We start from the raw sequence: 53,319 nt of genomic DNA, 5'->3' as shown, positions 1-53,319 counted from the left end.
CCCCGACGGCAAAACCACCGCCGACCCCGCCGAGGCCGTATCGACACTGGTGCGCGGGCTGGCGGAGGGCGTAAAAGAGGCGCGTCTTGCAACCGCCGAACAATGAACGCATTCTTGCCGGACAAGGTGCTGTCCGGAACGGAAACGGAAAGGGCTAGCCCATGAACTGGATCACCAATTATGTGCGGCCGAAGATCAGCTCCATGCTCGGTCGCCGCGATATGCCGGAGAACCTCTGGATCAAGGATCCCGAGACGGGCGAGATGGTCTTCCACAAGGACCTGGAAGAGAACCAGTGGGTCATCCCCTCCTCCGGCCACCATATGAAGATCAGCGGGCGTGAGCGGCTGAAATTCTTCTTCGACGACGGCGCCTACGAGACGCTGGGAAACCCCAAGGCGCCGGTCGACCCGCTGAAGTTCCGCGACGAGCGGCGCTACAGCGACCGCCTGCGTGACGCCAAGGCCAAGACCAACCTCGAAGACGCGGTGCTGAACGCCGTCGGCCGCATCGAGGGTCAGGAGGTGCTGGCCACCGTGCAGGATTTCGCCTTCATCGGCGGGTCGCTCGGCATGGCGGCGGGCGAGGCCATTATCCGCGGCTTCGAGACGGCCGTCGAGCGGCGGCTGCCGCTGGTGCTGTTCGCCGCTTCCGGCGGTGCGCGCATGCAGGAGGGCATCTTCTCGCTGATGCAGCTGCCGCGCACCACGGTTGCCGTCGACCGGCTAAAGGAAGCGGGGCTCCCCTATATCGTCGTTCTCACCGACCCAACCACCGGCGGCGTGACCGCCTCCTATGCCATGCTGGGCGACATACACATCGCCGAGCCTGGAGCGCTGATCGGCTTCGCCGGACCGCGCGTGATCGAACAGACGATCCGCGAGAAGCTGCCCGAGGGTTTCCAGCGCGCCGAATATCTGATGGAGCACGGCATGGTGGACATGGTGGTCTCCAGGCTGGAGATGAAAGCCACGGTGGCGCGGCTCATCAAGATCCTGCTCAAGACGTACGAAGAGGCCGAGAGCGCGCCCGCAGTTCTGCCGGCGCCGGCCAAAGCGGAGCTTGCCGAAGCGTCCGAGCAAGCGTGATCGTGCCATCCTGCCTCGCCTTTGAGGGCAACCCATGACCGTGGATACCGCCGAACGCGCCATCGAGCGGCTGATGTCGCTCCATCCGAAGGGCTTCGACCTGGCGCTGGAGCGCATCGAGCGGCTGCTTCAACGTCTCGGCAACCCGCACGAGAAGCTGCCGCCGGTCATCCACATCGCCGGCACGAACGGCAAGGGTTCGGCGGCCGCCTTCGCGCGCGCCCTTATCGAAGCTTCCGGCAAGACAGCGCATGTCCACACTTCCCCCCATCTGGTGAACTGGCACGAGCGCTACCGCGTCGCCGCCCCCGGCGGAGGGCGGCTGGTGGAGGACGCGGTGCTGGCCGAGGCGGTGGAGCGGGTGGCGGAGGCCAATCGCGGCGAGCAGATCACGGTCTTCGAGATCCTGACCGCGGTCATGTTCGTGCTCTTTTCCGAGCATCCGGCGGATGCGGCCATCGTCGAGGTGGGGCTCGGCGGGCGCTTCGATGCCACCAATGTCATCGCGCACCCCGCCGTCAGCCTCATCATGCCGGTCTCGCTCGATCACGAAGCCTATCTGGGCGACCGGGTGGAGCTGATCGCGGCGGAGAAGGCCGGCATCATCAAGGCCGGCTCGCCCGTCGTTATCGGCCAGCAGGAGTGGGACGCGGCGCGCGACGTGCTGGTGGAGACGGCGGAGCGGCTCGACTGCCCGCTCAAGGTCTACGGGCAGGACTTCATCGCCGTGGAGGAGAACGGCCGCATGGTCTATCAGGACGAAGACGGCCTCTTCGATCTGCCGCTGCCGCGCCTTGCCGGCCGCCATCAGATCGCCAACGCAGCGGCGGCCATCGCCGCTGTCAGGGCCGCCGGCTTCACCATCGGCCACCGCGCGGCCGAGCGCGCCATGTCCAGCATCTCATGGCCGGGGCGCCTGCAGAGGCTGCCCGAGGGCCGGCTTTCGACGATGGCGCCGGAGGGTACGGAAATCTGGATCGACGGCGGGCACAATCCCGGCGCCGGGGCGGTGATCGCCGAGGCCCTGGCGGAAGCGGAGGAGAAGCGGCCGAGGCCGCTCATCCTCATTACCGGCATGCTCAACACCAAGGACCAGACCGGCTATTTTCGCGCCTTCGAGGGCATGGCGCGGCATGTCTATACGGTGCCCGTGGAAAGCAGCGATGCCGGCACGCCCAACAGCGAGCTCGCCGCCCGCGCCAACAGCGCCGGCCTCTCGGCGGAGCCGGTAAACTCGGTCTCCAATGCGCTGAAGCTGCTGGCCGACACGTGGGACGGCGAGGTGCCGCCACGCATCCTCATCGGCGGTTCGCTCTACCTCGTCGGCGAGGTCCTGGCGGAGAACGGCACGCCTCCGGATTGAAAGGTGGACCGCTTCAAAGAAAAAGCCCGGCTTTCACCGGGCTTTCCACGTATCGAAAGACCGCTCAGGCCGGTTATGCAACCGCGCCACCGATCCACGCCGACAGCACCGTCTTCGGCGCGGCACCGACCTTCATGTCGGCCACTTCACCGTTCTTGAACAGCATCAGCGTGGGAATGGAGCGCACGCCGTACTGCGCGGCCAGTTCGGGGTTCTCGTCGATGTTGAGCTTGGCAACCTTGATCTTGCCGCCCAGCTCGGCGGAGATCTCCTCGAGGGCGGGGGAGATCATCTTACAGGGGCCGCACCATTCCGCCCAGAAATCCACCACCACAGGCTCGCTCGCCTGCAGCACGTCGGCCTGAAAATTGCTGTTGTCTACGGTGACGGTGGCCATCAGCCTCTCCTTGTCTCGGCAAGTGTCGCCCCGACATGTGGGGCCGGGCGGGGAAGGGTTCAAGCACCCCTTTTCTCACGCCCTTGTGAGTCGGGCAAGGGCGGCGGCCATGTCCGACTCGCTCACGGGGAGAAGGCGCGGAACCTCGGTGAAAAGCAGCGCGGCGGAGACATGGCGGCCCGGATAAAGCGGCTTCAAAAGCTCCGCGTAGAGCGCAAGCTGGGCCACATAGGGCAGCGGCACCTCGGCAGGAGCGGCGGGTGCCGGACGGTTGGTCTTATAGTCGACGATGAGCACCGCCTCCTCCGTCACCGCCAGGCGGTCGACCTTGCCGGCGACGGCGCGGCGCGCTCCGCCGATGGTCAGTTCACCCATCACGGAGACCTCGGCCCGTGAAGCGGGGGCGAAAAGCGGCGCAAAGCGGGCATCCCGCAGGATCGTCAGGACGGAGCCGAGGGCGCCTTCCGCCTCTCCCTCGGGCCAGCCGGCGCCGAGGCGCTCCAGATAGCGGCGGGCGGCCGTTTCGCGCTCGGCGGGTGGCAGGTCGGGCAGGACCTGCAGCAGGCGATGCACCGCATTGCCCCGCTCCAGGGCAAGGCCCGGCCTTTCCGAGCCGTCGAGGACGGGCGAGCGCGGCGAGGGAGTTATCTCAAAGCCGCCGTCGATCAACGCGGCGGCCCCCGACGGCGACAGCGGGCGCGGCAGTGCGGGCGGGGGCGGCAACGGCCGTCTCATTTCCGGCGGCAAGGGCTCGCCCGTCGCTTCGGGCGCGGCAACGGCCTCCACCGGCCCCGCCTCTGAAAGCGGCGTGACGCGAAAGCGCAGCACCGGCGCGCAATCCTTCGGATCGTCCCGTTCCTCGGTCTCCGCCTGGCCGGCAAAGGCATCGCGCACGAGCGTCTGCCAGGTGGCGGGAGCGGGCCGCGCGCCATGATAGCCGCAGACGATCAGCCGGTCCTCGGCCCGCGTCATGCCGACATAGAGCAGGCGGCGGTACTCGTCCTCCGCCTTCTCCCGCGCCTCCGCCTCGAAACGGCGGGCAAGCGAATTGGAAAGATCCTTGCCCTGACGCCACAGATAGCCGGTGACCGGCCGGGCCTCCCGCATCGGGAAAGGCATGAGTATCGGCAGGTGGCTGTTGCTGACCGGCGCGCTGCCGGGGTCGACGAGAAAGACTACCGGCGCCTCCAGCCCCTTGGCCGCGTGCACCGTCATGATACGGATTTCGTCGCGCGACTGGTCCATCTCGCGCTTGATCTCGGGGGCGGCGCCCTCCAGCGTCGCCAAGAACGCCTCCAGGCCGACCAGGCCCGTCCTCTCGCCTGTCAGGCAGAAGGAAAGGAACTCGTCCAGGATATCGTGCGCCTCGTGCCCCAGCCGGCCGACGAAGCGGCTGCGCACGCCCTCGCGCTCGGGCGTGCCGGCGAGCACGCCGGCATAGAATTCGAAGACCGGCTTGAAGGCGGCTTGCGCCTGCCAGTCGACCAGCGTCTCGAGGACCGCCCCCAGCGCGCCATCGGCCTTCGCCTTCTCGCGCAGCGCGGCGAACAGAGAGACCCCGTCGGCGCGCGGCCAGGCGAGACGGAACAGCGCCTCCTCGTCGAGCCCGAAGAGCGGGCTCTTGAGTACCGCCGCCAGCGACAGGTCGTCGTGCGGCTGCAGGAGAAAGCGGCCGAGCGCCGTCAGGTCCTTGACGGCGATATGGGCCGTCAGGCGCAGGCGGTCGGCGCCGGCCACGGAGATATAGCGGTTTTTCAGGCTGCGCGACAGCGCATGGACGAAGCGGTCGCGCTTCCTGACCAGGACCATGATGTCGCCTGGCCGCAGGCGCCGGCCCTGCCCTTCCAGGATCTCGCCGTCCTTCAGCCAGCGCTCGATCTTGTCGGCGATCACCTCGGCGAGCCTTGCTGCGGGGGCGGAGGCATGGTCTACGGCCAGCGTCCAGTCGTCCGGCTCCGCCACGACCTGCGGGCTCAGCGGAGACCAGACCTCCACATAGCCGGGCGCGTTCTCGCGGACGGCTTCATGCTCGATCAGCTCGGGATCGCGGGTGAGGCCGCGGCGCGCCTCTTCGCGGGAAAACACCAGGTCGACCGCCCGCAGAACGTCATAGGTAGAGCGGAAGGAGCGCTTCAGCCGCACCTTCGCAAAGCGCCCGCCGCCTTGCGGAACGCGCTTGTCGAAGGCGGCGCCGCTCTCGGCGAAGGCGGCAGGCTCGGCACCCTGGAAGGAGTAGATCGACTGCTTCTCGTCGCCGACGGCGAAAATGGTGCGTTCCACTCCCGCGCGCGATCCTTCGCCGGCAAAGAACTCTTCCGCGAGTTGCCGCACGATCTGCCATTGAGGCGGGCTCGTGTCCTGCGCCTCGTCGATCAGGATATGGTCGATGCCGCGGTCGAGTTTGTACTGCACCCAGGGGCCGACGTCCTGGCGGGCGAGAAGCCGCACGGTGCGCATGATGAGGTCGCTGAAATCGAGGAAGCCGCGCGCCCGCTTCAGCCGCTCGTAGCGGGAAATCAGCGCATCGGCGATGCCGAGCGCAGCGCTTGTCGCCTCCAGCATACGATAGAGCGCCAGCCGGTCGGCGGCCCGCTGCAGGAAGGCCGCCGCCGCCCGATAGCGCTCGTAGAGGCCGGGCAAGCGGTCCTTCAGCGCCGCCCTGAAGGTGCTCTCTCCGTAGGGATCGCCGCCCGCCTTGAGGAAGCCCTCGGCCAGCAGTTCCAGACGGCGCACGGGATCGACCTCCGCAAAGCCCAGCGAGGCGGTGGGGACGATGTTTTTCAGCACCGAGCGCGCGTTCGTCTCCTCGGCGGCGGCGACAAAGCGACCATATTCCGCCGGATCGAAGCCGGGCACGGGCCATGCCGAGGCGGCAAGGTTTTCGATGGTCTCGCCTTCGGCGAAACCGAATTCGGCGAGAAGCTCAGGCAGACAGGAGACGCCGTCTGTTGTGGCATCGATGAAAAGGCGCAGCTCCTCGCGTTTCGCCACAATCTCGGTGAGCAGCCGCTGCAGGCCGGCCTCGCCGCCGCGCTCCAGAACCTGCGCGAAGGCCTCCGCCATCGGGCCATCACCCACGGCGGCGACGGCGGTCAGAAGGTCGCGCCGCGCCTCGCCGAACAGCGCTTCTTCCATCTGCGCATCCAAGAGCTCGAAATGGCCGGCGATGTTCGCCTCCAGCGGGAACTGGTGCAGGATCGCCTCGCAGAAGGCGTGGATCGTCTGGATCTTCAGGCCGCCCGGCGTTTCCAGCGCACGAGCGAAGAGCTGGCGCGCGCGGCGCAGCTTATCCGGTCCCGGCCTGCGGCCTTCGAGGCCGGCGATCTCCTCGGCAAGCTTCTCGTCCGGCAGCAGGCTCCAGCCGGCAAGCTTTTCGAACACCCGGTTGGCCATGTTGGCGGCGGCGGCGCGCGTATAGGTGAGGCAGAGGATCTTCGAGGGGTCCGTGCCCTTCAGGAGAAGGCGGATGACGCGGCTTGCCAGCACATGCGTCTTGCCCGAGCCGGCATGGGCCGACACCCAGGCCGAGAGCGCTGGGTCTGAGGCGAGAGCCTGGTTCTTCAGCGTATCTTCGGGGATGCGGAGGGGCTTTTTCATTCGGCCTCCTCTTCGCCGGTATCACCTCCCGCCGACCACTCCAGGACACGCGCCAGATGGTCGTAGTCGCCCTCCATATCGCCTTCCTTGAAGGGCAGGGCGCGGGAAAGATAGCCGGCTTCCGGAGAGTCGTAATAGGCGAGCAGCCGTTCGAGCCGCTGCCAGGCCTCTTCCGCGAGTGCTGGGCCCGTCTTCTCGCTGTCCCTGATCTTCAGGATCGATTCGGGCTCCACAGCGCCGTTCGCCTTCAGCCGCACATAGCATAGTTCGTCCGCAGCGGGGTTGCCCAGCCCGGCAAAGGCGCCGCGGCTCAAAAGCGCGGCCTCCAGCGCAAGCTGCGGGGCGAGCAGACGGTGCGCCTGCACCTTGGAAGGGTTGGAGCCGGTCTTGTAATCGATGATGTCGGCGCGGTTGCCGGCGCGCGTGTCGATGCGGTCGGCGCGGCCGGCAAGCAGCTTGCCGGTGGCACCGACTTCGAGCGGTTCGGCGCGGATTTCGGCGTGGCGGGCGACGATACCCTCGGTGCGCCCGCGCTCCCAGACAATGACGTTGTGCGCCGTGCGCTCGAAGCGCGGCCACCACACCGCCGCGACATCGGCAGGAAGGCCGGCTTCGGCGAAAAGCGCCCGGCCGGCCGCAAGCAGGTTGTCCAACGCGTCGGCGGCGCAGGGGTCGGCGCCCGACTGGATGAACGCCTGCAGGATGTCGTGGAACAGCGTACCGCGCTCGGCCGCACCCGGATCGCGGATGAGCGGGTCAAGGGGAGAGAGGCCGAGTATGCGCTTTGCGTAGACGGCGTAGGGGTCGCGGCGCAGCGTCTCGATTTCGGTGATGGAGAAGCGCTGCGGCCGCGCTTCCAGTGGCGGCTTGGGGCAAGGGCGTGGCGCGAAAGGCTCGTCCTCGCCGGTCTCCAGCGCGTGCGCCCAGTCGATAAAGCGGCGGCCGCGCGCCTTGATGGCGTCTGTCTCCGCCGGCCCGGCGCAGGCCGCCAGCCGCTGCAGCCAGCGCGAGGCGACGGCAGGCGCATCGCCGGCGCGGGCCGAGCGGGAAAGCACCACCTCGGGCGCGCCCAGCGCCATCATGAAGTCGTGCGCGGCAAGGCCGATGCGCCGCTCCGGCGGCTCGAGCGAAAGCTCGGCCTTCATGAGGCGCGACATGAAGCGGTCGGAAGCCGGCACCTGCGGCCAGGTGCCCTCGTTGAGGCCGCCCAGCACCAGCGTGTCGACACTCTGCAGGCGCGCCTCCAGCGTGCCCCATATGGCGACGCGATGGTCGGCGCCGTGCGCCGGCTTCACCACCTGCCCGGCGATGAGCGCGGCGAAGACGTCCGGCCACTCGGCAAGCTCCACCTCCAGCGCGGAAAGGCTGTCGACCAATTCGCGCAGGAACCGCGCCAGCGCTTCGCCCGCCTCGCCGCCATAAAGCGTGGCCAGGCTGCCGTCGGCATCGCGAGCCAGAGCCTCCAGCGCCTCGGCCGAAGCGCGCGCCGCGGCGGCGAGGCCGACCAAGCGCTCGCCCCGCAACGCGGTGAGCGGCGTCAGCGCCTTTTCGAGTGCCGCTAGAACCTCGCGTGCCTCGGTGAGGTTCCGCTTGGTCAGCCGGCCGAACCAGAAAGGCTTGCGCGCGTCGGCGAGGGCAGCGTGACGCGTGTCGAACAGGGCGGAAAGCGCGGCGGCGTCTGGCCGCCCCGTGCCGCCGCGCAGCGCCACCAGATCGATCAGCTCCGCTGCGCCGCGCACCTGTTGACGCGGCAGGCCGAGCTGCAGGAGCGGATGCTTCAGGAGGCCGATGATCGCCACCGGTTCGCCGGGCCGGCACACGGCCTCCAGCATGAGCCGCATCAGCGTGGCCGGCACGCTGTCGGCAAGCGGGCTGCCGCCCGAATCGTCGGCCTCGATGCCGAAGCGGCGCAGCTCCGCCGCCACCCGCCGCGCCAGCGCGCGGTCGGGCGTGACCAGCGCGGCCGTCTTCCCTTCGTGGGCGACGGCATGGCGCAGCGCCACGGCAACGGCAAGCGCCTCCTCGCGCTCGTTCGCCGCCTCGACCAGGCTAACGCCGGCCAGCGCGCCATCGCGCAAGGCCTGTTCGACGCTCTCCCTGTTGCCGGCCCACAGCTCGGTCGTCTCCGCCGGCCGCAGCGCCTCGCTCGTCAGCCGGCGCCGCGCGGCGAGCGCGGGCGATGGCGCGGCAAGCTCGGCCACGTCGGCACGGGCGATGCCGATGCCGGCGGTGAGCTTCTTCAGGCCGAATTGCGGATGGCCGCAGGCCGCGGGCTCCTCGCTCGCACCCACCGCCCGCCAGGAGGTCTCGTCAAGATAGCGGTCGAGGCCGGGCAGAACCACGGCGCCGTTGTCGAGGCGGGCGATCGTGGCGAGCAGCCGAGCCGTGGCGGGTATCGAGCCGGTGGAGCCGGCGGCGATCACAGGGCCACTCCCGGGATTGCGCTTCAGCCTCGCGGCTTCGGCCGCCAGCATGGCGTTGCGGTGGGCGGCTGGGTTCGAGCGATCGCGCTCTGCCAGCACGTCCGGCCACGCGGCGGTGACGATGTCCAGGAAGTCGAGGGTAACCTGCCACCAGCCGGCAAGCTCCTCCGGCACCAGATCCGCGAGCCTCGTCCAGTCGGCTTCCTCGGTCTCGATCTCGTCCATCAGGGCGGCAAGGTCGCGAGCGAGCCACAGGCTGTCGCTCAGCGAAGCGGGCACGACCACGCCTTCCTCGAAGAGCGCGGCGACATGCGCCGGCACACGCGCCTTCCAAGCCCGTACCAGCGGCGCGAGCAGCAGAACGCGCTCGAGCTCGCCGATTGGCGGCGCATGGTCGAGGATGGCGGCCCCGCCCTCGCCGTCCAGATCGGCAAGGTCGGCCTCGAACTCGCCGAGGGGGCGGATGACAGGCAGGATGGCGGAACGGCCGCCAAGCCGCTCGACCAGCACGCTCCTCAGCCCCCGCGCCGCGCGGCGGGTGGGCAGGTAGACCGTTGCCTCGGCGAGCGCCAGCGGATCCCCGTCATGGCGAAAGCCCGGCACCAGCGCACCGGACAAAAGCGCCTCGGCAAGCGCCGGCAGGAAGGGCACGCCAGGCGGGATGGAGAAGACGCGCGGCGTTGTGCGCGCCGCGGTCACGGGGCCGCGCCGAGCCGCCGCAGCGCCGCCTCCGCGGGAGCGATCGCCCCAGGCGTGCCGACGGTGATCCAGTGGCCGTCGAGGGGCAGGCCGAAGAACCGACCTGAAGCGGCGGCCTGGTCGAACTGCATGTTGAGGGAATGCGGGCCGGCGGGGGCGCCGGCGAACAGGCGCGGATGGACGATGAAGGCGCCGGCATAGATGAAGCCGTCCTCCCCCTCGCGCGCGCGTTCCAACCGCCCTTCCCCATCCATGGTGAAGTCCACCTTGCCCGTGTGCCCTGTGGCGGAAGCCGGGTCCGCCAGGAGCATGAGTATATTCATGCGGGCGGCGTCCCATGCAAGGGCAAGGCGCCCAAGGTTCGGCTCGCCCCGGTCGATCCAGAACGTGTCAGCGTTGAGGACGAGGAAGGGCTCCGTACCCAGAAGGGGAAGCGCCTTGACGACACCGCCGCCCGAATCGAGCAGCATGTCGCGTTCATCGGAGATCGTTATCCGGGGGGCGGTGCGCCGGCCAAGATGGGCGGTCATCAAATCCGGCAGATGATGGACGTTCACCACGACTTCCGCCACGCCCGCCCGTTGCAGCGCGTCGAGCCCCCAGTCGATCAGCGGCTTTCCGGCGACGGGCACGAGCGGCTTCGGCGTCGTCTCCGTCAACGGCCGCATGCGCGTGCCGAGGCCGGCGGCGAGCATCATGGCCTTCTGCGGCATTCTCCCGCTCAATGGACGGCTTCCCGCTTTTGCGGGAGGGCGTCGGCCCATTCCGCCATCACGTCGTCGTCGGTCTCGTCCGCCCTTTCTTGCCGCGCCAGCGCCGCGAAGGCTTGCGGGTCCATGAGCCGCGCGAGCGCCCAGACGGCCATCCCGCGCACCAGCGGCGAATCGTCGCGAAGCAACCGCTCGCACGCGGGCACGAGCCCCGCATCGCCGGAATTGCCGGCGGCGATCAGCACGTTGCGGATGAAGCGGTCACGGCCGATACGCTTGATCGGCGAGCCGGAGAAGAAGGCGCGGAAGGCGGCATCGTCGAGTTCCAGCAGGTCCTCGAGCCGCGGCGCTTTTAGGTCCTCGCGCGCCTTCAGCTTGGCCTCGAAGGCGGTACGCGCGAACTTGTTCCACGGGCAGACGGCCAGGCAGTCGTCGCAGCCATAGATGCGGTTGCCCATCTTTTCGCGGAACTCGGGCGGGATCGGGCCCTTGTGCTCGATGGTGAGGTAGGAGATGCAGCGCCGCGCGTCGAGCTGATAGGGCGCGGGGAAGGCGTCCGTCGGGCAGATGTCGAGGCAGGCGCGGCACGAGCCGCAATGGTCTCTCTCCGGCGCGTCGGGCGGGATCTCGGCCGTCGTGAAGATGGAGCCGAGAAAGAGCCAGGAGCCGAGCTCGCGGCTCACCAGGTTGGTGTGCTTGCCCTGCCAGCCGAGCCCCGCCGCCTCCGCAAGCGGCTTTTCCATCACCGGCGCCGTGTCGACGAACACCTTCACATCCGCGTGGCATCTGGCGGCGAGCTTGCCGGCGATCTCTTTCAGCCGTCCCTTGACGACGTCGTGATAGTCGCGGTTCTGCGCGTAGACGGAGATCGCCGCCCTGTCCTTGCGTTCCAGAAGCGGCAGGGGGTCTTCCTCCGGGCCGTAGTTCATGCCCAGCATGATGACAGAGCGCACCTGCGGCCACAGTGTCCGCGGGCGGGCGCGGCGCATGGCCGTCTCCTCCATCCATGCCATCGAACCGTGGCGGCCCTCGCGCAGGAAATGCGACAGCCGCATGGAAGCCATGGGCGCGGCGTCGGGCGCCGTCACCGCCACCGCGTCGAAGCCTGCCGCACGCGCCTCCTTCTCGATGAACGCGCGCAGCCGCTCCGGATGGGCTTGCGCCGCGCGCATCAGAAATCCAGGTCCGCGTAGTGGGAGGCGGGTGAAAGCCCGCGCACGCGGTCACTCAGGAGGGAACGGAAGGAGGGGCGCGACTTCATGCGGCTGTACCAGTCGCGCGCCGCCGGATACTCGCGCCACTCGATCTCGCCGAGATAATCGAGGGTCGAGAGCGCCGCGGCCGCCGCCACGTCCGCATAGGAAAGGCGCGGGCCGGCCAGCCAGTCGCGCGTGGCGGCCAGCCAGTTGGTGTATTTCAGGTGCTGGCGCACGTTTGCCCGCGCCGCGCGTATGGCTGCGGAATCGGGCGCCCCGCCACCCTCGCCGCCCATCAGCGGCTTCAGCGCCCGCTCACGCACCAGATGCCGCGTCACGTCGCCTTCGGTCTTGACCAGATACCAGTCGACGAGGCGGCGGATTTCCGCCCGGGCGATGGAATCCTCGGCCATCAGCCGCTTCTCGCGCTTAAAGGCGCCGCGCGTCTCGTCGAGGTACTCGCCGATCACCGTCGCGCCGACGATGACATGGTCGCCTTCCGCCAGGAGCACGGGGATTGTGCCGGCCGGATTGAGCGACAAAAACTCCTTGCGTCGCGCCCAGGGGCGCTCCTCGATCAGGGCGAGCTCCTCGCCGTATTCGCCGAAAGCCAAGCGGACGAATCGGCAGGAGGCGTAGAGCGGATGGTGAAACAGGGTCAGCATGGCTGCACGTGATACATGAATGCTCTGGTCATTTCGTGGCCGCGACGGTATTCCTCAGGCGGTCTGATTCCCGAGTTCTCCGCCGAGCTATACGGGCAGACGCCGGGCCTGACAAGCAAACCCAGCCAAGGAGAAAGCGTGCCGGACCAGACCATTGCGGAAGCCCTCCTGCTCGGCGTTCTGGAGGGGTTGACCGAGTTCATTCCCGTCTCCTCCACGGGGCATATTCTGTTGGCAGGCCATTTCCTCGGCTTCAAGTCGACCGGCAAGGCCTTCGAGATCCTCATCCAGCTCGGCGCCATTCTGGCGATCTTGAGCGTTTATGCCGCGCGCTTGTGGAAAATGGCCGTCGATTTGCCGCACGACCCGGCAACCCGGCGCTTCGTGATCGGAATTCTCGTCGCCTTCCTGCCGGCCGCCGTCATCGGCGTGCTCGCCTACACCGTCATCAAGACCGTGCTCTTCGAGACGCCAAGGCTGATCTGCATCATGCTTATCCTGGGCGGCATCGTGCTTCTTTGGGTCGACCGCTGGGTCAAGGCGCCGCTCTACGACGACATCACCCGCTTTCCGCTGCCCATGTATTTCAAGATAGGCCTGTTCCAGTGCCTGTCCATGATCCCCGGCACCTCGCGCTCCGGCGCGACGATCGTCGGTGGGCTCATCCTGGGCGCCGACAAGCGCGCGGCGGCGGAATTTTCCTTCTTCCTCGCCATGCCCACCATGGCTGGCGCCTTCGCCTACGATCTCTACAAAAACTACAGCGTCCTCACCGCCGCCGACGTGGAGATCATCGCCGTCGGCTTCATAGCCGCCTTCATCGCCGGCGTGATCGTGGTGCGCTCGTTGCTCGGCTTTGTCTCCCGGCGCGGCTATGCGCTGTTCGGCTGGTGGCGGATTCTCGTCGGGGTTCTGGGGCTTACGGCGCTTTTCCTGCTGGGATAAGGCGTTCTTTTTCCTTTCAGGTATGGTGTCTTGCGGGGCGGCTTCAAATGTGATTTTTTCACTCCACAATTAGTGAGGTGGGGTAAGGCTTGTCCTCCGCACCCATAAACCTGCTTTGGAGGATTTTTAATGAAGCTGACGATTGCTTTCGCCACGGCCGGCATGGCCGTTTCCGCTGCCCATGCCGCCGAGCCCTCGGCCGTTCTGAATACCTATGCCGACATTGCGCTCGCCGGCTACGAGGACAGCCTGGAGACGGCGCGCGCCCTGCAAGGCGCGGTGGATGCGCTGATTGCCGATCCTTCCGAGGAGACGCTGACCGCCGCCCGCGAGGCCTGGCTGGCTTCCCGCGCACCCTACCAGCAGACAGAGGCTTACCGCTTCGGCAACGCCATCGTCGACGAGTGGGAAGGCCGGGTGAACGCCTGGCCGCTGGATGAGGGGCTGATCGACTACGTCGACGCCAGCTACGGCACCGAGTCCGATGAAAACAGCTTCTACACGGTCAACGTCATTGCCAACGACGAGGTGAGCGCTGCCGGCGAGACCGTCGATGCTTCGCAGATCACGCCCGACCTCATCCAGTCCCTGCACGAGTTGGGCGGCATCGAGGCCAATGTCGCCACCGGCTACCACGCCATCGAGTTCCTCTTGTGGGGGCAGGACCTGAACGGAACAGGACCCGGTGCCGGCAACCGCCCCTATACGGATTTCGACACTGAGGACTGCACCGGCGACAACTGCGAGCGTCGCGCGCAATATCTCAAGGCGGCGGCGGACCTGCTGGTTGCCGACCTGGAAGAGATGGTGGTCAACTGGAAGGAAGGCGGCGAGGGGCGCACGGCACTCAGCGAAGGCGAGCCGGAGACCGGGCTGACGGCCATGCTGACCGGCCTCGGCTCACTCTCCTACGGTGAGCTTGCTGGCGAGCGCATGAAGCTCGGGCTGCTCCTGAACGATCCGGAGGAGGAGCACGACTGCTTCTCCGACAACACCCACAACAGCCACTATTATGACGTTCTCGGTATCAACAACGTCTATTTCGGCCGCTATGAGCGGACCGGCGGCGGGACAGTGGAGGGGCCTAGCCTGGCCGAACTGGTGCGCGAGGCGGATCCGGCCCTTGCCGACGAGATGGAAGCCAAGCTCGCCGCCACGCTTCAAGCCGCCGAAGCACTTAAAGACCGTGCCGAGACGGTCGAGGCCTACGACCAGATGATCGGCGAGGGCAACGCGGACGGCAACGCCGCCGTGCAGGCGCTTATCGACGGCCTCGTTGACCAGACCCGCTCCATCGAGCGCGTCATCGCGGCGCTTGACCTTTCCGGCGTGACGATCGAAGGCTCCGACAGCCTGGACGATCCCAACGCGGTCTTCCAGTAAGATTGGCGGGCCGTCGCGCCAGGTGCGGCGGCCTTTTCTATAGCAATTCCAGGAAAAGTGGAAACCGGTTTTCCGTCCGGAATTGCGACAAAACAAGGAGTTAGACCAATTCATCGATTCGATGAATTGGTCTAACGTGCTGGTGTGATGCGTTTATCTCTTCGCTTTTATTCGACCCTGGCGGCGGCGGGCTTGCTCGCCGCCTTTGCCGTTCAGGCACGTGCGCCCGCGCCGCGGGACGATCTGAGCGAGGCCGACCGGGCGCGGGTCGAAAAGGTCGTTCGCCAGGCGACGGCATTCGACAAGGCCGAGCCCTTCGAGCGCATGCCGGCTGGGGCGGCGACCTCCACGAAACGCATCAACGCCGACGTTTTCTCCCACCCCTCGGCCAATCTGGAGTTCGAGGGGGAGCAGCGGTTCCTGCTCGGCAACGGGCTGTTCCGCAAGGAATGGGTGTCGTCGCCGTCCTCCACCCAGGCCTCCGACGGCCTCGGCCCGCTGTTCAACGCCCGGGCCTGCCAGTCCTGCCACATCAAGGACGGGCGCGGCCACCCGCCCGCGCATGCCGAGGATTCCGCCGTCTCGCTGCTGGTGCGCCTTTCCGTGCCGCCCGGCGAGGAGCAGGAAGAGGCCGTGCGCGCCGGCTATCTTTCCAGCGCCCCCGAACCCGTCTATGGCGGGCAGCTACAGGACTTCGCCGTGGCGGGCCTGCCCGCCGAAGGCCGCGTGCGCATCGACTACGAGGAAATCCCCGTCAGGCTCAACGGCGGGGAGACGGTGAGGCTGCGCAAGCCGACGATTGCCGTCGACAACCCCGGCTACGGACCGCTTCATCCGGACGCCATGCTGTCGGCGCGCGTCGCCCCGCCGATGATCGGTCTCGGCCTCCTGGAGGCGATCGACGAGGGCGACATCCTCGCTCGTGAGGACCCCGAGGATGTGGACGGTGACGGCATCTCCGGCCGCGCCCGCCAGGTGCGCGACGAGACGGGCGAATGGCGCCTTGGCCGCTTTGGCTGGAAGGGCAACGCGGCAAGTGTGAAGCAGCAGACGGCGGATGCATTCTCTGGCGACATGGGCCTTTCCACGCCGCTGGTGCCGGACCATTGGGGCGAGTGCACGGCGGCGCAAAAGCCCTGCCGCAAACTGCCTCACGGCGCCCAGCCGCACCTCGGCGCCGAGGAGGTGCCGGCGGAGCTTCTGGAACTCGTGGCCTTCTATTCGCAAAACCTCGCCGTCCCCGCCCGCCGGGGCGTGGAGGACAGCCAGGTTCTTGCCGGGAAAAGGGTGTTCTACGAGACGGGCTGCGCCGACTGCCATACGCCGAAATACGTTACGCGGCGCGATGCGGCGGTGCCGGCGCTCGCCTTCCAGCTCATCTGGCCCTATACCGACCTTCTCCTGCACGACATGGGCGAGGGCCTCGCCGACAACCGGCCGGAAGGCACGGCCACCGGCCACGAGTGGCGCACGCCGGCTCTTTGGGGCATCGGCCTTGCCAAGACCGTCAGCGGCGAGGCAGGGTTCCTGCACGACGGCCGCGCCCGCACGCTGCTGGAAGCCGTGTTGTGGCACGGTGGCGAGGCGGAGGCGGCACGCCGGAAGGTGGTGGAGATGGAAAAATCCGACCGCGACAACCTCATCCGCTTCCTGGAGTCGCTGTGATGCTGAGGAACGCGCTTCTTTGCCTCGTCCTTGCCTGCGCCCTGCCGGCGCATGCGCAGGATGCGGCGGAAACCGTTCCGCCCGACATCGGCCAGCGCGTGGCAGAGCGCTACGTCGCACCGAGTCTCGCCGCTTTTTCCGGTGTAACCGGGCGTCTCGACGGCAAGATGGGAGAGCTTTGCGCGGCGCCCGGCGACGATACCCTGGCAGAAGCGCGCGCCACCTTTGCCGATACGGTGCGGGCCTGGGGGCCGGTCTCCATCCTGCGCTTCGGGCCTCTGGTCGAAGAGAACCGTTTCGAGCACCTGTTCTTCTGGCCCGACATGCGCGGCGTCACTCTGCGCCAGGTGCAGGGCGTGCTTGCGAACGAGGATGAGAGTGCCGCGGCCCCTGCGGGCCTGAAGGAGAAGAGCGTGGCCCTGCAGGGCCTGCCGGCGCTCGAGTTCGTGCTTTTCGGCTCCGGTGCAGAAGAGCTTGCGGGCGCCGACGGCGCCTTCCGTTGCCGCTACGGCACGGCCATCGCCACAAACCTGGCGGCGCGCGCCAAGGCGCTCGCGCAAGCTTGGGCGCCGGACGCGCCCTTCCATTCCCAGTTCACGCGGCCTTCCGCCGACAGCGCGCTCTACCGCTCGCCGGGCGAGGTGGCCGGTGAGATCGTCAAGGCGCTGACGACGGGGCTGCAGTTCACCCGCAATGCCGAGCTTCTGCCCGCTCTCGGCGCGAATCCCGACAAAGCCAACGGCAAACGCGCGCCGTTCTGGCGCTCCAACCTGACCTTCGACCTTGTCGGCACACAGATCGAAGGCATGATGGGGCTGGTCGACGCGGCGGACTTCAAGACGCACCTCGACGCGGCGGACGGCGCCATCGTCGATTCCGTGCTTTTTGACATGGAGCACGCCCTCGGGACGTTGGAAGAGGTGGGGGCGCCGGCGGAAACGGCCTTCACCGATGCGGAGGACCGTGGCCGTATCTCCTATGCCGGCGTCGCGCTGGAGGGCGCCGACCACACGATAAGCGAGCAGCTTTCGGCTGCCATAGGCCTGACGATGGGTTTCAATGCGCTCGACGGCGATTGACCGCAGGACGTTTCTTATACTTGCCGGCGGAGCCGCGCTCGCGCTCGCCTGGGCGGACGCCGCCGAGGAGGCGCTCTTCCTCGGCGCCAGGCTCAACAGCGGCCGCTTCGAGGCCGCCGTCATCGACGAGAAGGGCCGCGATCGGCTGGTGCTGCCGCTCGAGGCGCGTGGCCACTCCTTCGCCATCGATCCGCCGCGCCGCCGCGCCGTGGCCTTTGCCCGCTCGCCCGGCCGCTTCGCCGTCGCTTTCGACGTGGCCGGCAGGAAGGAGCCGGTAGCAATCGCCGCCGCGGCCGACCGCCACTTCCACGGCCACGGCGTCTTCACCCGCGACGGCAGGCTGATGCTCGCAACCGAGAACGATTTCGAAGCGGGGCGCGGCGTCGTCGGCATCTACGATGCGACGGACGGCTTCCGCCGCGTCGGCGAGTTTCCGAGCGACGGCATCGGCCCGCACGAGGCCATGCTTCTGCGCGACGGCCGCACCATCTGCGTGGCCAATGGCGGCATTCTCACCCATCCGGACTACGGCCGCGCCAAGCTCAACCTCGCCACCATGGCGCCCAGCCTCGCCTATATCGACGCCGCCTCCGGCGCGGTGGTGGAGAAGGCGGCGCTGGCGCCGGAGCTTAACCGGCTCTCGATCCGTCACATGGCGCTGGACGCGGCCGGCCACGTCTGGTTCGGCTGCCAGTACGAAGGCGCGGCCGCGGAGCGCCCGCCGCTGGTGGGCCGCCACAGGCGCGGCCGCGAGATCGAGCTCTTTCCCGGCCCCCGGGAGGTTCTGCACGCCATGCAGAACTATGTCGGCTCCCTCGCAGTGGACGCCTCCGGCACGGTGCTCGCCACCTCCAGCCCGCGCGGCGGCCTCATCGCCTTCTGGGATACCGAAACCGGACGGTGCCTCGGCCGCCAGACGCTGGCCGACGGCTGCGGCGTCGCCCCTTCCGCGCAAGGAAGGGTGCTTGCCACCAGCGGACGCGGCGCGGTGGTGAGCGCGGGGCCGGAGACGCAAAGGGTCCTCGCCGACGCGAGGGCCGGGGCGCCGGCGTGGGACAATCATCTGCGTCGGATGTGAGGGTTTGGCGGATACGGCGGATGGATGTTGGCGCGGCGCACCGGCCATCTTGAATTTCAATTTACAGCTATAGTGCTACCACCAACCGGCGATACCCCGTCGGCATCCCATAAAGCGGCTCGATCCGCCGTATCGCCTCGCCGAGCGGCTCGCGCGATACCGTCATCGTATGGCCGTTGGCGTGGATGACATGTTCGCCGTCGGTCATGATCGCCACGTGCCCGCGCCAGAAGACGAGGTCGCCGCGTTTCAACCCGTTCTCCGGATCGAGCGCGGCGCCGATCCCCTCCGCCTGCATGTCCGTGTCGCGCGGCACGTTTCGTCCCGCCATCAGCATGGGAAGCTGCACTAGCCCCGAGCAATCGATGCCGAAACCGCTCGTCCCGCCCCACAGATAGGGCGTATGCAGGAATTGTTCCGCTACCGAAACGAAATCATCGGCATGCCGGCCGATGGGGCATAGGTGCCGGGCGATCATCGCCTCGCCCGAGGTGAGCAGCGCGTAACGGGTGCCGCGTTTCTCCGCCTCGCCGGCAACTGCAAGCCGCGCGCCCATGCTGTGGACGGTCGTCATCGGCGCCTTCAGCTCCGGCTCGGGATAGACGAAGCTGCGCGGCACGCAGACCAAGTGGGTGGGTGCGGCGAGCGGCCGGCCGACCGCCGCCTCGTCCACATAGCCCACATAGCCGTCGCGCGCCGCCTGCACCCAGGCCCAGCCGTCCTTCCGCTCGAACACCTGGATCGTCTCGCCGTGAAGAAGCTGCGTGTCGATCCTGGCGCCCGCGTCCGGCGCCGAGTGAAGATCCGCCACGGGCGCGGCGATCACGGCCGGCTCTCCGGCGACGAAGCGTTCCGCCTCCACGCGCCCCATCAGCCGCTTGTCGGCAAGGTCGGGCCGGAAGGCATTGAGGCGGCGGTCGAGGGCGCTCATAGGGGAAGCTCCGCCGCGTTGGCGACCACCACGTCACCGATACGCTCGACGAACAGCGCGCCTTCCACCGTGCGCCGGATGAGAACGTTGCGCCGGTCGCGCTCGTCGCGGTGGCGCGCGAGAAGCTTCATCGCGCCCATCGTGTCGAGCGCCCGCGTGATCACTGGTTTCGTCACCTTCAGCTTCTCCGCCAGCCCGCGCACCGTGTGCGGGGGCGGATCGAGATAAACGGTGAGCAGGATCGCCATCTGCCGCTCCGTCAGGTCCGGCATGTCATCGCGCACCTCGGCAAGGCATACCTGCTGCCAAAGCCTGAGCGCCTGAAGGGACCGCAACGCGACCATCGAACCCTCTGCAATCGTTTCGGTTCCGTATCATTACGCCGATTGCCGGTGTTCGCAAAGGGGGTCAGGCGCCGTAGCGCTCCTTCAGCACGCGTTCGATGGCGCGGATTCCCTGCGCCTCGCCGCCCACCGGGGAGACAGGCTTCTCGTTCGGGTTCCAGCCGTAGATATCGAAATGCGCCCAGGCGGAAGCCTTCTCGACGAAGCGCTCGAGGAACAGTGCAGCGGTGATCGAACCGGCAAAGCCGTCGGACGTCACGTTGTTCGTGTCGGCCACCTTGGAGCGCAGCTTGTCCTTGTAGGGCTGCCACAGCGGCATACGCCAAAGGGGATCGGCGACCGTCTCCGCTGCCTCGGAGAGCCCGGCCGCCAGCGCCTCGTCATGGGTGTAGAACGGCGGCAGGTCGGGGCCGAGGGCGACGCGCGCGGCCCCCGTCAGCGTCGCCATGTCGATCATGAGTTCCGGCGCCTCTTCGTCGGCCAAGGCGAGCGCATCGGCCAGCACCAGCCGGCCCTCGGCGTCGGTGTTGCCGACTTCCACCGTCACACCCTTGCGGCTCGTCAGGATGTCGCCGGGGCGGAAGGCGTTGCCGGCAATGGCGTTCTCCACCGCCGGGATCAGAACGCGCAAGCGCACCGGCAGCTTCGCCGCCATGATCATGGAGGCAAGGCCCAGCACATTGGCCGCGCCGCCCATATCCTTCTTCATCAGCAGCATGCCGCTGGCCGACTTGATGTCGAGCCCGCCGGTATCGAAGCACACGCCCTTGCCGACCAGCGTCACCTTGGGCGCCGTCTCGGCCCCCCATCTGAGGTCGATGAGGCGCGGCGCTTGCGCGCCGGCGCGGCCGACGGCGTGGATCATCGGCAGGTTCTGCGCAAGAAGCGCCTCGCCCGCGGTTACCCGTACCTCCGCCCCATGCTTTTCCGCCAGCCCGCGCGCGGCCTCTTCCAGCGCTTCCGGTCCCATATCGTTCGCCGGCGTGTTGATGAGGTCGCGGGCAAGGAAGGTGCCTTCGGCCTGTCGTTCGACGGCGGCGAGGTCGGCCCCTTCCGGCACGGCGAAGCTGATCTGCGGCGTCGGCTTCTTGCCGTAGCGGGTGAAGGTATAGCTGCCGAGCTTGAGCGCGAGGGCAGCCAAGTTCGGGTCGTTCGGCGGTGCGGCGAAGTGCCAGGCGCCTTGCGGCAGGGCGCGCGCCAGCTTGCCGAGGCCGAAGGGGGCCTTGCCGACGCCGAAGAAGGCTCCGCCAAGCGCCCCGTCGTCCCCCGGAATGGTGAGCAAAGCCCCCTCCGCGCCATGAAAGCCGTTCGCTCGCGCCCAGGCGCAGGCCCTCGCATCGGCCCCCGTCTCCTCCAGCGCATCTCCGGATGCCAGATAGACGGGAAGGGAGGCGGTGTCCTTGCGAGCGGTCAGGGTGAGCGGCATGGCGGTTCTTTCCTCGGGGATTAACGCTCCGTTAGGGTTAACAGAATACTTCTCGAGGAGGGAAGCCCGCAAAAGGCTGTCCGGTAAATTGGCGTAGGGGGCGCGCATGTTCACCCATAGCTCGGGTCGCGGAAGATCGTGCAGCGGCAGGCTCGCCGCTACCGCGGCGACGCTGCTTCTGGCGGCCGCCGTTGCCGGCTGCGCCGGCCAGAACCGCAAGGTCGGCGGCATGACCACCGGCTCGATCGCCGGCGGCGACCGGTCCGTCGTGGCCTCGATGTCTGGCCCCGAGCTAGAAAACGCCGCCGCCAGCCTCGGCAAGGCCTACACCCAAAACCCCAAGGACAAGCCGGTGGCGCTGCGCTACGCCAGCATCCTGCAGATGAGCGGGCGCACCGATCAGTCGCTCGCCGTCATGCGCAAGCTGGCGATCGACCATCCGAAGGACCGCGAGGTGCTGGCCGCCTACGGCAAGGCCCTTGCTGCCGCCGGCGAACTGGAGCCGGCGCTGGACGCAGTGCGCCGCGCGCAGACGCCGGAATATCCCGATTGGCGCCTGCTGTCGGCCGAAGGGGCGATCCTCGATCAGCTCGGCGAGCCCGACCAGGCTCGCGCGCTCTATCGCCGTGCCCTCGATATCAAGCCCGACGAGCCCTCCGTTCTTTCCAATCTCGGCATGTCCTACCTGCTCGCTGGCGACCTGAAGACAGCCGAGGCGCACATGCGCCAAGCCGCCGCCGCGCCCGGCGCCGACAGCCGCGTGCGCCAGAACCTCGCCCTCGTCGTCGGCCTGCAGGGCCGCTTCGCCGAAGCCGAAAAGATCGCCCGCCAGGAGCTCTTGCCCCAGCAGGCCGAAGCCAACGTAGGCTACCTGCGCGCGATGCTCGCCCAGAGCGACAGCTGGACGCAGATTGCCAGGGAGGACGGCGGCAACTGAGGCGCGGCCTGCGAACCGGCGGAATGCGCCGTATCAGTCCGGCGCTCGTTTATACCAACGGCCTGAATATTTGACTGTCGGCAACGCGTTGATGTTTCGGCATGGATCCTCGGGTCAAGCCTGAGGATCCATGCCGAAACGGGGCCCCACTTCCAAATCGGTCAATGCAAGGGGCCGTTCGCGAAGCACCAGCGGCTGTGGAAATGCCGTCATGGCACGCCCAAGCCTTTGAACCGCCCCGTGGAGGCTGCTATTTCTTGGGTTCCATGACCTTTCATGCCGACCTGCACGTCCATTCGAAATATTCCCGCGCCACCAGCCGGGACCTCGATCTCGAGCATCTTGCCTGGTGGGCGGCGCGCAAGGGGATTGGCGTGGTCGGCACCGGGGACTGCGTGCATCCGGCCTGGCTTGCCGAGATCAAGGACAAGCTCGTGCCCGACGGCGGCGGTCTTTTCCGCCTGAAGCCCGAGATCGAGGCGGAGATCGAGAAGACCCTGCCGCCCGCCTGCCGGCGGCCCGTGCGCTTCATGCTGTCGACGGAGATCTCGACCATCTACAAGAAGGGCGAGAAGACACGGAAGATCCATCATCTGATCTACGCGGCCGACCTTGCGGCCGCCGACCGGCTGGCCGCACAGCTCGGGCGGATCGGCAATATCGCTTCCGACGGACGGCCGATCCTGGGGCTCGATTCGCGCGACCTTCTGGAGATCGCGCTGGAATCGGGGCCGGATTCCTATCTTGTGCCGGCGCATATCTGGACGCCGTGGTTCGCCGCTCTCGGCTCCCAATCCGGTTTCGATTCCATTGAGGAATGCTACGGCGATCTCACCCACCACATCTTCGCGGTAGAGACGGGGCTTTCCTCCGACCCGGCGATGAACTGGCGCGTCTCCTTCCTCGACCGCTACCGGCTGACGTCGAATTCCGACGCGCATTCGCCGGGCAAGCTCGGCCGCGAGGCGACGCGCTTTTCCTGCGAGCCGGACTATTTTGCGATCCGCCGCGCACTGGAGACAGGCGAGGGATACGAAGGCACGGTGGAGTTCTTCCCGGAAGAAGGGAAATACCACATGGACGGGCACCGCGCCTGCGGGGTACGGCTCGAGCCGAAGGAGACGCTGGCGCTCGACGGGCGCTGTCCGGTCTGCGGTAACCGAGTGACAGTGGGCGTGGCGCATCGCGTTGAGCTGTTGGCCGACCGCAGCGAGGCCGAGGCCGTCCCGCCACTGACGGCGGGAGAGGTGGCGAGCCTCGTGCCTTTGCCGGAGATGCTCTCGGAAATCCTCGGCAGCGGTGTTGCCTCGAAGGCCGTCGGCCACGCCTACGACCGCGCGACGGCGGCACTGGGGCCCGAGCTTTCCGTGCTTGCCGAGGTGCCGGTGGAGGATATCGGGCGCGCCGATTCCCTGCTCGGCGAGGCGGTGGCGCGGCTGCGCGCCGGCGCGGTGATCCGGCAGGCGGGCTATGACGGCGAATACGGCGTGATCCGGCTGTTCGAGGAGGGCGAGCTCGACCGCTTCACCAAGGGCGACCTTCTCTTCGACGTGCCGGTGCGCCGCCGCAAACGGGCAGTAAGGCCGCAGGCGGACCAATCGGCGCCGGCAGAGGCGCCGTCACAGCCCGCGCCGTCGACGCCGGCACCTTCAGGCCGCGAGGGAGTGCTGGCGGCGCTTGACGCCGACCAGGCCCAGGCCGCCGCGATGATCGAAGGGCCGCTGACGGTCGTCGCCGGCCCCGGCTCGGGCAAGACGCGCATGCTGACCCGCCGCATCGCACATCTGGTGGTGGAGTGCGGCGTGCCGGCCGCCTCCTGCCTTGCCGCCACCTTCACGCGCAAGGCGACGGAGGAGCTCAGGGCGCGCCTTGCCGTTCTGCTGCCGGGGGCGGCGAAGGACGTGGCGGTGCACAGCTTCCATTCGCTGGGCCTTGCCATCCTGCGCGCCCATGGCGGGGAACTCGGCCTGGCGCTGAACTTCCGTATTGCCGGCGAAAAGGAGCGGACGGCGGCACTCGCCGCCGCGCTGAATGTCAGCGAAAGGCGGGCCGTGCGGTTCGTCAAGGCCGTTTCCGTGATGAAGCGGACGGGTGTGGCGGGTGAGGGCGAGGAAGCCGAGGCGCGCGCCACGCTCGACCGGCTGGGACGGGAGGGAAACTGGGTCGATTTCGACGATCTGGTGGCGTTGGCCGTGGGTCTTTTGGAAGGGAACGCGGAGATCGCCACTCGCTGGCGGGAGCGCTTCACCCATATCGTGGCCGACGAGTTCCAGGACGTTGACGAGCGGCAATACCGCCTGTTGCAGCTTCTCGCCGGCGCGAGCGGCAATCTCTGCGTGATCGGCGATCCCAACCAGGCGATCTACGGCTTCCGCGGGGCCGACGCCACCTGCTTCACGCGCTTCGCACGCGATTTCCCCTCGGCCCGCACCGCGCGGCTCAAGCACAACTACCGCTCCACCGGCACCATCGTCACCGCTAGCGCCCAGCTTATGGGCGCGGCGCCGGACGGCATGACCCGGCCGATGGAGACGCCCATTGTCGTGCACACGGCGGCGAACGGGGAGGCGGAGGCGGCCTTCGTCGCCGCAGCAATAGAGGAGCTTCTGGGCGGGCACGACATGCTTGCCGCGCACGGGGGCAAGCCGGGTCGGCGGGGCTGCGCGCCGCTCGGCTTTGCCGATTTCGCGGTGCTCTACCGCACCGACACCCAGTCGGCGGCCTTGAGAGAAGCGTTCGACCGGACCGGCATCCCGTTCAAGAAAAGCTCACCCGCCCCGATCGCCGGGCACGCGGGCGTTGCGGCGATCCTGCGCGCACTGGAGGGCAAGGCGCACATCGATATGGACCTGCCGACGCGCCTTGCGGCAGCAGCCGAAGCGGCGAGGCAGGAGGAGGAAGCAGATGCCGCGGCGCTCGCCGAGGCAAGGGGGTGGCTCACGGCACTCGCCGCTTCCGAGGCGGTGGGCGGCGATGCGGCGCTCCTTGGCGAGCAGGTGGCGCTCTCCACCGAGGCCGACTTCCGCGACCCGCGCGCCGACCGGGTCTTGCTCGTCACCATGCATGCGGCCAAGGGGCTGGAGTTTCCGGTGGTGTTCGTCGTCGGGATGGAGGACGGGCTGGTGCCTTTTTCCTGGGGACCGAGCGCGGAACAGGATGAGAAGGCACGGGCCGAGGAAAGACGCTTGTTCTACGTCGCCATGACGCGGGCCATGGACAGGCTGTTCCTCACCCGCGCGACTGAGCGGTTCTGGCGCGGCGCGGTCCGCGCGCTGCCGCCTTCGCCCTTCCTGGGCGATATCGCCGATAAGCTGACGGCGAGCCATGCGGCCACGAAGCAGAAGTCGCGGGCGCGGCAGCTCAGCCTGTTCTGAAGCTCAGTGCCCCAAAAGCGGGATGAATTTAGCTCGGATCGCCCTAACCGCCGTCATCCCGGCCGAACGAAGTGAGGGCCGGGACCCATTCCGTGACATCGACGTCCCGGACAGCCTCCGCTTCGCTGCAGCTTCCGGGATGACGCACGTCGGTTGACCCTGTTTAACTTATCCCGCCCTAGAAAAGCCGCCAGGCGATGGCGAGCAGCGTCAGGGCGATGACCCACAGCGCAAGGCGGCCGGAGCGGGTGTGGCGGGCTTCGGCGCGGCCGATGGCCTCGGAGGTTTCCGCGTCGAAGCGCAGGCCGTGTTCGGCCATGGCTTCGATCTCACGCGACAGGCGCTCGGTGCGAGCGGCCAGTTCCGGCGCCTGGCGGGCCAGCGCCGTGAGCGCAGTGAGGCCGTCGCGGGCGTCGGTGATGAGGCCGCGCGGCCCCAGATTGGCGGCGATCCAGCTGGATACCACGGGCTCCGAGGCCTTCCACATGTTGAAATGCGGGTCGAGCGTGCGCGCCACGCCCTCCACCACCACCATCGTCTTCTGCAAAAGCAGGAGCTCCGGCCTGGTCTGCATGTCGAAGAGCTCTGTCACCTCGAACAAGAGGGTGAGCAGGCGGGCCATGGAGATGGTCTCGGCCGGCTGCCCATGGATCGGCTCGCCGATGGCGCGCAGCGCCTGGGCGAAGGCGGAGATGTTGTGGTGGGCGGGCACATAGCCGGCTTCGAAATGCACCTCCGCCACGCGGCGGAAGTCGCGCGTGATGAAGCCGTAGAGGATCTCGGCCAGGAAGCGGCGCTCCTTGCGGCGGATGCGGCCCATGATGCCGAAATCGACAGCGACGATGGTGCCGTCCGCCTCCACAAAAAGGTTTCCTGGGTGCATGTCGGCATGGAAGAAACCGTCGCGCAGGGTATGCCGCAGGAAGGACTGGATGAGGGTGACGGCGATCCCCTCGAGGTCGTGCCCGGCGGCGCGCAGCGCCTCGATGTTGGACATCTTGATGCCGTCGATCCATTCCAGCGTCAGCACGTCACGGCCCGTGCGCCGCCAGTCGACCCACGGCACCCGGAAGCCAGGGTCGCCCTTCGAGTTTTCGTGCAGCTCGGAGATGGCGGCGGCTTCCAGCCTGAGGTCCATCTCGATCTTGGTGGTCTGGGCGAGCGTCTCCGTCACCTCCACCGGGCGCAGGCGGCGGGCGGCGGCGATGTAGCGCTCCTGCAGGCGGGCGGCCAGGAAGTAGCTTTCCAGGTCGTTGAAAAACCGGCGGCGCACGCCGGGCCGGATGATCTTGACGGCGACCGGCTGCATTTCGCCTTCGCGCATGATCTTTGCCCGATGCACCTGGGCGATGGAAGCGGCCGCCACCGGAATGCCGAAGTCCGTGTAGAGCGCCTCCACGGAGGCGCCGAGCGAGGCCTCGACGGCGGCGCGCGCCTGCGCTTCGGGGAAGGTCTCCATGCGGTCCTGGAGGCTTGCCAGGTCGAAGGCCATGTCGTGACCGACCACGTCGGGCCTGGTGGCGAGGAACTGCCCGAGCTTCACATAGGAGGGGCCGAGGCGGTCGACGGCGATCGCCAGGCGCTCGGGCCGGTCGCGCGTGCCCGCGCGGCGGCGCGAGACCAGCTTCGCCACGCGCCAGCCAAGGCGCGGCATGCCTTCGAGCTGATCGCCGGGAAGGGCGGCCACCACGCCCTCGCGCAAGAGAATCCAGCCCGCGCGGACGAGGCGAAGGTATGCACCAAGCGTGCTCATGGGCGCTTCAGATCTTCCAGCCGGAGTGCAGCGCGGCGATACCGCCGGAATAATCGCGCCAGGCGACGCGGGAGAAACCGGCCTCGCGCATCATCGCTGCGAAATTCTCCTGATTGGGGAATTTGCGGATGGATTCGACGAGATAGCGGTAGGGCTCGCCGTCGCCGGTGACCACCTGGCCGATGCGCGGAATGGCATGGAAAGACCAGGCGTCGTAGACCTTGTCGAGGAGCGGCATGCCGACATCGGAGAACTCCAGGCATAGGAAGCGGCCACCCGGCTTGAGCACACGGAAGGCCTCCGACAGCGCCTTGCCGATCTGCGGCACGTTGCGGATGCCGAAGGCGATCGTATAGGCGTCGAAGGAGGAGGCGGGGAAGGGCAGCTCCTCGGCATTGGCCTCGACGAAGGTGAGGTTGGCGCCGATGCCGCGCTTCTCCGCCCGCTCGCGGCCGACCGCCAACATGGAGCCGTTGATGTCGAGCACCGTCACGTCCGCCTGGCCGCCGGACGCTTCGACGATGCGGAAGGCGATGTCGCCCGTGCCGCCGGCCACGTCCAATGCCTTGAAGCCCCGCCGCTTCGGCGGGGACAGCCAGGCCACCATCGCGTCCTTCCACACGCGGTGCAGGCCGGCCGACATGACGTCGTTCATCAGGTCGTAGCGGTTGGCGACGCGGTGAAACACCGCATCGACGAGACCCTGCTTCTCCCCCTCGCCGACCTGTCGGAAACCGAAAGCGGTCTCCATCCCGCCCGAGGCCGTGGTACGCTCCTGCGACATCGCTCTCTCTTAAAAAACGGCGCGACCATAGCCGATCGCTTGGGCCGACGCCATTCATGAATAGAGCGACGTAGAGACGCGCAGCCGCAAAGGCAAGAGCGGGGCTTAAAGCCCCGCTCCTCACGTCCGGAGAATCAGGCGCTCGGCTGCTTCGTTTTCCTGAGGTAGGGCAGGATGGTCTCGAAGGCGCCGAAGCGCTTGATGGCGTCCTCGTTGGAGACGGCAGCGGTGATGATCACGTCCTCGCCGAGCTTCCAGTTGGCGGGCGTGGCCACCTGGTGCTTGGCCGTGAGCTGGATCGAATCGATAGCGCGCAGGATCTCGTCGAAATTGCGCCCCGTCGTCATCGGGTAAGTCAGCACCAGCTTGATCTGCTTGTCCGGACCGATCACGTAGACCGAGCGCACGGTGGCGTTGTCGGCCGGCGTGCGGCCCTTCGACGAATCGCCGGCGTCCGCCGGCAGCATGTCGTAGAGCTTGGCCACCTTCAGGTCTTTGTCGCCGATCAGCGGGTAGTCGACGCTAAAGCCGGTGGCCTTCTGGATGTCCGCCTTCCAGCGGTCGTGATCCTCCACCGGATCGACGGAGATGCCGATGATCTTGGCATTGCGTTTCCTGAACTCGCCTTCGAGGCCGGCCATCGTACCGAGTTCCGTGGTGCAGACGGGCGTGAAGTTCTTCGGATGGCTGAAGAGCACGGCCCAGCCGTCGCCGATCCACTCGTGGAAGTTGATGGTGCCGTGGGTGGTTTCCGCCGTGAAGTCAGGTGCGGTGTCGTTGATGCGAAGGCCCATGAGTGTCTCTCCCTGCTTGAAAGCTGTTCTTATAAGATACGCGCCGTCCGTTGCGGTATTGAGCATCAGAATGGGCGAGAAACGGCAGCGTCGGGAAAATTATACCACAAGGTGGGCGAAAGGAGGGATGCGCTTTCGCAAAGGGAGATTTCGCCCCTGCCCCACGATGCGTGCTGAAGGAGGGCCGTATGGCGGTGCAGACGGGGATGGCGGCGAAGAGTGCCGGCCATGGGGCGCGCGATGCAACTTATCTTTGTAGACGGCGGAATTATACTGCGAAGCGCGCGCCCGCATGGCTAACATGAGATGCTACTCGTGTACGCACGATACAGGTACTGAAAGGTGCAATTTACGGTAATCTTCGTCGGGGGCACAGCTAGGCGCTGGGGATTTTCCACAACTTTTGCGTGTATTCTGTCATAAGTTTCTCCTTACGCCGCCTTCGCCTTGCCGCCCACCTGGTAGTCCTTCACCGCGTCAAACCTGATCGCCTGCCAGCGCTCGGCTTCGTAGTTGAGGCCGAATTCGTGCGGGGCGAGGAAGACCGGGTCTTCGTCGAGGTCGCGGGCGATGTCGCCTCGATGGGCGGTGATGAAACGATCGAGCTCGGCGCGGTCGCCGGCGGAGATCCAGCGGCAGACGGAAAAACGCGCCGTCTCGAAATCGACCGGCAGGGCGTATTCGTTGCTCAGCCGCTCCTTGAGCACGTCGAGCTGCAATGCGCCGACAACGCCGACGATGGCCGGCGAGCCGTCTTCCGGGGTGAAGAGCTGCACCACGCCCTCCTCGGCCATCTGCCGCAGGGCCTCCTTCAGCTTCTTTGCCTTCATGGCATCGGAGAGCCGCACGCGGCGCAGGATCTCCGGCGCGAAGTTCGGCACGCCGCGGAAGACGAGTTCCTCGCCCTCGGTCAGCGTATCGCCGATCCTGAGCGTGCCGTGATTGGGGATGCCGACCACGTCGCCGGCGAACGCCTCGTCGGCTGTGATGCGGTTCTTGGCGAAGAAGAACTGCGGCGCCGACAGGCTGATCGGCTTTCCGGTGCGTATCAGCTTCGCCTTCATGCCGCGCTCCAGCCGGCCCGAGCACACGCGCACGAAGGCGATGCGGTCACGGTGGTTGGGGTCCATGTTGGCCTGGATCTTGAAGACGAAGGAGGTCATCTTCTCCTCCGTCGCCTCGACCTTGCGCGAGTCCGCCGCCTGCGCGCGCGGCTGCGGGCCGATGGCGCCCAGCGCCTCGATCAGGTCGCGCACGCCGTTGTTCCTGAGCGCGGAGCCGAAATAGACCGGCGTCAGGTGGCCCTCGCGGAACGCCTGGAGATCGAAGGGCCGGCAAGCCTCCCTGGCCAGCAGCATCTCTTCGAGGAAAGCCTCGCGCTCATGCTCCGGCAAGAGGCCGGACACGGCCTCGGCCTCGGGCCCGCTGACGGCAACCGGCGTCGCATCCTCGTCGGAATGGCGGATGGTGTTGTCCGCCAGGTGATAGGTGCCGGAAAAGCTCCTGCCACGACCGATGGGCCACGTGACGGGGGCGGTGTCGAGCGCCAGCTTCTCCTCGATCTCGTCGAGGATCTCGAAGGGGTCGCGGCTTTCCCGGTCGAGCTTGTTGACGAAGGTGACGATAGGGATGTCGCGCAGGCGGCAGACCTCGAACAGTTTCAGTGTGCGCGGCTCGATGCCCTTGGCCGCGTCGATCACCATCACGGCCGAATCCACCGCTGTCAGCGTGCGGTAGGTATCGTCGGCGAAGTCCTCGTGTCCCGGCGTGTCGAGCAGGTTGAAGACATGGTCGCCATATTCGAAGGTCATCACCGAGGTGACGACGGAGATGCCGCGCTCGCGCTCGATCTTCATCCAGTCCGAGCGCGTCTGCACGCGATTCTTCTTCGCCTTCACCTCGCCGGCAAGCTGAATGGCGCCGCCGAACAGAAGCAGCTTCTCGGTGAGCGTGGTCTTGCCCGCGTCCGGGTGGGAGATGATCGCAAATGTGCGGCGGCGCGCCACCGCGTCGGCTAAACGTGCTGACATATTCCGGGAGTCCTTTTGATACGCGGGCTCTTACAGCATTTCGCCGACGAGCGAAAGCTTCGATGCCGACGAGGGCTGGGACGGCCTCGCCAGCTAGACCGGTCATCGTTTCATGGAATCGATGAACTGGTCTAAGTGGTTGTTTTGTCGCAACTCCGGACGGAAAGCCGGTTTCCACTTTTCCTGGAATTGCTCTATGCCGCTGTCGCCGACCAAGCCGCCGCCTGAAAGGCGTTGGAAAACCCGCTTCGCGGGCGAGCGGCGAATTGACGCTTGCGGGTTGCAGCGGCAGATAGAGGGTATGGCCAACGTACCCCCTTCCATGCCGGTCATCGGCCCCACCCTCGGCGTCGTGCGCCTGCCGCATGCCGAGGGCCTGCCGCTGCCGGCCTACGAATCCGCCGGCGCGGCGGGCATGGACTTGCGTGCCGGCGTGCCCGAGGATCGGCAGATCATCCTTCTGCCGGGCAAGCGCGCACTGGTGCCGACGGGCTTCATCCTCGAGATTCCCGAAGGCTTCGAGGGGCAGGTGCGGCCGCGCTCGGGGCTGGCGCTGCGTCACGGCATCACGTGCCTCAATACGCCGGGCACCATCGATTCGGACTATCGCGGCGAGCTTCAGATCCTGCTCGTCAATCTGGGCGATGAGGATTTCGCCGTCACGCGCGGCATGCGCATCGCCCAGCTCATTATCGCGCCGGTCATCCGTGCGGCGGTCGAGGAGCGCGGCAGCGCCGGCGAGACGGCGCGCGGGGCGGGCGGTTTCGGCTCCACCGGCACGGCCTGAGTGGCTTTTCCTGCATTGTCAGCAGCGCGCCATCTGGCCCTTGACATCGGCACGGTCAGCAGCACCTCATCGCCAAAACGAATGTCATTGGGAGAGGCAAGAACCATGGCTGACATCGGCTCCACTTTCCGAGCGCTTCACGAGGCCGAAAGCGCCTTCATCATCCCCAACCCATGGGACATCGGCACGGCCAAGCTCCTTGCCGCGCTGGGCTTCAAGGCGCTGGCGACGACCAGCGCCGGCTATGCCTTCTCGCGCGGCCGGCCCGACGGCGGCGTAACCTTCGACGAACGCATGAACCATTGCCGCGAGATCGTCGACGCCACGCCGCTTCCGGTCTCGGCCGACCTGGAGCATGGCAAGGGCGACAGCCCGGACAGTGCCGCCGAAACCATCTTCGCAGCCGAGGCGGCGGGGCTCGCCGGCTGCTCCATCGAGGATTCCACCGGCGATCCCGCCAACCCGATCTACGACTTCCAGCTTGCCGTGGAGCGCGTGGCGGCAGCGGCGGAGGCGGCGCGCGCCCTGCCGCGCGATTTCGTCTTCACCGCGCGGGCGGAGAACTTTCTCTGGGATCGGCCGGACCTCGAAGACACCATTCGCCGGCTGCAGGCTTTCGAGAAGGCGGGGGCGGACGTGCTCTACGCGCCGGGGCTCTCCGACATCGAGCAGGTGCGCACCGTCTGCCAGGCGCTCGGCAAGCCGGTGAATGTGCTGGCCACGGCCGCCTTCTCCGTCGCAGCGCTCACTGAAGCCGGCGCCAAGCGCATCTCGCTCGGCTCCAAGCTCACCAACCTCGCCTTCGGCGCCGTGGAGCGTGCGGCGCAGGAGATGCTGGCCAGGGGCACTTTCACCTATGCCCGCGAGATCATGCCTTTCGCGCAGCTGCAGGACATGTTCTCGAAGGCCGACTGAGGCGGCGCTTCCGCCTTCCCCGAAAGTCGCGTCCGGCACCCGTTTCCCAACGGCGCGCTTGCCGCTATTGTGCGGCCGCCGGCGCGATTTTTATTGGCATCGTGCCGCGATGAGCTACATTCCGCCTCCTTCCGTGCCGGAAGGGCGCGCAGACAACAAGCATCCAAGCGGAGGAGAAAAATGCTTCACATGAAAGGGAAATTCCTGGCTGCCGGCGCCGTGGCGATCGGCCTCGGCTTCAATGTGGCCGCGGCGAACGCGCAGGAATTCATCAATGTGCTGACAGGCGGCACGTCCGGCGTCTACTATCCGCTGGGTGTCGCGCTGTCGAAGATCTATGGCGACAACATCGAGGGCGTGCGTACGCAGGTGCAATCCACCAAGGCGTCCGTGGAGAACCTCAACCTCCTGCAGCAGGGCCGCGGCGAGATCGCCTTTGCGCTGGGCGATTCCGTCAAGTCCGCCTGGGAAGGCGACGAGGAAGCCGGCTTCCCGCAACAGCTCGACAAGCTGCGCGGTATCGCCGCCATCTATCCGAACTACATCCAGATCGTCGCCTCGCAGGAATCCGGCATCCAGAATTTCGAGGACCTGAAAGGCAGGAGCCTTTCAGTCGGCGCGCCGAAGTCTGGCACCGAGCTCAATGCAAGGCGCATCTTCGATGCCATGGGCATGAGCTATGACGACCTGTCGCAGACCGAGTACCTGCCCTTCGGCGAATCGGTCGAGCTCATCAAGAACCGCCAGCTCGACGCCACGCTGCAGTCCGCGGGCCTCGGCGTCGCCTCCATCAAGGACCTGGCGCTCTCCATGCCGGTGACCATGGTGGCCGTGCCGGAAGAAGTGGCCGAAAGCCTCGGCGCACCCTTCCTCTCGGCGACGATCCCCGCCGGCACCTATGAAGGCCAGGACGAGGATGTAGCGACGCTGGCGATCACCAACATCCTGGTCACCCATTCGGACGTCTCGGACGACGTGGCCTACGAGATGACCAAGCAGCTCTTCGAGAACCTGGACGGGATGGTGGCCGCGCACGCCGCCGCCAAGGCGATCTCGGCAGAGAAGGGCCCGCAAGGCGTCCCCGTTCCCCTGCATCCGGGAGCCGAGCGCTACTACAAGGAACAGGGTCTGCTCTAGCGCTGGTCGGCCGAAGGCAAGGCAAACTCCCCTCCCCGTTGTGGGGAGGGGAACCGGGCAAGTGGGCGCTGCCCCACGCAAGTCCGCTTTGCGGGCCGCCGGGAGATGCGGGACCGTGACAGGCACTCAGATTGGGAGACGTGATGAGCAGGGCCGAGAGTGACGCAACTGCCAGCCTGCCGGCTGCTGAGCTTCAGGATCCGACGCACGCCGACTTCCGCCCGACGCTCGAAGGCCGGCTGCTCATGTGGATCGCCGTCGTCTTCTCGCTCTACCAGATCGCCACCGCCGCGCATCTCGTCAGCCTGCCGAGCCAGATCGTACGCGCCTTCCATGTCGGCTTTCTGATGCTTCTGGTCTTCCCGCTGATCGCCTCCTCGCGCGACGCGGGCCGTCTCGTGAAGGCCGGTGCCTGGGCGCTGGCACTCGCCGGCGTTGCGGTCGCCGTCTACCAGTTCGTCGAATACAGACCGTTGCTCCTGCGCGCCGGCGATCCGTTGCCGCTCGACATCTTCTTCGGCGTCGTCGCGCTTTTCACGGTCTTTGCCGCGGCCTACGTTCTGATGGGACCGGCGCTGCCCATCATTTCCGGCGTCTTCCTCGCCTATTGCCTGTTCGGCGAGTATTTGCCGGCGCCGCTCAACCACCGCGGCTACGATTTCTCCCAGGTCATCGACCATATGGCCTACGGCACCGAAGGCATCTACGGCATCCCCGTCTACGTCTCGGCCACCTACATCTTCCTCTTCATCCTCTTCGGCTCGTTTCTCGAACGGGCGGGCATGATCAAGCTCTTCACGGACGTTTCGCTCGGCCTCGTCGGCCACGCGCGCGGGGGTCCCGCGAAAGTGTCGGTGATCTCCTCCGGCCTCATGGGCACGATCTCAGGCTCGGGCGTGGCCAACGTGGTCACCACCGGCCAGTTCACGATTCCCTTGATGAAGCGCTTCGGCTACCGCGCCGCCTTCGCGGGCGGCGTGGAATCCACCGCCTCCATGGGCGGACAGCTCATGCCGCCGGTCATGGGCGCCGTCGCCTTCATCATGGCCGAGACACTGGGCATCGAATATTACGAGGTGGTCACGGCCGCCATCATCCCGGCGCTGCTCTATTTCGGTTCCGCCTTCTGGATGGTGCATCTGGAGGCGGGAAAGTTCGGCCTGCACGGACTGCCGAAGGCGGAACTGCCGTCGGCGATGCGCGCCTTGCGCGAGGGCTGGTATCTGATGCTGCCGCTCGCCGTGCTCGTCTATCTGCTGTTCACCGGCTATACGCCGCTCTTCGCCGGCACTATCGGCCTTTCGCTGACCGTTTTGTTAATCCTCGGCGGCACGGCCGCGCTCGGCCTGCCAAGCCAGGTCCTGCGGGTGATCTTCTGGATCGGGCTCGGCCTCGTTGCAGCGAGCTTCTTCCGCTACGGCATCAACGCCATCCTGATCGCCGCCCTAGTGCTCATTGCCGCCAACATCTTCGTCGAGGGCGGGCGCAAGACGCTCGACGTCTGCCGCGCCTCGCTCGCCGAGGGAGCCAAGACGGCCCTGCCGGTCGGCATCGCCTGCGCCGTCGTCGGCATCATCATCGGCACCATGACGCTGACGGGCGCAGCCAACACCTTCGGGCAGTTCATCGTCGCCGTCGGCGAGACGAGCCTGTTCCTGTCGCTGGTGCTCACCATGATCACCTGTATCATTCTCGGTATGGGCATCCCGACGATCCCCAACTACATCATCACCTCGTCCATCGCCGGCCCGGCGCTGCTGGCGCTCGGCGTGCCGCTGCTCGTCAGCCACATGTTCGTCTTCTATTTCGGGATTCTCGCCGATCTCACGCCGCCGGTGGCGCTCGCCTGCTTCGCCGCCGGCCCGATCGCCCGCGAGAGCGGGCTGAAGATCTCCATGGAGGCGATCAAGATTGCCGCCGCCGGCTTCGTCATCCCGTTCATGGCGGTCTATACGCCCGCCCTCATGCTGCAGGACGGCGGGCCGCTGGCCGAAAGCATCGGCTATGCCCTCGCCGTCGCCTATATCGTCGTCAAGGCGAGCCTCGCCATCGCGCTGTGGGGTGCTGCGGTCATCGGCTATCTGCGCCGGCCGCTCGCCGCGTGGGAGCGTCTTCTGGCGACAGTGGCCGCCTTCACGCTGATTGCCGCGCTGCCGGTCACCGACGAGATCGGCTTTGCGCTCTGCGCCCTCTTCTTCGGCATCAACTTCTTCCTGAAGCGCCCGGCGCCGGCGGAGCCCGCCCGGCGCAAGGCGGGCGATGCGGCCGAATGAGCCTGTGCATAATCGCCGGCGGCGAGACGGCGGTCGTCGCCGCCACCCTCTTCACGCTCTCCTGGACCCACTCGGTGGAGAAGGTGGAGTGGCGCGAGACGTGGCAGGTGCTGCCGTCGGGCCTGCAGATCGTCGAAGCGCGCGTGAAAGGCTCGGGCGCCGGCATGGAGCCGCCGCCGGATGCGCGTCTCGAGGATGAATGGTGGGTCTATGCGCCGGCGCTCGGCCCCCTGCCGGAACTGCGCCTTGCCGCCTCGGGCGCCACGGGAAGCGCTTGGCGTCTGTGCGCCGGCGGGGAGTGCCGCGATTTGGGCGCCGAGCCCGGCGCCCCGGTCGTTCTCGAGCCCTGCTCCTGAAACTCTCAGGCGCGCGCCGAGGGGCCGTCGTCGCGCCGGGCGCTCGCCGGCCCCGGCCCACGCATATAGTGGCGCTCCGGATGGTAGCGCGGAGCAAAGACGTTGCGGATCGCCTTCGCGCAACCGATCAACAGCTTAACCAACCCCATGATCCCGTACCTAACACTTCTCGGGCGTCCCTTCCCTCTCACCGTAGTGTCCGTGCATGAACACTCGGTGAATTCATGCTTGCACAAAGCCACCCGTCCATGGCGGAAAATGGGATTTATCTTGGCAGCCACGTGGCGCGGATCTTTCCTCCGCACCTGTGGCAGAAAAGCCACAGCCCGCTCCCCTCGACGAAAGCGCGGAGCAAGCCTGCTTTTCCTGGAACAGAGCAGCCGGTGACGGTGTTAGGCGGCGGGGCCGGGCGGGCTCATTCGGCTGCAACGCAAGAGCAAGAGGACAGGATCATGGGTTTGTTTTCCAGGGACATCAAATCGATGGACGATCTCTTCGTCCACACGCTGCGTGACATCTACTATGCTGAGAACCAGATCGTGAAGGCGCTGCCCAAAATGATCGACAAGGCGAGCGACCCCGAGCTGAAGAACGGCTTCGACAAGCACCTGAAGGAATCCGAAGGGCACGTGCGCAATCTGGAGGAGGTCTTCCAGCTGATGAAGACGGAGCCGCGCGGCGTCGACTGCCCGGCGATCGACGGCATCATCGAGGAAGCCGAAGAAGTGGCCGGCGAGGTCGACGACAAGAAGATGCTCGACGCCGCGCTTATCGCCGCCGCGCAGGCTGTGGAGCACTACGAGATCACGCGCTACGGCACGCTGATCACATGGGCGAAGGAGCTTGGCCGCAACGACTGCGGCGAGATCATGAAGCGCAACCTCGCCGACGAGAAGGCGACCGACGAAAAACTCACCCAAATGGCCGAAAGCCGCATCAACCTGGCCGCCGAAGAAGCGCGCCCATAGTTCTGCGTGCGCGCCTCCTCTCCGTCCCGTCACCGGCTCCGGGGGCGGAGAGGGATCAGCCGCGCAGCATCATCTCGAATTCGCGCCGCCCCATAGGGGTGAAGCGGATGACGCGGCTGTCCTTCTCCCGCCGTGCCCAGCCTCTGGTCAGGATGCACTCCAGCATCGCCGCGCCCAGACCGCCGGCCAAATGCGACCGGCGCACGCTCCAGTCGAGGCAGGTGCGGCAGACGGGCCGCCGCTTGCGGCCCATGGCATCGAGATCGATACCGAGGCCGGCGAAGTATGAAGCGCCGGCGCTGCTCATCTCCGCCCGCTCGCCATCGACCCGGATCAGCCCGCGCCCGATGAAGCTGTCGAGCATGGCTACCCCCATCTCCCCCGCCAGATGGTCGTAGCAGACGCGCGCATCGCGCATCGCTTTATCGCGCGGGCCCGGCAGGACGCGCTTCGGCCCGAGTGTGGCCGCAACACCCATGATATTTTCCAGCATCGCCGCCACGCGGTGGTCGGCCAGCGCGTAATAGCGATGCCGGCCCTGCCGTGCCACGCTGACGAGCCCGCCATCGGAAAGCTTGGCCAGATGGGCGCTCGCGGTGGGCAGCGCCACCCCCGCTTCCAGCGCCAGCTCGCTGGCCGTCAGCGCCGTGCCTCCCATGAGCGCCGCCAGCATGTTGGCGCGCGCCGGGTCGCCCACCAGGCTGCCGATCTGCGCTAGGTCCGTTCCTGCTTTCATACTTCGATCATAAGCAAACTATCTTCGCGCGACAACTGCTATCACTCCTCCTGAAGGAGGTGAGCATGCAAGATATTACCACCCATCGGCGAGATCGCCCTGCAGCCTGGCGCAACGCCCTGGGCCGCCTGGCTGTCGCCGCGCTCGCCCCGGTGCTCCGCATCGAGGAGCGCCGACGCCAGCGCCTGCACCTCTCCGAGCTTGACGACCATCTCCTGGCCGACGTCGGCCTTACGCGCGAGGACGTACGCCGCGAATGCGCGAGCCCGTTCTGGCGTTAACCGACCCGGCCATTCTGCCATTGCCGGGAGACAGACATTTCGATCGCAATCGAACCATGAGCGAACCATGAAAGGACCCGGAGAACCCATGCCGATCACCTGCTTCATCCGCTACGAGATCGATCCGTTCAAGCGCGAGGCCTTCGAGCAATACGCTCGCAGTTGGGGCGAGGCGATCCCGCGCGCGGGCGCCGACCTCATCGGCTATTTCGCGCCGCACGAGGGCTCAGCCACGACCGCCTACGGCGTCTACACGATCGACACCCTCGCTGCCTACGAGGCCTACCGCGCCCGGCTCGCCGCCGATCCGCTGGGACGCGAGAACTACGAATTTGCCCGGCGCGAACGTTTCATCCTGAAGGAGGACCGCATCTTCCTGAAGCTCGCCTCCGCACCCCATGGCGCGCCTCCATCCGGCCAGGCCGGCGCTTGACGGACGCTTTGCGCCGGAAGATCATCGACGGCTGCGGAGGCATCGCCCTTCGGAAGGCAAGAACGATGCGCTGGCAGTGGTCGGAAAGGAATGTTCTGGGAATCGCCATCGCCCTGGTGGCGGTGCTGTTCGCCATCGGATGGCTGACGCGCGAGGACCCTTCCGACGATCCCTATCTGCACGTCATGGGCGGGGGCTTCATGTTCAATTACCGCGAAGCGGAGATCTTCTACGGCTTCACGGCGCAGGTGATGCGTCCGCTCGCCAGCGGGTCGATCATCGAAGCAACCTTCGAGGATCCCGCAGGCGGCCTGCCGCACGTGGTTTCGGAACGGGTGAGCACCATGACCGACCGCTACGCCCTGCGCTCGCCGCCGGTCCGCAACATCGAGCCGGGAAAGCCCTATCAGGTGGCCATCAAGGTCTACGACCGCGAGCGCAAGGCGCTTCTGTGGGAAGCGGAGCGCAGCTACGAGAGCCAGATCAGCGACCGCATGATGCCGCGGAAGCCCCTCACCATCGGCCCCGGCTACCACCGCAACCCGGAACTGAGAAGCGAAGCGCCGGGCGCGGCTGGTGAATAGAGCAATTCCAGGAAAAGTGGAAACCGGTTTTTCCGTCCGGAATCAAGACAAAACAAAGAGTTAGGCCAGTTCATCGATTCCATGAATCGATGAACTGGCCTAGCGGTGGAAGAGGGCTGCTAATCTAGTCAGACCTAGGCCGAACCAGCGCGGGTGGGGGATGGGGATTTGGGTTTCGATATTCCCGAAGCAATCTTGAGACATCGATTTAGACGAAAGTATAGGTACGCCGTGACCATAATAGTAGCTGCAAAAACGCCACTATCAGAAGATACAATCTCATGCGGCATGATCCCCAGGGAATCAGAAATAATAATTATCACGACAAATGATAAGTAAATTAATGAAGATTGCACAAAAACTGGAAATCCAATACATATATACCTCTCAATGAATTCTCTATTATCTCCTTTTGAGTTAGTATTGTGCAGAATACATATCGCAAATAAATTTAAAATAGCGTAAAATATGTCTCTCCCAACAACCCAGATGTCGGGGTATGTTCTGTCAAAACGCAAAATAGCTGCAAATATGAAAGCTATTGCCGTATACATAATAAAATAAAATAGACGCTCTGATGAAGGAACTTCATTTTCTCTGAACCTCCTCGCCAACTCCCCATCATTGATAAAATTCATTGTGCAATTCTCTCTTATCTAATCAAATAAATAGCGCGTTCTAAAAAAATAATACCATTTAATCTTATGTACTAATAAACGGATGCTGAATCTCTGGAGGGAGCCGTTTTGTCTATTGGAACGGCCCAGGCATGGATCCGCCGGTCAAGCCAGAGGATCCTGCCTGAACATTGATACGCCACCAGCGGTCAAACACAAAAGGCCGCTGAGGTATAAATGCACCGGAAGAGAAGTTAGGTGGTGGAGCCAAGGGGAGTCGAACCCCTGACCTCTTGAATGCCATTCAAGCGCTCTCCCAACTGAGCTATGGCCCCACACTTCGGCTCCTGCGAGCCGCCGCCGTTGTCGGCGAAGAGGTCTTCGGCGATCGCTCGCCGTCGTCGTGCTCGCGGCTTCTAAACCTGCCCGGCCGCAGAATCAAGCCCCGCGAGCATGTGGCCGGACAAGACGCCGCACGGGCGTCCCAAGCTTATCTTTCCTCGTCGTCTTCCCCGACGCCGATGATGCCCTTAACGTCGTCTTCTTCCTCTTCCTCCTCCTCGAGGAAGGTGTCGTCTCCATCGGTGTCGATGTCGACGTCCTCGTCGTCGATGTCCGGCAGGTCGGTGTCGCCGCCCTTCGTCTCTTCGTCGGCATCCTCCAGCGAGACGATCTCGGGACCCTCTTCGCTGAGTTCCTTGTCCTCCACCTCCTCTTTTTCGGCAGCCAGGATTTCCGCTTCCGAATCGAAATAGCTGCGCGGATAGGATTGGCCCGTATAGGGCGATACGATCGGATCTCTGTTCAGATCGTAGAATTTGCGGCCCGTCTCCGGGCAGATGCGTTTGGTGCCGAGTTGGGGTTTAGCCACCGTATTGCCTCATCGTCTCTTAAGGGCTGGGCCCGGCCCCCGGCGTCCTCGGGCGTGCCGAAACCGGGAGGATCCTCTGCCAAGAATTTTCGGACCCCATAACCACAGATCGCACGCCTGTCAAAGCCTATTGAAACGGCGAGCGCAACTGGATTCGACGTCGGAGCGAAACACCCGGCGCGACGGGGGATGACCACGCTTTCCCTGCGTGCTAGAGGCTCTGCCATCCGCCGGACCGAGAGACACGCCATGACCGACAATCCGCGCCCACGCACTGCAACCAGCCGCAAATCTTCCGCGCTTTCGGGCCGCGGGCGCGTGCCGGGCGACAAATCGATCTCGCACCGCGCCTTTATGCTCGGCGGGCTCGCCTCGGGCGAGACGCGCGTCACCGGCCTTCTGGAGGGTGAGGACGTGCTGCGCACCGGCGAGGCCATGAAGGCGATGGGGGCCGGCATCGAGCGCCAGGGCGCAGCCTGGATCATCCAGGGCACGGGCAACGGTTGCCTGCTGGAGCCGGAAGGCCCGCTCGACTTCGGCAATGCCGGCACCGGCGTGCGGCTGACCATCGGCCTTGTCGGCACCTACGACATGACGACGCGGTTCGTCGGCGACGCCTCGCTCTCCCGGCGACCCATGGGGCGGGTGCTCGACCCGCTGCGGCAGATGGGTACGCAGGTGGTGGAAGCGCAGGAAGGCGACCGGCTGCCGATCACGCTGCGCGGGCCGAAACATGCCGCGCCGATCACCCATCGCGTGCCGATGCCGTCCGCCCAGGTGAAATCGGCGGTGCTTCTGGCCGGGCTCAACACGCCGGGCGTCACCACCGTCGTCGAGCCGGTGATGACGCGCGACCACACGGAAAAGATGCTTCTCGGCTTCGGTGCCGCACTCGAAGTGGAAACGGATGCCGAAGGCGTCCGCCACATCCGGCTCGAGGGGCAGGGCGCTCTCAAGGGGCAGGATATCGCGGTTCCCGGCGATCCGTCGTCGGCCGCCTTCCCTCTGGTGGCCGCGCTAATCGTGCCGGGTTCGGAGGTCGTCATCGAAAACGTGCTGATGAACCCGACGCGCACCGGGCTTATCCTCACCCTGCAGGAGATGGGCGCCGACATCGAACCCATGAACCGCCGTGCCTCCGGCGGCGAGGAGGTGGCGGACCTGCGCGTGCGCTCATCGCATCTCAAAGGGGTTGCGGTGCCGGCCGAGCGCGCGCCCTTCATGATCGACGAATACCCGGTGCTGGCGGTGGCCGCCAGCTTCGCCGAGGGCGAGACGCTGATGCAGGGGCTGGAGGAGCTGCGGGTGAAGGAGTCCGACCGCCTTGCCGCCGTCGCCGCCGGCCTTGAGGCAAACGGCGTCGACTGCACGGAGGGTGAGGCCACGCTCGCCGTGCGCGGCCGGCCCGAGGGCACGGGGCTGGGCGGCGGCACCGTCGAAACCCACCTCGACCACCGCATCGCCATGAGCTTCCTCGTCATGGGGCTCGCCACGGAAAAGCCGGTGACCATCGACGACCAGGCAATGATCGCCACCAGCTTCCCCGAGTTCATGGAGCTGATGCGCGGGTTGGGGGCGGAGATCGAGGCCGCGGAGGAAGCGGCGTGAGGCAGGAGGGCCTCATCATCGCCATCGACGGACCCGCCGCCTCGGGCAAGGGCACGCTGGCGCGCAGGCTTGCCGCCCATTACGGCCTCAACCATTTCGACACCGGCCTTTCCTACCGTGCGGTGGCGAAGGCGCTCCTCGACGCCGGACAGCCGCTCGACGACGCGGCGGAGGCGGAGGCGGCGGCCCGTGCGCTTGATCTCGGCACGCTCGACCGCGCGGCCCTGTCGGCCCATGAGGTCGGCGAGGCGGCATCCACCGTGGCCGTCATGCCAGGGGTGCGCCGGGCGCTGGTGGAGAAGCAGCGCGCTTTTGCCGAGACGCCGCCCGGCGCCGTTCTCGACGGCCGCGACATCGGCACCGTGGTCTGCCCGGATGCCGACCTGAAGCTCTACGTGACGGCGAAGGCGGAAGTGCGTGCTAGGCGCCGCTGGCGGGAGATCGTGGACGCCGGCGGCGACACCGACTACGCCACCGTGCTGGCCGACGTGGAGCGGCGCGACGCCCGCGACATGAGCCGCGCCGACAGCCCGCTCAAGCCCGCGGACGATGCGCACTTGCTTGATACGAGCGAAATGGATATAGAAACCGCGTTTCTCGTCGCCACCCGGCTGATAGATGAGGTGCTGGCGAAGAAGAAGACGATCTGAAGCAAAGGGGCGCTTCGTGGCTTTCCAGGGGGAAGCGGCAAAGCGCATTTTTGCGTTGGATGGATAATCGGCCTGCGCGCGTTCCCATGCGCCGGATTTGCCGCCCCGAGGGGCGGCTTTGAGCTTGGACAAAGCTCGGACGTGCGGCAGGCCTGACGCAACACGAACCCACCGGCGCCCGCCTCCGACCATCGGAGGCATTTTCAGGAGCATCAATGTCACAACTCAATCCGTCTCGCGACGATTTCGCCAGCCTTCTCGAAGAATCCTTTTCCGAGCGCGACGCAAGCGAAGGCTCTGTCGTCAAGGGCATCGTCACGGCCATCGAAAAGGACATGGCCATCATCGACGTCGGCCTGAAGGTCGAAGGCCGGGTGCCGCTCAAGGAGTTCGGCGCCAAGGCGAAAGATGGCCAGCTCAATGTCGGTGACGAGGTCGAGGTCTATGTCGAGCGCATCGAGAACGCGCTGGGCGAGGCCATGCTGTCGCGCGAGAAGGCGCGCCGCGAGGAAAGCTGGGTCAAGCTGGAAGAGAAGTTCAACAACGGCGAGCGCGTCGAAGGCGTGATCTTCAACCAGGTCAAGGGCGGCTTCACCGTCGACCTCGACGGCGCCGTGGCCTTCCTGCCGCGTTCCCAGGTGGACATCCGCCCGATCCGCGACGTCTCGCCGCTGATGCACACGCCGCAGCCCTTCGAGATCCTCAAGATGGACAAGCGCCGCGGCAACATCGTCGTCTCGCGCCGCACCGTGCTCGAAGAGAGCCGCGCCGAGCAGCGCTCGGAGATCGTGCAGAATCTCGAGGAAGGCCAGGTGGTCGAGGGCATGGTCAAGAACATCACCGATTACGGTGCGTTCGTCGACCTCGGCGGCATCGACGGCCTGCTGCACGTCACCGACATGGCATGGCGCCGCGTCAACCATCCGACCGAGATCCTCAATATCGGCCAGACGGTGAAGGTGCAGATCATCCGCATCAACCAGGAGACGCACCGCATCTCGCTCGGCATGAAGCAGCTCGAGGCCGACCCCTGGGAAGGCATCGGCGGCAAGTATCCGCTGGGCAAGAAGGTTCAGGGCCGCGTCACCAACATCACCGACTACGGCGCCTTCGTGGAGCTGGAGCCGGGCATCGAGGGCCTCATCCACGTCTCCGAGATGTCGTGGACCAAGAAGAACGTGCACCCCGGCAAAATCCTGTCCACCACGCAGGAGGTCGAGGTCGTGGTGCTCGAGGTCGATCCGGTCAAGCGCCGCATCTCTCTCGGCCTCAAGCAGACGCTGGAGAACCCGTGGGAGGCCTTCGCCCGCACCCATCCAGCCGGCACGGTCGTCGAGGGCGAGGTCAAGAACAAGACCGAGTTCGGTCTGTTCATCGGCCTGGAAGGCGACGTGGACGGCATGGTCCACCTCTCCGACCTCGACTGGACGCGTCCGGGCGAGCAGGTGATCGAGGAGTACAACCGTGGCGACGTGGTGCAGGCGCAGGTTCTCGACGTCGACGTCGAGAAGGAGCGCATCTCGCTCGGCATCAAGCAGCTCGGTCGTGACGTCGTGGGTGAAGCGGCCGCTTCCGGCGAACTGCGCAAGGGCGCCGTCGTCACCTGCGAGGTCACCGGCGTCAAGGACGGCGGCCTGGAAGTGCGCCTGGTCGACCACGACCTGGAATCGTTCATCAAGCGCTCCGACCTTTCCCGCGACCGCGGCGAGCAGCGCCCCGAGCGCTTCGCCGTGGGCCAGAAGGTCGATGCCCGCGTGACGATGTTCGACAAGAAGACGCGCCGGATCAACGTCTCCATCAAGGCGCTGGAAATCGCCGAGGAGAAGGAGGCGGTGGCCCAGTTCGGCTCGACCGACTCCGGCGCCTCGCTCGGCGACATCCTGGGCGCCGCGCTCAAGAAGCAGGGCGGCAAGGAGGAGTAGCCCCCGCGCCATCCGCGATACCACAAGAGCCCCGCGCGCCTCAGGCCGCGGGGCTTTTCTTTTGCTACGCTCCGTCAGCAATTGGCGGCAAGACGCGATGGAGCGTCAACCGCGCCGCGCCGCCTCGATCGCGGCGACGTCGATTTTCCCCATGGTCATCATGACATCAAACGCGCGCTTTGCTTCCTCGCCGCCAGCGCCTCAATCAGTACGCGTGGGGTGATTTGCCAGGAGATCCCCCACTTGTCTTTGCACCAGCCGCACGCGCTCTCCTCGCCGCCATTGCCGACGATGGCGTTCCAATAGCGGTCGGTCTCCTCCTGATCGTCGGTGGCGATCTGGAACGAGAAGGCTTCGTTATGCTTGAACGCGGGACCCCCGTTGAGACCGAGACAAGGAATGCCCGCAACCGTGAAGTCGACCGTCAATACGTCGCCCTCTTTGCCTGCCGGGTAGTCGCTGGGTGCACGGTGCACGACTCACCACGCTGTCAGGAAAGGTCTCGGCGTAGAAGCGGGCGGCAGCCTCGGCATCCTTATCGTACCAGAGGCAAATCGTATTCTTTGCCATTGCGTGTTCCTTTCGCTTTTTAAGCCAGGATTTCGGCCTGCTTTCCCAATTCGCTCTTCGCAAAGGCAGCTAACCTTAGCGCATCCTTGTGTAGCGTCCGAACGGACGCACGGCGCTCCAATTACCTACCAATGCGGCGGCTTGGTCACCGGCACGTCGGGGGCGGTCTGCTCTTCCAGGGCCAGGAAGCGCTCTGTCAGCCGTTCGAGCGTCTTGCGCAGCCGTTCGATCTCGGCCCACTGTTCGTTGATCTGTCCCGACAACTCCTCGATCGTCTTTTCCTGCTCGGCGACCAGGATCTCGAGTCTTTCCAGCCGCTTGTCATCCATGATTTCCGTCTCCGCTTGCAGCTTGAGAATTGACAATTCCCTTAGCCTTTGTCGAGTGTAAGCTGGCGTCGGTTGGCACGCGCAAGGCGGCGTGATACCTGTTTGACCAAACGATAAAAAATGGGGAACAGCGGGGCCTATGGCGGAAGCTGCAATCGAACTCAAGGGCATCAGCAAGAACTTCGGTTCAGTGCGCGCCAACCGCGACATCGACCTGAAGATCGCGCCCGGCACCATCCACGGCATCATCGGCGAGAACGGCGCCGGCAAGTCGACGCTGATGTCGATCCTCTACGGCTTCTACCAGGCCGACCGAGGGGAGATCTTCGTCAACGGCGAGCGTGCGGTCATCCATGCCTCCAACGATGCCATCGCTCGCGGCATCGGCATGGTGCATCAGCACTTCATGCTGGTGCACAATTTCACGGTGCTGGAGAACGTTATCCTCGGGGCGGAGGGTGAGCCGCTTCTGAAGACCTCCATCGCCAAGGCGCGCTCGGAGCTGGAGCGGCTGGAGCGCGACTACGGGCTGGAGGTCGATCCCGACGCGGTGATCGAGGACCTGCCGGTGGGCCTGCAGCAGCGGGTGGAAATCCTCAAGGCGCTTTTCCGCGGCGCCGATATCCTCATCCTCGACGAGCCCACCGGTGTGTTGACGCCTGCCGAGGCCGAGCACCTCTTCCGCATCCTGCGCCAGCTCAAGGACGAAGGGAAGACCATCGTTCTCATCACGCACAAGCTGCGCGAGATCATGGCCGTCACCGACAACGTCTCGGTGATGCGCCAGGGCGCGCTTGTCGCCACGCGGAAGACGGAGGAGACCACGGTGGAGGAGCTGGCCGAGCTGATGGTCGGCCGCCGCGTTCTCCTGCGCGTCGAGAAGGGCGACGCCCACCCGGGCGACTTCGTCCTGTCGGTGAAGAACCTGACGGTAGAGGACATGCGCGGCGTGAAAATGGTCGACGACGTTTCCCTCGACGTGCGCGCCGGTGAGATCGTCGGTATCGCCGGTGTGGCCGGCAACGGCCAGACGGAGCTTCTGGAAACCATCACCGGCATGCGCAAGGCCGTCTCCGGCACCGTCACCCTGGACGGCGCGCCGGTGGAGCTGACGGGGGAGGCCGACCCGACGGACCTGCGCCGGCGCGGCATGGCTCATGTGCCGGAGGACCGGCACAATATGGGCCTAGTGCTACCCTTCGAGGAGAACGAGAACGCCATCCTCGGCTACCACTGGCAGGACAAATACGTGAACGGCCCCTTCCTCGATATCGAGGCGATCCGCCGCGATGCGCAGGAGAAGATCGAGAAATACGACATCCGCCCCACCGACGCCCGGCTCAAGACCGCCAATTTCTCCGGCGGCAACCAGCAGAAGATCGTTCTCGCCCGCGAGATGGAGCAGGACCCGAAGGTGCTGATCGTCGGCCAACCGACGCGCGGCGTCGACGTGGGGGCCATCGAGTTCATCCATAAACGCCTTATCGACATGCGCGACCAGGGCAAGGCGGTCCTCCTCGTCTCGGTCGAGCTCGACGAGATCCGCTCGCTTTCCGACCGCATCCTCGTCATGTTCGCCGGCCGCATCGTCGGCGAGCGCGGGCCGGACGCGACGGAAGGCGAACTCGGGCTCCTGATGGCCGGCGTGGAAGAGAAGGAGGCCGCCGAGTGAGCGCACCCTATGCAAAGCTGCCTGCCTGGGCCGATTACGGGCTGATCCCGCTCATCAACCTCACGGTTGCGTTCATCGTCGCGGGTTTGGTCGTGCTGCTCATCGGCGAGAACCCGCTGCGCGCGGCGGTCATCCTCGTCGACGGGGCGATCGGGCGTGGGCAGGCGATCGCTTATACGCTCTATTATGCGACGAGCTTCATCTTCACCGGGCTTGCCGTTGCCGTTGCCTTTCACTCAAGCCTGTTCAACATCGGCGGCGAGGGGCAGGCCTATGTCGGCGGGCTGGGCGTGGCGCTCGTCTGCCTCGCCTTCGACAGCGTGCTCCCGTGGTGGCTCACCTTTCCGCTCGCCATCCTGGGCGCGGCGCTGTTCGGCGCCGCGTGGGCGTTGATTCCCGCCTATTTCCAGGCCAAGCGCGGCTCGCACATCGTCATCACCACCATCATGTTCAACTTCATCGCCGCCAGCCTGATGGTCTATCTGCTGGTCGAGGTCTTGAAGCCTGCGGGAAGCCAGGCGCCGCAGACGCGTACCTTCCTGGAGGGCGGGCAGTTGCCCAAGCTCAACTGGATGCTGGAGGCGATGGGATTTGCGGTGCGCTCGGCGCCCTTGAACGTGTCCTTCCTGCTGGCCCTTGTCGCCGCCTTCCTGGTCTGGGTGCTGATCTGGCGCACGCGGCTCGGCTACGAAATCCGCATGCGCGGTCACAGCCCCAAGGCGGCGCGCTATGCCGGCGTGAGCGAGGTGCGCGTCATCATCGTCACCATGCTCATCTCGGGCGCGCTCGCCGGCATGATGGCGCTCAACCCGGTGATGGGCGACCAGAACCGCCTACAGATAGACTTCGTCACCGGCGCGGGCTTCGTCGGCATCGCCGTTGCGCTGATGGGCCGCTCGCACCCAGCCGGCATCGTGCCGGCGGCCATACTGTTCGGCATGCTCTACCAGGGCGGCGCCGAGCTCGCCTTCGAGATGCCGGGCATCTCGCGCGACATGATCGTCATCATCCAGGGCCTGGTGATCCTCTTCGCCGGCGCGCTCGAACACATGTTCCGGCCCAGCCTGCAGGCGCTGTTCGCCAGTTTCAGCCCGCGAGCGGTGGGGGCTGAAGCCAAGCAGGGGGAGAGCGCCTGATGGACCTGTTCAACACGCTCGTTCTCCTTCTGGATTCCACCGTGCGGCTTTCCGTGCCGCTGCTTTTCGCCGCTCTCGCCGGCCTCTATTCGGAACGCTCGGGCGTCTTCGACATCGGCCTCGAGGGCAAGATGCTGGCGGGCGCTTTTGCGGCCGGCGCTGCGGCCGCCGTTTCGGGCTCGGCATGGGTCGGGCTTATGGCGGCGGTGCTGGTCTCCGTCTTCATGGCCCTTGTGCACGGCTTCGCCTCCATCACACACCGCGGCAACCAGATCGTGTCGGGCGTGGCGATCAACTTCATCGCCGCCGGCTCCACCATCATCCTCGGCCAGGCCTGGTTCAGCCAGGGCGGCCGCACGCCGCTTGTCGGTGCGGCCGGCCGCTTCGGCGCCATCCACCTGCCCTTCGCCGATGCGCTGAGCGGCGTGCCGGTGCTGGGGCCGCTCTATTCGCAGCTTTTGTCCGGCCATTCGCTGCTCGTCTATCTGGCCTTCCTGCTGGTGCCGTTCACCTGGTGGGTGCTGTTCCGCACGCGTTTCGGGCTGCGGCTGCGCGCGGTGGGCGAGAACCCGGCGGCGGTGGACACGGCGGGCATCTCCGTCCAATGGCTACGCTACCGCGCCGTCATCTGCACCGGCGTGCTGACCGGCCTTGCCGGCACCTATCTGGCGCTGGCGCAGAACGCCGGCTTCGTGAAGGACATGACGGCCGGCCGCGGCTTCATCGCGCTTGCCGCCCTCATCTTCGCCAAATGGCGGCCGGTGCCGGTGATGTTCGCCTGCCTGCTGTTCGGCTTCCTGGACGCCTTTTCCATCCGCATCCAGGGCACGCCGCTGCCGCTCATCGGCCGGGTGCCGGTGCAGTTCATGCAGGCGCTGCCCTATATCCTCACCGTTGTGCTTCTGGCCGGCTTCATCGGCCGGGCCATCCCGCCGCGCGCCGGCGGCGTGCCTTATGTGAAGGAGCGTTGATGAACGCGAACGATCTTTTCAAGTCCGCAAAGGCGGCGATGAGCCGGGCCTATGCGCCCTATTCGCGCTTTCCCGTGGGCGCGGCAATCCGCACCGAGACAGGCGCGGTGCATGCCGGCTGCAACATCGAGAACGCATCCTATCCCGAAGGCTGGTGCGCCGAGACGACGGCGCTCGGCCACATGATCATGGCCGGCGGCGGCAAGGTAGCGGAGATCGCCGTGGTGGCGGAGAAGATGCCGAAGATCATGCCCTGCGGCGGCTGCCGCCAGCGCCTGTCGGAATTCGTGACGGCGGACGCCAGGCTGCACCTGTGCGACCTTGACGGCGTGGTGGAGACGGTGCCCTTCTCGGCCGTCTTTCCACGCGCATTCGATCTGGAGGCGAACAGGTGAAGGAAGCGGTAGACCTTCTGACGAAGCGGCTGAACGGGCGCGCTCCGCGGCTGGCACTGGTGCTCGGCTCCGGCCTCGGCGGCCTTGTGGACGAGGTGGCGGATCCCGTCCGCATCCCCTATGCCGAGCTGCCCGGTTTCCCGCAAAGCGGCGTGACAGGCCACGCCGGCACGCTCGTCGCCGGCAACCTGGCCGGAAGGCCGGTGATCGTGCTGGGCCGCTTCGTCGGTATGAGCGAGGCCTATGACGCGGGCCTGCAGACGGCGCTCGAACAGGCGGCCGGCAAGGCCGGCGTGACGTTGCACAAGGGCGTCTACATGTGGTTCTCCGGCCCCAACTTCGAGACTCCGGCGGAAATCCGCATGGCGCGGACGCTGGGCGCCGACGCCGTCGGCATGTCGACCGTGCCGGAGGTGATCCTGGCGCGCTTCCTCGGCCTTAAGGTGGCGGCCTGCTCCGTAATCACCAACCTTGCCGCCGGCATGGCGGCGGGAGAGCTGTCGCACGAAGAAACCAAGGACATGGCGCCGGTGGGCGGGGAGAAGCTGGCAAAGCTCCTCGCCCGGCTCATGCGTGACGGCCCGGCCGAGCTTTGACCGTGCCGCTGCCGCAGGAGATCATCCGCAAGAAGCGCGACGGGGCGGTGCTCTCGGCGGCGGAGATCGGCGATTTCGCGGCAGGCCTTGCCAAGGGGCGCTGGAGCGAAGGGCAGATCGCCGCGCTCGGCATGGCGATCTTCCTCAAGGGCATGAGCCGCGAGGAGACCGTCGCGCTGACGCTTTCCATGCGCGCTACGGGCGAAGTGCTCGACTGGTCCTCGCTCTCCGGCCCCATCACGGACAAGCACTCCACCGGCGGCGTGGGCGATAACGTCTCCCTGATGCTTGCACCCATCGTCGCCGCCTGCGGCGCCTATGTGCCGATGATCTCCGGCCGCGGCCTCGGGCACACGGGCGGAACGCTCGACAAGATGGACGCCATTCCCGGCTATAAAAGCCAGCCGGACCGCGCGCTGTTCGCTAAGGCGGTGCGCGAGGCCGGCTGCGCCATCATCGGCCAGACAGAGGATCTGGCGCCGGCCGACCGCCGCTTCTATGCCGTGCGCGACGTCACCGGCACGGTGGAGTCCGTCCCCCTGATCACCGCTTCCATCCTGTCGAAGAAGCTGGCGGCGGGGCTGCAGTCGCTGGTGCTCGACGTGAAATCCGGCAACGGCGCCTTCATGGCGAGCGGCCGCGAGGCGCGCAAGCTCGCCGAAAGCCTGGTGCAGGTTGCCGAGGGCGCGGGACTTTCCGCCAGCGCGCTGATCACCGACATGAACGAGCCGCTGGCCTCGTGCGCCGGCAATGCCATCGAGGTCCTGAACGCCGTGGATTTCCTCACCGGCAAGAGGCGCGACCGGCGCCTGGAAGAGGTTACCCTGGCGCTTTCCGCCGAAATGCTGCTTTCGACCGGCATCGCCACGTCCACGCGCGAAGCCTACGACCGCACGCGCGCGGCACTCGATAGCGGCAGCGCGGCAGAGCGGTTCGGCCGGATGGTGCGGGTGCTGGGCGGCCCCGCCGACTTTATCGAGAACGTCCGCAAACACCTGCCGGAGGCGCCGGAGCAGATGACGGTGAAGGCGGATCGCGACGGCTTCGTCGGCCGCATCGATACGCGCGGCCTCGGCATCGCCGTGGTCGAGCTCGGCGGCGGAAGGCGCATACCGGAAGATGCGATCGACCACGCGGTGGGCCTCGACGGTATCGCGCCGGCGGGCAGCGCCGTGCAGCGCGGCGAGGCGCTGGCGACCGTGCATGCCCGCACGAAAGCCGATGCGCGGCAGGCGGCCAAGGCCGTATCGAAGGCCTTCGAGATCGTCGAGGAGCGGCCGCGCCGCCGCCCGGCGATCCTGCGGAAGGTGACTGCCGACGGGTGAAGCCTACTGCTCCAGGAGCAGCGCGCCGTTCTCCATCTCGAAGCGGGAGAGCCGGTTGAGGAAGCTCATGCCCACCAGCGTGCCGCTCAAGGCTTCGTCCCCGAGAACCACCGCCTGCACCTCCTCGACGAAGATGCGGCCGATCTGCAGGTTCCCGATGGTAGCGGCCGCCGCGGCGGTCGTGCCGTTTGCGGTGTCGACCAGGTGACGGAAATCGGATTGCGAGAGCTTCAGGCCGATGCGCCGGGCGGTCGATTCGTTGATGGCGACGAAGGTCGCCCCCGTGTCCACCATCGCATGGATCGTGCGGCCGTTGAGCTTGAACTCGGCCGAGTAGTGGCCGCGGCCATCGGAGGGAATGCGCACCTTCCTGCCCGGAAGCGGCTCGGCACGTTTGACGGGAGCGGCCACATCCCGCGGCGCCTCTTCCTCCAGCACCCGGCGCAGCATCCCGTCGAAAGCCTGCGGGTTCTGCTGATAGATGGCCGGGATCGCGGCGAAAATTCCCACGACGGCACCCAGTAGGATGAAATTGCGCAGGATCGACATTGTCCGTTTCCGGAAATGCATGCTGGCGGTACGACCTCACCGCCGGCTTAACGACGGCAGGGAGATGGCGGCATGGTTAGCGGAAGGTAAAGGGCTATTTCGTTCCATACATGCGGTCGCCCGCATCCCCCAGGCCCGGTACGATGTAGCCCTTCTCGTTCAGCCGCTCGTCGATGGAGGCGGTGAAGACCGGCACGTCCGGATGCGCGGTACGGAAGTGCTTGATGCCCTCGGGGGCGGCGAGCAGGCAAAGGAAGCGCAAGTTGGTGGCCTTGCGGGCCTTGAGCTTGTCGACCGCCGCCACGGCGGAGTTGGCTGTCGCCAGCATCGGATCGACGACGATAACCAGGCGGTTTTCCAGGTCGCTCGGCGCCTTGAAGAAATATTCCACTGCCTCCAGTGTCTCGTGGTCGCGGTAGAGCCCGACATGGGCGACACGGGCCGCCGGCACCAGGTCCAGCATGCCGTCGAGCAGGCCGTTGCCGGCACGCAGCACCGAAGCGAAGACCAGCTTCTTGCCCTCCAGCGTCGGCGCTTCCATGGTCGTCAGCGGCGTTTCTATGGTGCGCGTCGTCAGTTCCAGGTCGCGCGTCACCTCGTAGCACAGAAGCAGCGAGATCTCGCGCAAGAGCCGACGGAAGCTGGCGGTCGACGTCTTCTGGTCGCGCATGATTGTCAGCTTGTGCTGGACAAGCGGGTGGTCGACGACGGTCACGCCCTGCATATGCTTCACTCCACGAACTCCTGATCCGTCGGCGATACTAACGTCGGCGCGGCAAGCGGCATACCGCAGCGCGGCGCCGGCCACAATTTTTCACAGCGCCGGAACGCTAGCATGTCTGGGCATCCAGTTGCAGGAAAAGTCTCCGCCCCTTCACGCCCCCTCTGGCCTGCCGGCCATCTCCCCCGCAAGGGCAGGGGAATCGCATATCAGTATTTTCTTTATTGCCAAGAAGGTTTGGATGGATTCTTGAGAG

The 53,319-nt window shown here is 66.5% G+C and carries 46 protein-coding genes, 1 tRNA gene and 2 pseudogenes; 28 read left to right on the top strand and 21 right to left on the bottom strand.

Features of this window, described 5'->3' with window-relative positions; genetic code table 11:
• From trpA to GM910_RS18660, 3 genes and pseudogenes are all read left to right on the top strand, one after another.
• Nucleotides 1–106 (top strand): annotated as a pseudogene (trpA, locus tag GM910_RS26990) (tryptophan synthase subunit alpha); the annotation flags it as partial.
• Between the two features lie 55 nt (nt 107–161).
• Nucleotides 162–1,088, top strand: a complete 927-nt coding sequence (gene accD / locus GM910_RS18665; RefSeq protein WP_159589970.1) for an acetyl-CoA carboxylase, carboxyltransferase subunit beta — start codon at nt 162–164, stop codon at nt 1,086–1,088.
• 34 nt (nt 1,089–1,122) lie between these two features.
• Entirely contained in the window at nt 1,123–2,451 is a 1,329-nt protein-coding gene (locus GM910_RS18660; protein WP_159589969.1) for a bifunctional folylpolyglutamate synthase/dihydrofolate synthase, read from the top strand.
• Nucleotides 2,452–2,524: 73 nt separating this feature from the next.
• On the opposite strand, the gene trxA is transcribed toward GM910_RS18660, so the two are convergent.
• The 6 genes from trxA to GM910_RS18630 all read right to left on the bottom strand — a co-directional run bounded on the left by trxA (nt 2,525) and on the right by GM910_RS18630 (nt 12,138).
• Entirely contained in the window at nt 2,525–2,848 is a 324-nt protein-coding gene (trxA, locus tag GM910_RS18655) for a thioredoxin (protein ID WP_159589967.1), read from the bottom strand.
• Between the two features lie 75 nt (nt 2,849–2,923).
• A complete protein-coding gene (gene addA / locus GM910_RS18650) occupies nt 2,924–6,445 on the bottom strand; it encodes a double-strand break repair helicase AddA (RefSeq protein WP_159589965.1) in 3,522 nt (1,173 codons plus the stop codon).
• Nucleotides 6,442–9,567 carry a double-strand break repair protein AddB gene (gene addB / locus GM910_RS18645; RefSeq protein WP_159589963.1) on the bottom strand — a complete coding sequence of 1,042 codons (3,126 nt, stop codon included), beginning with the start codon at nt 9,565–9,567 and terminating at the stop codon, nt 6,442–6,444. Before addB ends, addA begins: the two co-directional genes overlap by 4 nt.
• Nucleotides 9,564–10,280, bottom strand: coding sequence for a nucleotidyltransferase family protein (locus GM910_RS18640; RefSeq protein ID WP_159589961.1), 717 nt, complete (start codon nt 10,278–10,280; stop codon nt 9,564–9,566). Before GM910_RS18640 ends, addB begins: the two co-directional genes overlap by 4 nt.
• 8 nt (nt 10,281–10,288) lie before the next feature.
• On the bottom strand, nt 10,289–11,449 hold the full coding sequence (gene queG / locus GM910_RS18635) for a tRNA epoxyqueuosine(34) reductase QueG (protein ID WP_159589959.1): 1,161 nt from the start codon (nt 11,447–11,449) through the stop codon (nt 10,289–10,291).
• Entirely contained in the window at nt 11,449–12,138 is a 690-nt protein-coding gene (locus GM910_RS18630) for a glutathione S-transferase family protein (protein ID WP_159589957.1), read from the bottom strand. Before GM910_RS18630 ends, queG begins: the two co-directional genes overlap by 1 nt.
• 138 nt (nt 12,139–12,276) lie before the next feature.
• Between GM910_RS18630 and GM910_RS18625 the strand changes: the two genes are divergently transcribed.
• The 5 genes from GM910_RS18625 to GM910_RS18605 all read left to right on the top strand — a co-directional run bounded on the left by GM910_RS18625 (nt 12,277) and on the right by GM910_RS18605 (nt 18,288).
• Nucleotides 12,277–13,083: an undecaprenyl-diphosphate phosphatase gene (locus GM910_RS18625; RefSeq protein ID WP_159589955.1), complete on the top strand. Its 807-nt coding sequence runs from the start codon at nt 12,277–12,279 to the stop codon at nt 13,081–13,083.
• Between the two features lie 129 nt (nt 13,084–13,212).
• Nucleotides 13,213–14,466 (top strand): imelysin family protein, encoded by a 1,254-nt coding sequence (locus tag GM910_RS18620; protein ID WP_159589953.1) that lies wholly within the window; start codon nt 13,213–13,215, stop codon nt 14,464–14,466.
• Nucleotides 14,467–14,613: 147 nt separating this feature from the next.
• Entirely contained in the window at nt 14,614–16,131 is a 1,518-nt protein-coding gene (locus tag GM910_RS18615; protein ID WP_159589951.1) for a di-heme oxidoreductase family protein, read from the top strand.
• Nucleotides 16,131–17,210 carry an imelysin family protein gene (locus GM910_RS18610; RefSeq protein ID WP_159589949.1) on the top strand — a complete coding sequence of 360 codons (1,080 nt, stop codon included), beginning with the start codon at nt 16,131–16,133 and terminating at the stop codon, nt 17,208–17,210. Before GM910_RS18615 ends, GM910_RS18610 begins: the two co-directional genes overlap by 1 nt.
• The gene (locus tag GM910_RS18605) at nt 17,191–18,288 is read left to right on the top strand and encodes a DUF1513 domain-containing protein (protein WP_159589947.1); all 1,098 of its coding nucleotides are present in this window, start codon (nt 17,191–17,193) and stop codon (nt 18,286–18,288) included. The genes GM910_RS18610 and GM910_RS18605 overlap by 20 nt, the downstream gene beginning before the upstream one ends.
• A gap of 67 nt (nt 18,289–18,355) precedes the next feature.
• Here the strand turns inward: GM910_RS18605 and GM910_RS18600 are convergent, their stop codons facing one another.
• The 3 genes from GM910_RS18600 to GM910_RS18590 form a co-directional block, all read right to left on the bottom strand.
• Nucleotides 18,356–19,219, bottom strand: a complete 864-nt coding sequence (locus GM910_RS18600) for a C40 family peptidase (protein ID WP_159589945.1) — start codon at nt 19,217–19,219, stop codon at nt 18,356–18,358.
• The gene (locus GM910_RS18595) at nt 19,216–19,563 is read right to left on the bottom strand and encodes a MarR family transcriptional regulator (protein WP_159589943.1); all 348 of its coding nucleotides are present in this window, start codon (nt 19,561–19,563) and stop codon (nt 19,216–19,218) included. Before GM910_RS18595 ends, GM910_RS18600 begins: the two co-directional genes overlap by 4 nt.
• A 64-nt stretch (nt 19,564–19,627) precedes the next feature.
• On the bottom strand, nt 19,628–20,989 hold the full coding sequence (locus tag GM910_RS18590) for a leucyl aminopeptidase family protein (RefSeq protein ID WP_159589941.1): 1,362 nt from the start codon (nt 20,987–20,989) through the stop codon (nt 19,628–19,630).
• 106 nt (nt 20,990–21,095) lie between these two features.
• On the opposite strand from GM910_RS18590, the gene GM910_RS18585 reads away from it, so the two are divergent.
• Both GM910_RS18585 and GM910_RS18580 read left to right on the top strand, forming a co-directional pair.
• Nucleotides 21,096–21,926, top strand: a complete 831-nt coding sequence (locus GM910_RS18585) for a tetratricopeptide repeat protein (protein ID WP_159589939.1) — start codon at nt 21,096–21,098, stop codon at nt 21,924–21,926.
• A gap of 266 nt (nt 21,927–22,192) precedes the next feature.
• Nucleotides 22,193–25,300 carry a UvrD-helicase domain-containing protein gene (locus GM910_RS18580; RefSeq protein ID WP_159589976.1) on the top strand — a complete coding sequence of 1,036 codons (3,108 nt, stop codon included), beginning with the start codon at nt 22,193–22,195 and terminating at the stop codon, nt 25,298–25,300.
• Between the two features lie 178 nt (nt 25,301–25,478).
• Here GM910_RS18580 and ubiB read toward each other — a convergent pair whose 3' ends face one another.
• The 4 genes from ubiB to GM910_RS18560 all read right to left on the bottom strand — a co-directional run bounded on the left by ubiB (nt 25,479) and on the right by GM910_RS18560 (nt 30,661).
• Nucleotides 25,479–27,053, bottom strand: coding sequence for a 2-polyprenylphenol 6-hydroxylase (gene ubiB, locus GM910_RS18575; RefSeq protein ID WP_159589937.1), 1,575 nt, complete (start codon nt 27,051–27,053; stop codon nt 25,479–25,481).
• A 7-nt stretch (nt 27,054–27,060) separates the two neighbouring features.
• The gene (gene ubiE / locus GM910_RS18570) at nt 27,061–27,837 is read right to left on the bottom strand and encodes a bifunctional demethylmenaquinone methyltransferase/2-methoxy-6-polyprenyl-1,4-benzoquinol methylase UbiE (RefSeq protein ID WP_159589935.1); all 777 of its coding nucleotides are present in this window, start codon (nt 27,835–27,837) and stop codon (nt 27,061–27,063) included.
• Nucleotides 27,838–27,971: 134 nt separating this feature from the next.
• Entirely contained in the window at nt 27,972–28,631 is a 660-nt protein-coding gene (locus tag GM910_RS18565) for a peroxiredoxin (protein WP_159589933.1), read from the bottom strand.
• A 431-nt stretch (nt 28,632–29,062) separates the two neighbouring features.
• Nucleotides 29,063–30,661, bottom strand: a complete 1,599-nt coding sequence (locus GM910_RS18560) for a peptide chain release factor 3 (protein WP_159589931.1) — start codon at nt 30,659–30,661, stop codon at nt 29,063–29,065.
• 301 nt (nt 30,662–30,962) lie between these two features.
• Here GM910_RS18560 and dut point away from each other — a divergent pair, with 301 nt between their 5' ends.
• The 5 genes from dut to GM910_RS18535 all read left to right on the top strand — a co-directional run bounded on the left by dut (nt 30,963) and on the right by GM910_RS18535 (nt 36,129).
• The gene (gene dut, locus GM910_RS18555; RefSeq protein WP_159589929.1) at nt 30,963–31,448 is read left to right on the top strand and encodes a dUTP diphosphatase; all 486 of its coding nucleotides are present in this window, start codon (nt 30,963–30,965) and stop codon (nt 31,446–31,448) included.
• Nucleotides 31,449–31,553: 105 nt separating this feature from the next.
• Nucleotides 31,554–32,363, top strand: coding sequence for an isocitrate lyase/PEP mutase family protein (locus tag GM910_RS18550; protein WP_159589927.1), 810 nt, complete (start codon nt 31,554–31,556; stop codon nt 32,361–32,363).
• Between the two features lie 180 nt (nt 32,364–32,543).
• Nucleotides 32,544–33,500: a TAXI family TRAP transporter solute-binding subunit gene (locus GM910_RS18545; RefSeq protein WP_159589925.1), complete on the top strand. Its 957-nt coding sequence runs from the start codon at nt 32,544–32,546 to the stop codon at nt 33,498–33,500.
• Nucleotides 33,501–33,643: 143 nt separating this feature from the next.
• Nucleotides 33,644–35,773, top strand: a complete 2,130-nt coding sequence (locus tag GM910_RS18540) for a TRAP transporter permease (RefSeq protein ID WP_159589923.1) — start codon at nt 33,644–33,646, stop codon at nt 35,771–35,773.
• Nucleotides 35,770–36,129 (top strand): DUF1850 domain-containing protein, encoded by a 360-nt coding sequence (locus tag GM910_RS18535; protein ID WP_159589921.1) that lies wholly within the window; start codon nt 35,770–35,772, stop codon nt 36,127–36,129. Before GM910_RS18540 ends, GM910_RS18535 begins: the two co-directional genes overlap by 4 nt.
• Nucleotides 36,130–36,134: 5 nt before the next feature.
• Here GM910_RS18535 and GM910_RS26985 read toward each other — a convergent pair whose 3' ends face one another.
• Complete coding sequence (locus GM910_RS26985; RefSeq protein ID WP_201285547.1) at nt 36,135–36,278, bottom strand: hypothetical protein; 144 nt, start codon at nt 36,276–36,278, stop codon at nt 36,135–36,137.
• A 303-nt stretch (nt 36,279–36,581) separates the two neighbouring features.
• Here GM910_RS26985 and GM910_RS18530 point away from each other — a divergent pair, with 303 nt between their 5' ends.
• The gene (locus GM910_RS18530; RefSeq protein WP_159589919.1) at nt 36,582–37,097 is read left to right on the top strand and encodes a YciE/YciF ferroxidase family protein; all 516 of its coding nucleotides are present in this window, start codon (nt 36,582–36,584) and stop codon (nt 37,095–37,097) included.
• A gap of 55 nt (nt 37,098–37,152) precedes the next feature.
• Here GM910_RS18530 and GM910_RS18525 read toward each other — a convergent pair whose 3' ends face one another.
• Nucleotides 37,153–37,833 carry an ArsR/SmtB family transcription factor gene (locus GM910_RS18525; RefSeq protein WP_159589917.1) on the bottom strand — a complete coding sequence of 227 codons (681 nt, stop codon included), beginning with the start codon at nt 37,831–37,833 and terminating at the stop codon, nt 37,153–37,155.
• A 65-nt stretch (nt 37,834–37,898) separates the two neighbouring features.
• Between GM910_RS18525 and GM910_RS18520 the strand changes: the two genes are divergently transcribed.
• From GM910_RS18520 to GM910_RS18510, 3 genes are all read left to right on the top strand, one after another.
• Nucleotides 37,899–38,114, top strand: coding sequence for a DUF1127 domain-containing protein (locus GM910_RS18520; protein ID WP_159589915.1), 216 nt, complete (start codon nt 37,899–37,901; stop codon nt 38,112–38,114).
• A gap of 88 nt (nt 38,115–38,202) precedes the next feature.
• Nucleotides 38,203–38,547, top strand: a complete 345-nt coding sequence (locus GM910_RS18515) for an NIPSNAP family protein (protein ID WP_159589974.1) — start codon at nt 38,203–38,205, stop codon at nt 38,545–38,547.
• A 65-nt stretch (nt 38,548–38,612) separates the two neighbouring features.
• The gene (locus GM910_RS18510; protein WP_159589913.1) at nt 38,613–39,131 is read left to right on the top strand and encodes a hypothetical protein; all 519 of its coding nucleotides are present in this window, start codon (nt 38,613–38,615) and stop codon (nt 39,129–39,131) included.
• Between the two features lie 876 nt (nt 39,132–40,007).
• Here GM910_RS18510 and GM910_RS18505 read toward each other — a convergent pair.
• Nucleotides 40,008–40,083, bottom strand: a tRNA-Ala gene (locus GM910_RS18505).
• 155 nt (nt 40,084–40,238) lie between these two features.
• Nucleotides 40,239–40,619, bottom strand: coding sequence for a TIGR02300 family protein (locus GM910_RS18500; protein WP_159589911.1), 381 nt, complete (start codon nt 40,617–40,619; stop codon nt 40,239–40,241).
• Nucleotides 40,620–40,868: 249 nt separating this feature from the next.
• Between GM910_RS18500 and aroA the strand changes: the two genes are divergently transcribed.
• The 3 genes from aroA to rpsA all read left to right on the top strand — a co-directional run bounded on the left by aroA (nt 40,869) and on the right by rpsA (nt 44,799).
• Nucleotides 40,869–42,227 (top strand): 3-phosphoshikimate 1-carboxyvinyltransferase, encoded by a 1,359-nt coding sequence (aroA, locus tag GM910_RS18495; protein ID WP_159589909.1) that lies wholly within the window; start codon nt 40,869–40,871, stop codon nt 42,225–42,227.
• On the top strand, nt 42,224–42,877 hold the full coding sequence (gene cmk, locus GM910_RS18490) for a (d)CMP kinase (protein WP_159589907.1): 654 nt from the start codon (nt 42,224–42,226) through the stop codon (nt 42,875–42,877). Before aroA ends, cmk begins: the two co-directional genes overlap by 4 nt.
• A gap of 215 nt (nt 42,878–43,092) precedes the next feature.
• Nucleotides 43,093–44,799, top strand: a complete 1,707-nt coding sequence (gene rpsA, locus GM910_RS18485; RefSeq protein WP_159589905.1) for a 30S ribosomal protein S1 — start codon at nt 43,093–43,095, stop codon at nt 44,797–44,799.
• Between the two features lie 105 nt (nt 44,800–44,904).
• Here rpsA and GM910_RS18480 read toward each other — a convergent pair.
• A pseudogene (locus GM910_RS18480) lies at nt 44,905–45,369 on the bottom strand (VOC family protein).
• Nucleotides 45,370–45,494: 125 nt separating this feature from the next.
• Nucleotides 45,495–45,701 carry a SlyX family protein gene (locus GM910_RS18475; RefSeq protein ID WP_201285549.1) on the bottom strand — a complete coding sequence of 69 codons (207 nt, stop codon included), beginning with the start codon at nt 45,699–45,701 and terminating at the stop codon, nt 45,495–45,497.
• A gap of 136 nt (nt 45,702–45,837) precedes the next feature.
• Here GM910_RS18475 and GM910_RS18470 point away from each other — a divergent pair, with 136 nt between their 5' ends.
• The 6 genes from GM910_RS18470 to deoA are packed head-to-tail and all read left to right on the top strand — an operon-like array spanning nt 45,838 to nt 51,793.
• Nucleotides 45,838–47,370: an ABC transporter ATP-binding protein gene (locus tag GM910_RS18470; RefSeq protein ID WP_159589901.1), complete on the top strand. Its 1,533-nt coding sequence runs from the start codon at nt 45,838–45,840 to the stop codon at nt 47,368–47,370.
• Nucleotides 47,367–48,506: an ABC transporter permease gene (locus tag GM910_RS18465; protein ID WP_159589899.1), complete on the top strand. Its 1,140-nt coding sequence runs from the start codon at nt 47,367–47,369 to the stop codon at nt 48,504–48,506. The genes GM910_RS18470 and GM910_RS18465 overlap by 4 nt, the downstream gene beginning before the upstream one ends.
• Nucleotides 48,506–49,477, top strand: a complete 972-nt coding sequence (locus tag GM910_RS18460; RefSeq protein ID WP_159589897.1) for an ABC transporter permease — start codon at nt 48,506–48,508, stop codon at nt 49,475–49,477. The genes GM910_RS18465 and GM910_RS18460 overlap by 1 nt, the downstream gene beginning before the upstream one ends.
• On the top strand, nt 49,477–49,872 hold the full coding sequence (locus tag GM910_RS18455; protein ID WP_159589895.1) for a cytidine deaminase: 396 nt from the start codon (nt 49,477–49,479) through the stop codon (nt 49,870–49,872). The genes GM910_RS18460 and GM910_RS18455 overlap by 1 nt, the downstream gene beginning before the upstream one ends.
• On the top strand, nt 49,869–50,468 hold the full coding sequence (locus GM910_RS18450; protein WP_159589893.1) for a phosphorylase family protein: 600 nt from the start codon (nt 49,869–49,871) through the stop codon (nt 50,466–50,468). The genes GM910_RS18455 and GM910_RS18450 overlap by 4 nt, the downstream gene beginning before the upstream one ends.
• Before the next feature lie 2 nt (nt 50,469–50,470).
• Nucleotides 50,471–51,793 (top strand): thymidine phosphorylase, encoded by a 1,323-nt coding sequence (gene deoA, locus GM910_RS18445; protein WP_159589891.1) that lies wholly within the window; start codon nt 50,471–50,473, stop codon nt 51,791–51,793.
• Between the two features lie 3 nt (nt 51,794–51,796).
• Here the strand turns inward: deoA and GM910_RS18440 are convergent, their stop codons facing one another.
• On the bottom strand, nt 51,797–52,336 hold the full coding sequence (locus GM910_RS18440) for a TIGR02281 family clan AA aspartic protease (protein WP_425482704.1): 540 nt from the start codon (nt 52,334–52,336) through the stop codon (nt 51,797–51,799).
• A 100-nt stretch (nt 52,337–52,436) separates the two neighbouring features.
• Nucleotides 52,437–53,066, bottom strand: coding sequence for a uracil phosphoribosyltransferase (gene upp, locus GM910_RS18435; protein WP_159589972.1), 630 nt, complete (start codon nt 53,064–53,066; stop codon nt 52,437–52,439).
• Nucleotides 53,067–53,319 lie beyond the last annotated feature (253 nt).

This window comes from Chelativorans xinjiangensis, assembly GCF_009812055.1.
Classification (GTDB): Bacteria; Pseudomonadota; Alphaproteobacteria; order Rhizobiales; family Rhizobiaceae; genus Chelativorans; species Chelativorans xinjiangense.
This window is presented reverse-complemented; position numbering and strand designations above follow the sequence as displayed.

Coding starts and splice junctions, on each gene's coding strand:
- accD (WP_159589970.1), top strand. CDS start 162: ATGAACTGGATCACCAATTATGTGCGGCCGAAGATCAGCTCCATGCTC.
- GM910_RS18660 (WP_159589969.1), top strand. CDS start 1,123: ATGACCGTGGATACCGCCGAACGCGCCATCGAGCGGCTGATGTCGCTC.
- trxA (WP_159589967.1), bottom strand. CDS start 2,848: ATGGCCACCGTCACCGTAGACAACAGCAATTTTCAGGCCGACGTGCTG.
- addA (WP_159589965.1), bottom strand. CDS start 6,445: ATGAAAAAGCCCCTCCGCATCCCCGAAGATACGCTGAAGAACCAGGCT.
- GM910_RS18640 (WP_159589961.1), bottom strand. CDS start 10,280: ATGCCGCAGAAGGCCATGATGCTCGCCGCCGGCCTCGGCACGCGCATG.
- queG (WP_159589959.1), bottom strand. CDS start 11,449: ATGCGCGCGGCGCAAGCCCATCCGGAGCGGCTGCGCGCGTTCATCGAG.
- GM910_RS18630 (WP_159589957.1), bottom strand. CDS start 12,138: ATGCTGACCCTGTTTCACCATCCGCTCTACGCCTCCTGCCGATTCGTC.
- GM910_RS18620 (WP_159589953.1), top strand. CDS start 13,213: ATGAAGCTGACGATTGCTTTCGCCACGGCCGGCATGGCCGTTTCCGCT.
- GM910_RS18615 (WP_159589951.1), top strand. CDS start 14,614: ATGCGTTTATCTCTTCGCTTTTATTCGACCCTGGCGGCGGCGGGCTTG.
- GM910_RS18610 (WP_159589949.1), top strand. CDS start 16,131: ATGCTGAGGAACGCGCTTCTTTGCCTCGTCCTTGCCTGCGCCCTGCCG.
- GM910_RS18605 (WP_159589947.1), top strand. CDS start 17,191: ATGCGCTCGACGGCGATTGACCGCAGGACGTTTCTTATACTTGCCGGC.
- GM910_RS18600 (WP_159589945.1), bottom strand. CDS start 19,219: ATGAGCGCCCTCGACCGCCGCCTCAATGCCTTCCGGCCCGACCTTGCC.
- GM910_RS18595 (WP_159589943.1), bottom strand. CDS start 19,563: ATGGTCGCGTTGCGGTCCCTTCAGGCGCTCAGGCTTTGGCAGCAGGTA.
- GM910_RS18590 (WP_159589941.1), bottom strand. CDS start 20,989: ATGCCGCTCACCCTGACCGCTCGCAAGGACACCGCCTCCCTTCCCGTC.
- GM910_RS18585 (WP_159589939.1), top strand. CDS start 21,096: ATGTTCACCCATAGCTCGGGTCGCGGAAGATCGTGCAGCGGCAGGCTC.
- GM910_RS18580 (WP_159589976.1), top strand. CDS start 22,193: ATGACCTTTCATGCCGACCTGCACGTCCATTCGAAATATTCCCGCGCC.
- ubiB (WP_159589937.1), bottom strand. CDS start 27,053: ATGAGCACGCTTGGTGCATACCTTCGCCTCGTCCGCGCGGGCTGGATT.
- ubiE (WP_159589935.1), bottom strand. CDS start 27,837: ATGTCGCAGGAGCGTACCACGGCCTCGGGCGGGATGGAGACCGCTTTC.
- GM910_RS18565 (WP_159589933.1), bottom strand. CDS start 28,631: ATGGGCCTTCGCATCAACGACACCGCACCTGACTTCACGGCGGAAACC.
- GM910_RS18560 (WP_159589931.1), bottom strand. CDS start 30,661: ATGTCAGCACGTTTAGCCGACGCGGTGGCGCGCCGCCGCACATTTGCG.
- dut (WP_159589929.1), top strand. CDS start 30,963: ATGGCCAACGTACCCCCTTCCATGCCGGTCATCGGCCCCACCCTCGGC.
- GM910_RS18550 (WP_159589927.1), top strand. CDS start 31,554: ATGGCTGACATCGGCTCCACTTTCCGAGCGCTTCACGAGGCCGAAAGC.
- GM910_RS18545 (WP_159589925.1), top strand. CDS start 32,544: ATGCTTCACATGAAAGGGAAATTCCTGGCTGCCGGCGCCGTGGCGATC.
- GM910_RS18540 (WP_159589923.1), top strand. CDS start 33,644: ATGAGCAGGGCCGAGAGTGACGCAACTGCCAGCCTGCCGGCTGCTGAG.
- GM910_RS18535 (WP_159589921.1), top strand. CDS start 35,770: ATGAGCCTGTGCATAATCGCCGGCGGCGAGACGGCGGTCGTCGCCGCC.
- GM910_RS26985 (WP_201285547.1), bottom strand. CDS start 36,278: ATGGGGTTGGTTAAGCTGTTGATCGGTTGCGCGAAGGCGATCCGCAAC.
- GM910_RS18530 (WP_159589919.1), top strand. CDS start 36,582: ATGGGTTTGTTTTCCAGGGACATCAAATCGATGGACGATCTCTTCGTC.
- GM910_RS18525 (WP_159589917.1), bottom strand. CDS start 37,833: ATGAAAGCAGGAACGGACCTAGCGCAGATCGGCAGCCTGGTGGGCGAC.
- GM910_RS18520 (WP_159589915.1), top strand. CDS start 37,899: ATGCAAGATATTACCACCCATCGGCGAGATCGCCCTGCAGCCTGGCGC.
- GM910_RS18515 (WP_159589974.1), top strand. CDS start 38,203: ATGCCGATCACCTGCTTCATCCGCTACGAGATCGATCCGTTCAAGCGC.
- GM910_RS18510 (WP_159589913.1), top strand. CDS start 38,613: ATGCGCTGGCAGTGGTCGGAAAGGAATGTTCTGGGAATCGCCATCGCC.
- aroA (WP_159589909.1), top strand. CDS start 40,869: ATGACCGACAATCCGCGCCCACGCACTGCAACCAGCCGCAAATCTTCC.
- rpsA (WP_159589905.1), top strand. CDS start 43,093: ATGTCACAACTCAATCCGTCTCGCGACGATTTCGCCAGCCTTCTCGAA.
- GM910_RS18470 (WP_159589901.1), top strand. CDS start 45,838: ATGGCGGAAGCTGCAATCGAACTCAAGGGCATCAGCAAGAACTTCGGT.
- GM910_RS18460 (WP_159589897.1), top strand. CDS start 48,506: ATGGACCTGTTCAACACGCTCGTTCTCCTTCTGGATTCCACCGTGCGG.
- GM910_RS18455 (WP_159589895.1), top strand. CDS start 49,477: ATGAACGCGAACGATCTTTTCAAGTCCGCAAAGGCGGCGATGAGCCGG.
- upp (WP_159589972.1), bottom strand. CDS start 53,066: ATGCAGGGCGTGACCGTCGTCGACCACCCGCTTGTCCAGCACAAGCTG.